Annotated in this window: 57 protein-coding genes and 1 tRNA gene; 24 read left to right on the forward strand and 34 right to left on the reverse strand. The window is 67.6% G+C overall.

Annotated elements, in window-relative coordinates:
- Window positions 1-299 precede the first annotated feature (299 nt).
- The 3 genes from LQZ87_RS12175 to LQZ87_RS12185 form a co-directional block, all read right to left on the reverse strand.
- Window positions 300-1,139, reverse strand: coding sequence for a F510_1955 family glycosylhydrolase (locus tag LQZ87_RS12175; RefSeq protein ID WP_036275911.1), 840 nt, complete (start codon window positions 1,137-1,139; stop codon window positions 300-302).
- 144 nt (window positions 1,140-1,283) lie between these two features.
- On the reverse strand, window positions 1,284-1,892 hold the full coding sequence (locus LQZ87_RS12180) for a DUF305 domain-containing protein (RefSeq protein WP_036275909.1): 609 nt from the start codon (window positions 1,890-1,892) through the stop codon (window positions 1,284-1,286).
- Between the two features lie 91 nt (window positions 1,893-1,983).
- On the reverse strand, window positions 1,984-2,427 hold the full coding sequence (locus LQZ87_RS12185; protein ID WP_036275907.1) for a DUF6153 family protein: 444 nt from the start codon (window positions 2,425-2,427) through the stop codon (window positions 1,984-1,986).
- Between the two features lie 169 nt (window positions 2,428-2,596).
- Between LQZ87_RS12185 and LQZ87_RS12190 the strand changes: the two genes are divergently transcribed.
- The 3 genes from LQZ87_RS12190 to LQZ87_RS12200 all read left to right on the forward strand — a co-directional run bounded on the left by LQZ87_RS12190 (window position 2,597) and on the right by LQZ87_RS12200 (window position 5,481).
- Window positions 2,597-2,857 carry a YHS domain-containing protein gene (locus LQZ87_RS12190; RefSeq protein ID WP_036275904.1) on the forward strand — a complete coding sequence of 87 codons (261 nt, stop codon included), beginning with the start codon at window positions 2,597-2,599 and terminating at the stop codon, window positions 2,855-2,857.
- A gap of 71 nt (window positions 2,858-2,928) precedes the next feature.
- Window positions 2,929-5,139 carry a heavy metal translocating P-type ATPase gene (locus LQZ87_RS12195; protein WP_083428777.1) on the forward strand — a complete coding sequence of 737 codons (2,211 nt, stop codon included), beginning with the start codon at window positions 2,929-2,931 and terminating at the stop codon, window positions 5,137-5,139.
- Between the two features lie 21 nt (window positions 5,140-5,160).
- Window positions 5,161-5,481: a metal-sensitive transcriptional regulator gene (locus tag LQZ87_RS12200; RefSeq protein ID WP_230103714.1), complete on the forward strand. Its 321-nt coding sequence runs from the start codon at window positions 5,161-5,163 to the stop codon at window positions 5,479-5,481.
- A 101-nt stretch (window positions 5,482-5,582) separates the two neighbouring features.
- On the opposite strand, the gene LQZ87_RS12205 is transcribed toward LQZ87_RS12200, so the two are convergent.
- Window positions 5,583-5,789, reverse strand: coding sequence for a hypothetical protein (locus LQZ87_RS12205; protein WP_230103715.1), 207 nt, complete (start codon window positions 5,787-5,789; stop codon window positions 5,583-5,585).
- Window positions 5,790-6,255: 466 nt separating this feature from the next.
- Here LQZ87_RS12205 and LQZ87_RS12210 point away from each other — a divergent pair, with 466 nt between their 5' ends.
- Window positions 6,256-6,567, forward strand: coding sequence for a thioredoxin family protein (locus LQZ87_RS12210; RefSeq protein ID WP_230103716.1), 312 nt, complete (start codon window positions 6,256-6,258; stop codon window positions 6,565-6,567).
- A 233-nt stretch (window positions 6,568-6,800) separates the two neighbouring features.
- On the opposite strand, the gene LQZ87_RS12215 is transcribed toward LQZ87_RS12210, so the two are convergent.
- Window positions 6,801-7,142, reverse strand: a complete 342-nt coding sequence (locus LQZ87_RS12215) for a metalloregulator ArsR/SmtB family transcription factor (protein WP_051606287.1) — start codon at window positions 7,140-7,142, stop codon at window positions 6,801-6,803.
- A gap of 83 nt (window positions 7,143-7,225) precedes the next feature.
- Between LQZ87_RS12215 and LQZ87_RS12220 the strand changes: the two genes are divergently transcribed.
- A complete protein-coding gene (locus tag LQZ87_RS12220) occupies window positions 7,226-8,533 on the forward strand; it encodes an FAD-dependent oxidoreductase (protein WP_152545299.1) in 1,308 nt (435 codons plus the stop codon).
- 53 nt (window positions 8,534-8,586) lie between these two features.
- Here LQZ87_RS12220 and LQZ87_RS12225 read toward each other — a convergent pair whose 3' ends face one another.
- Window positions 8,587-8,988, reverse strand: a complete 402-nt coding sequence (locus LQZ87_RS12225; RefSeq protein ID WP_200872840.1) for a low molecular weight phosphatase family protein — start codon at window positions 8,986-8,988, stop codon at window positions 8,587-8,589.
- A gap of 126 nt (window positions 8,989-9,114) precedes the next feature.
- Between LQZ87_RS12225 and trxB the strand changes: the two genes are divergently transcribed.
- The 5 genes from trxB to LQZ87_RS12250 are packed head-to-tail and all read left to right on the forward strand — an operon-like array spanning window position 9,115 to window position 12,943.
- Window positions 9,115-10,092 carry a thioredoxin-disulfide reductase gene (gene trxB, locus LQZ87_RS12230; RefSeq protein ID WP_230103717.1) on the forward strand — a complete coding sequence of 326 codons (978 nt, stop codon included), beginning with the start codon at window positions 9,115-9,117 and terminating at the stop codon, window positions 10,090-10,092.
- Window positions 10,089-10,415, forward strand: a complete 327-nt coding sequence (gene trxA, locus LQZ87_RS12235) for a thioredoxin (protein WP_230103718.1) — start codon at window positions 10,089-10,091, stop codon at window positions 10,413-10,415. The genes trxB and trxA overlap by 4 nt, the downstream gene beginning before the upstream one ends.
- On the forward strand, window positions 10,412-11,521 hold the full coding sequence (gene arsB / locus LQZ87_RS12240) for an ACR3 family arsenite efflux transporter (RefSeq protein WP_230103719.1): 1,110 nt from the start codon (window positions 10,412-10,414) through the stop codon (window positions 11,519-11,521). The genes trxA and arsB overlap by 4 nt, the downstream gene beginning before the upstream one ends.
- The gene (locus LQZ87_RS12245) at window positions 11,521-12,510 is read left to right on the forward strand and encodes a metalloregulator ArsR/SmtB family transcription factor (protein WP_230103847.1); all 990 of its coding nucleotides are present in this window, start codon (window positions 11,521-11,523) and stop codon (window positions 12,508-12,510) included. The genes arsB and LQZ87_RS12245 overlap by 1 nt, the downstream gene beginning before the upstream one ends.
- 25 nt (window positions 12,511-12,535) lie before the next feature.
- Window positions 12,536-12,943 (forward strand): arsenate reductase ArsC, encoded by a 408-nt coding sequence (locus tag LQZ87_RS12250; RefSeq protein WP_036275889.1) that lies wholly within the window; start codon window positions 12,536-12,538, stop codon window positions 12,941-12,943.
- Between the two features lie 606 nt (window positions 12,944-13,549).
- Here the strand turns inward: LQZ87_RS12250 and LQZ87_RS12255 are convergent.
- From LQZ87_RS12255 to LQZ87_RS12280, 6 genes are read right to left on the reverse strand one after another with little or no spacing between them, the layout of a single operon-like run.
- On the reverse strand, window positions 13,550-14,140 hold the full coding sequence (locus LQZ87_RS12255; RefSeq protein ID WP_230103720.1) for a class I SAM-dependent methyltransferase: 591 nt from the start codon (window positions 14,138-14,140) through the stop codon (window positions 13,550-13,552).
- A gap of 44 nt (window positions 14,141-14,184) precedes the next feature.
- Window positions 14,185-15,234 carry an alpha/beta hydrolase gene (locus LQZ87_RS12260; protein WP_230103721.1) on the reverse strand — a complete coding sequence of 350 codons (1,050 nt, stop codon included), beginning with the start codon at window positions 15,232-15,234 and terminating at the stop codon, window positions 14,185-14,187.
- Between the two features lie 24 nt (window positions 15,235-15,258).
- Complete coding sequence (locus LQZ87_RS12265) at window positions 15,259-16,632, reverse strand: FAD-dependent oxidoreductase (protein WP_230103722.1); 1,374 nt, start codon at window positions 16,630-16,632, stop codon at window positions 15,259-15,261.
- Window positions 16,633-16,669: 37 nt separating this feature from the next.
- Entirely contained in the window at window positions 16,670-17,731 is a 1,062-nt protein-coding gene (locus LQZ87_RS12270; protein WP_230103723.1) for a polyprenyl synthetase family protein, read from the reverse strand.
- A gap of 21 nt (window positions 17,732-17,752) precedes the next feature.
- Window positions 17,753-18,508 (reverse strand): class I SAM-dependent methyltransferase, encoded by a 756-nt coding sequence (locus LQZ87_RS12275; RefSeq protein ID WP_290368273.1) that lies wholly within the window; start codon window positions 18,506-18,508, stop codon window positions 17,753-17,755.
- Window positions 18,505-19,089: a hypothetical protein gene (locus LQZ87_RS12280; RefSeq protein WP_230103724.1), complete on the reverse strand. Its 585-nt coding sequence runs from the start codon at window positions 19,087-19,089 to the stop codon at window positions 18,505-18,507. The genes LQZ87_RS12275 and LQZ87_RS12280 overlap by 4 nt, the downstream gene beginning before the upstream one ends.
- Window positions 19,090-19,146: 57 nt before the next feature.
- On the opposite strand from LQZ87_RS12280, the gene LQZ87_RS12285 reads away from it, so the two are divergent.
- A complete protein-coding gene (locus tag LQZ87_RS12285) occupies window positions 19,147-20,424 on the forward strand; it encodes an isochorismate synthase (protein WP_230103725.1) in 1,278 nt (425 codons plus the stop codon).
- 4 nt (window positions 20,425-20,428) lie between these two features.
- On the opposite strand, the gene LQZ87_RS12290 is transcribed toward LQZ87_RS12285, so the two are convergent.
- The 4 genes from LQZ87_RS12290 to LQZ87_RS12305 form a co-directional block, all read right to left on the reverse strand.
- A complete protein-coding gene (locus LQZ87_RS12290; protein WP_230103726.1) occupies window positions 20,429-21,283 on the reverse strand; it encodes a PPK2 family polyphosphate kinase in 855 nt (284 codons plus the stop codon).
- Between the two features lie 101 nt (window positions 21,284-21,384).
- Window positions 21,385-23,058, reverse strand: a complete 1,674-nt coding sequence (gene menD / locus LQZ87_RS12295; protein ID WP_230103727.1) for a 2-succinyl-5-enolpyruvyl-6-hydroxy-3-cyclohexene-1-carboxylic-acid synthase — start codon at window positions 23,056-23,058, stop codon at window positions 21,385-21,387.
- Window positions 23,055-23,402, reverse strand: coding sequence for a PLD nuclease N-terminal domain-containing protein (locus tag LQZ87_RS12300; protein WP_230103728.1), 348 nt, complete (start codon window positions 23,400-23,402; stop codon window positions 23,055-23,057). Before LQZ87_RS12300 ends, menD begins: the two co-directional genes overlap by 4 nt.
- Window positions 23,403-23,480: 78 nt before the next feature.
- Window positions 23,481-23,553 (reverse strand) — tRNA-Met (locus LQZ87_RS12305).
- A 108-nt stretch (window positions 23,554-23,661) separates the two neighbouring features.
- On the opposite strand from LQZ87_RS12305, the gene LQZ87_RS12310 reads away from it, so the two are divergent.
- A complete protein-coding gene (locus LQZ87_RS12310) occupies window positions 23,662-23,979 on the forward strand; it encodes a DUF4229 domain-containing protein (RefSeq protein ID WP_230103729.1) in 318 nt (105 codons plus the stop codon).
- 20 nt (window positions 23,980-23,999) lie between these two features.
- Here the strand turns inward: LQZ87_RS12310 and LQZ87_RS12315 are convergent, their stop codons facing one another.
- Genes LQZ87_RS12315 through LQZ87_RS12325 form a run of 3 tightly spaced genes read right to left on the reverse strand, consistent with a single transcriptional unit; the run spans window position 24,000 to window position 25,778 of the window.
- Window positions 24,000-24,968 (reverse strand): 1,4-dihydroxy-2-naphthoate polyprenyltransferase, encoded by a 969-nt coding sequence (locus LQZ87_RS12315; protein WP_230103730.1) that lies wholly within the window; start codon window positions 24,966-24,968, stop codon window positions 24,000-24,002.
- Window positions 24,969-24,999: 31 nt separating this feature from the next.
- Window positions 25,000-25,290 carry a DUF4287 domain-containing protein gene (locus LQZ87_RS12320; RefSeq protein ID WP_230103731.1) on the reverse strand — a complete coding sequence of 97 codons (291 nt, stop codon included), beginning with the start codon at window positions 25,288-25,290 and terminating at the stop codon, window positions 25,000-25,002.
- A 35-nt stretch (window positions 25,291-25,325) separates the two neighbouring features.
- A complete protein-coding gene (locus tag LQZ87_RS12325; RefSeq protein ID WP_230103732.1) occupies window positions 25,326-25,778 on the reverse strand; it encodes an Lrp/AsnC family transcriptional regulator in 453 nt (150 codons plus the stop codon).
- A gap of 71 nt (window positions 25,779-25,849) precedes the next feature.
- Between LQZ87_RS12325 and LQZ87_RS12330 the strand changes: the two genes are divergently transcribed.
- Window positions 25,850-27,268 carry a DUF6421 family protein gene (locus tag LQZ87_RS12330; RefSeq protein WP_230103733.1) on the forward strand — a complete coding sequence of 473 codons (1,419 nt, stop codon included), beginning with the start codon at window positions 25,850-25,852 and terminating at the stop codon, window positions 27,266-27,268.
- A 33-nt stretch (window positions 27,269-27,301) separates the two neighbouring features.
- Window positions 27,302-27,943: an SDR family NAD(P)-dependent oxidoreductase gene (locus LQZ87_RS12335; protein ID WP_230103849.1), complete on the forward strand. Its 642-nt coding sequence runs from the start codon at window positions 27,302-27,304 to the stop codon at window positions 27,941-27,943.
- A 9-nt stretch (window positions 27,944-27,952) separates the two neighbouring features.
- On the opposite strand, the gene LQZ87_RS12340 is transcribed toward LQZ87_RS12335, so the two are convergent.
- The gene (locus tag LQZ87_RS12340) at window positions 27,953-29,344 is read right to left on the reverse strand and encodes an MFS transporter (RefSeq protein ID WP_230103734.1); all 1,392 of its coding nucleotides are present in this window, start codon (window positions 29,342-29,344) and stop codon (window positions 27,953-27,955) included.
- 70 nt (window positions 29,345-29,414) lie between these two features.
- On the opposite strand from LQZ87_RS12340, the gene LQZ87_RS12345 reads away from it, so the two are divergent.
- Window positions 29,415-30,494 (forward strand): low specificity L-threonine aldolase, encoded by a 1,080-nt coding sequence (locus LQZ87_RS12345; RefSeq protein ID WP_230103735.1) that lies wholly within the window; start codon window positions 29,415-29,417, stop codon window positions 30,492-30,494.
- A 97-nt stretch (window positions 30,495-30,591) separates the two neighbouring features.
- Here LQZ87_RS12345 and LQZ87_RS12350 read toward each other — a convergent pair whose 3' ends face one another.
- On the reverse strand, window positions 30,592-31,191 hold the full coding sequence (locus LQZ87_RS12350) for an NUDIX hydrolase family protein (RefSeq protein ID WP_230103736.1): 600 nt from the start codon (window positions 31,189-31,191) through the stop codon (window positions 30,592-30,594).
- Window positions 31,192-31,235: 44 nt separating this feature from the next.
- On the opposite strand from LQZ87_RS12350, the gene LQZ87_RS12355 reads away from it, so the two are divergent.
- Window positions 31,236-31,889 (forward strand): alpha/beta hydrolase-fold protein, encoded by a 654-nt coding sequence (locus LQZ87_RS12355; protein ID WP_230103737.1) that lies wholly within the window; start codon window positions 31,236-31,238, stop codon window positions 31,887-31,889.
- Here LQZ87_RS12355 and LQZ87_RS12360 read toward each other — a convergent pair.
- Complete coding sequence (locus LQZ87_RS12360; RefSeq protein ID WP_230103738.1) at window positions 31,878-32,189, reverse strand: hypothetical protein; 312 nt, start codon at window positions 32,187-32,189, stop codon at window positions 31,878-31,880. The genes LQZ87_RS12355 and LQZ87_RS12360 overlap by 12 nt on opposite strands.
- Window positions 32,190-32,469: 280 nt before the next feature.
- Between LQZ87_RS12360 and LQZ87_RS12365 the strand changes: the two genes are divergently transcribed.
- Window positions 32,470-34,176, forward strand: coding sequence for an ATP-binding cassette domain-containing protein (locus LQZ87_RS12365; RefSeq protein ID WP_230103739.1), 1,707 nt, complete (start codon window positions 32,470-32,472; stop codon window positions 34,174-34,176).
- Here LQZ87_RS12365 and LQZ87_RS12370 read toward each other — a convergent pair.
- Window positions 34,169-34,582, reverse strand: a complete 414-nt coding sequence (locus tag LQZ87_RS12370; RefSeq protein WP_230103740.1) for a DUF6157 family protein — start codon at window positions 34,580-34,582, stop codon at window positions 34,169-34,171. The genes LQZ87_RS12365 and LQZ87_RS12370 overlap by 8 nt on opposite strands.
- A 70-nt stretch (window positions 34,583-34,652) precedes the next feature.
- Here LQZ87_RS12370 and LQZ87_RS12375 point away from each other — a divergent pair, with 70 nt between their 5' ends.
- The 4 genes from LQZ87_RS12375 to LQZ87_RS12390 all read left to right on the forward strand — a co-directional run bounded on the left by LQZ87_RS12375 (window position 34,653) and on the right by LQZ87_RS12390 (window position 41,475).
- Window positions 34,653-39,359 carry a DEAD/DEAH box helicase gene (locus LQZ87_RS12375; RefSeq protein ID WP_230103741.1) on the forward strand — a complete coding sequence of 1,569 codons (4,707 nt, stop codon included), beginning with the start codon at window positions 34,653-34,655 and terminating at the stop codon, window positions 39,357-39,359.
- Between the two features lie 2 nt (window positions 39,360-39,361).
- Window positions 39,362-40,222 carry an EI24 domain-containing protein gene (locus LQZ87_RS12380; RefSeq protein ID WP_230103742.1) on the forward strand — a complete coding sequence of 287 codons (861 nt, stop codon included), beginning with the start codon at window positions 39,362-39,364 and terminating at the stop codon, window positions 40,220-40,222.
- Window positions 40,215-40,988 carry a DNA-formamidopyrimidine glycosylase family protein gene (locus LQZ87_RS12385; RefSeq protein ID WP_230103743.1) on the forward strand — a complete coding sequence of 258 codons (774 nt, stop codon included), beginning with the start codon at window positions 40,215-40,217 and terminating at the stop codon, window positions 40,986-40,988. Before LQZ87_RS12380 ends, LQZ87_RS12385 begins: the two co-directional genes overlap by 8 nt.
- Window positions 40,989-41,067: 79 nt before the next feature.
- Window positions 41,068-41,475: a transferase gene (locus tag LQZ87_RS12390; RefSeq protein WP_230103744.1), complete on the forward strand. Its 408-nt coding sequence runs from the start codon at window positions 41,068-41,070 to the stop codon at window positions 41,473-41,475.
- A gap of 8 nt (window positions 41,476-41,483) precedes the next feature.
- On the opposite strand, the gene LQZ87_RS12395 is transcribed toward LQZ87_RS12390, so the two are convergent.
- The 3 genes from LQZ87_RS12395 to LQZ87_RS12405 are packed head-to-tail and all read right to left on the reverse strand — an operon-like array spanning window position 41,484 to window position 45,192.
- Window positions 41,484-43,310 (reverse strand): ABC transporter permease subunit, encoded by a 1,827-nt coding sequence (locus tag LQZ87_RS12395; RefSeq protein ID WP_230103745.1) that lies wholly within the window; start codon window positions 43,308-43,310, stop codon window positions 41,484-41,486.
- Complete coding sequence (gene phnC, locus LQZ87_RS12400; protein ID WP_230103746.1) at window positions 43,307-44,203, reverse strand: phosphonate ABC transporter ATP-binding protein; 897 nt, start codon at window positions 44,201-44,203, stop codon at window positions 43,307-43,309. Before phnC ends, LQZ87_RS12395 begins: the two co-directional genes overlap by 4 nt.
- Window positions 44,204-44,244: 41 nt before the next feature.
- A complete protein-coding gene (locus tag LQZ87_RS12405; protein WP_230103747.1) occupies window positions 44,245-45,192 on the reverse strand; it encodes a PhnD/SsuA/transferrin family substrate-binding protein in 948 nt (315 codons plus the stop codon).
- 148 nt (window positions 45,193-45,340) lie between these two features.
- Between LQZ87_RS12405 and LQZ87_RS12410 the strand changes: the two genes are divergently transcribed.
- Window positions 45,341-45,949 carry a LysR substrate-binding domain-containing protein gene (locus LQZ87_RS12410; protein WP_230103748.1) on the forward strand — a complete coding sequence of 203 codons (609 nt, stop codon included), beginning with the start codon at window positions 45,341-45,343 and terminating at the stop codon, window positions 45,947-45,949.
- A gap of 26 nt (window positions 45,950-45,975) precedes the next feature.
- Here the strand turns inward: LQZ87_RS12410 and LQZ87_RS12415 are convergent, their stop codons facing one another.
- Entirely contained in the window at window positions 45,976-48,510 is a 2,535-nt protein-coding gene (locus LQZ87_RS12415; protein WP_230103749.1) for an ATP-dependent Clp protease ATP-binding subunit, read from the reverse strand.
- Between the two features lie 114 nt (window positions 48,511-48,624).
- On the opposite strand from LQZ87_RS12415, the gene LQZ87_RS12420 reads away from it, so the two are divergent.
- Window positions 48,625-49,338, forward strand: a complete 714-nt coding sequence (locus LQZ87_RS12420; protein ID WP_230103750.1) for a GMP synthase — start codon at window positions 48,625-48,627, stop codon at window positions 49,336-49,338.
- A gap of 60 nt (window positions 49,339-49,398) precedes the next feature.
- Here the strand turns inward: LQZ87_RS12420 and LQZ87_RS12425 are convergent, their stop codons facing one another.
- Window positions 49,399-49,857 (reverse strand): glutaminase, encoded by a 459-nt coding sequence (locus tag LQZ87_RS12425; RefSeq protein ID WP_230103751.1) that lies wholly within the window; start codon window positions 49,855-49,857, stop codon window positions 49,399-49,401.
- A gap of 74 nt (window positions 49,858-49,931) precedes the next feature.
- Between LQZ87_RS12425 and purU the strand changes: the two genes are divergently transcribed.
- Entirely contained in the window at window positions 49,932-50,795 is an 864-nt protein-coding gene (purU, locus tag LQZ87_RS12430; protein ID WP_230103752.1) for a formyltetrahydrofolate deformylase, read from the forward strand.
- A 9-nt stretch (window positions 50,796-50,804) separates the two neighbouring features.
- Here purU and LQZ87_RS12435 read toward each other — a convergent pair whose 3' ends face one another.
- The 6 genes from LQZ87_RS12435 to LQZ87_RS12460 all read right to left on the reverse strand — a co-directional run bounded on the left by LQZ87_RS12435 (window position 50,805) and on the right by LQZ87_RS12460 (window position 55,348).
- Window positions 50,805-51,533: an amino acid ABC transporter ATP-binding protein gene (locus LQZ87_RS12435; protein WP_230103753.1), complete on the reverse strand. Its 729-nt coding sequence runs from the start codon at window positions 51,531-51,533 to the stop codon at window positions 50,805-50,807.
- Window positions 51,530-52,942, reverse strand: coding sequence for an amino acid ABC transporter substrate-binding protein/permease (locus tag LQZ87_RS12440; RefSeq protein ID WP_230103754.1), 1,413 nt, complete (start codon window positions 52,940-52,942; stop codon window positions 51,530-51,532). Before LQZ87_RS12440 ends, LQZ87_RS12435 begins: the two co-directional genes overlap by 4 nt.
- Window positions 52,943-53,091: 149 nt before the next feature.
- Complete coding sequence (locus LQZ87_RS12445; protein WP_230103755.1) at window positions 53,092-53,487, reverse strand: PIN domain-containing protein; 396 nt, start codon at window positions 53,485-53,487, stop codon at window positions 53,092-53,094.
- Window positions 53,478-53,729, reverse strand: a complete 252-nt coding sequence (locus LQZ87_RS12450; RefSeq protein WP_230103756.1) for a type II toxin-antitoxin system prevent-host-death family antitoxin — start codon at window positions 53,727-53,729, stop codon at window positions 53,478-53,480. The genes LQZ87_RS12445 and LQZ87_RS12450 overlap by 10 nt, the downstream gene beginning before the upstream one ends.
- A 124-nt stretch (window positions 53,730-53,853) precedes the next feature.
- Window positions 53,854-54,273 carry a hypothetical protein gene (locus LQZ87_RS12455; protein ID WP_230103757.1) on the reverse strand — a complete coding sequence of 140 codons (420 nt, stop codon included), beginning with the start codon at window positions 54,271-54,273 and terminating at the stop codon, window positions 53,854-53,856.
- Between the two features lie 40 nt (window positions 54,274-54,313).
- Complete coding sequence (locus LQZ87_RS12460) at window positions 54,314-55,348, reverse strand: DUF561 domain-containing protein (RefSeq protein WP_230103758.1); 1,035 nt, start codon at window positions 55,346-55,348, stop codon at window positions 54,314-54,316.
- Window positions 55,349-55,355 lie beyond the last annotated feature (7 nt).

Raw genomic sequence — 55,355 nt, forward strand, 5'->3', positions numbered from 1 at the left:
CCGCAGATCAAGAGCATATATCCAAGACGCACGAGCCTTCGATGCGTCCGCTCCGCGGGACTGCGAGGCGAAGGCGCGCCGGGTGAGGACGAGTGCACGGCCGTCAGATGGTGCATCGAGTCGAAGGGGGATCTGGAGCCGGTGGGGGTCATCAGAAGATCGCTCCAATGGCGAGAAAACTAGCAGCGGCGAGGAGAGCAACGGCGACCGTCGCCACGATGACGAACAACACGAGGTTCCGAAAGGGGTTCTTGGGCGCTTTCACGAGGAATCCTTGGGCACAGGTCTTTGCGCCCGCGTTATTGGGCGGGACTCAGCACAGTGGTGCTGTCCGGTGAGACTTCAACGATGCCCCGGTCATCGACGAGGATGACGCGGTCGTCGATGACCGTGAGGGCTTGAACGGCGCCTTGGAGGGATTCGAGGTGATGCCAGGTTCCATTTTCATCCTCTGTCCACAGGACGCCATCGGTGCCTGCGCCGAGAAGAGTGCCATCGGTGCGAGCCTCCAGCGCGTAGAGCACAGGTGTTCCGTCGACTGGAGTGAATGTGTTACCGCCGTCGCTGCTGAAGAGAACGCCTTCTTCGGCTGCAGCGTACAAACCGGATTCGGTGACCGCGAGATCAGCGGCGCCGAGGGACGCACGCTCCGTCCAGTTGTTTCCCTCGTCTGTGCTGGTGAGCAGGTTCACTTGGCTAGAGGGGACGCCGTAGAGGGTGCCGTCCGGGGCCGCGGTGAGGATGTGGAAGTCGGTGGTTCCGTTGAGAGCAATAGGCGACCAAGTGTTCCCGTAGTCGTCGCTGCGGATGATGCCGAGGTTGGGCGATCCGAGTTCGGCCGGGGTCTTTTCGCCGGGATGCCCGGAGGCGAACAGCGCGTCTCCCGAGACCGTGAATCCCATGGCGTCGAAGGCGTGACCGCCGATCGGGCCGGAGATATCCCCATCTGGTGTGAGAGTGAAGATTCCGTTGTGCGTGGCCACCAGCAGATCATCGCCCCGGGGATCTTGGGCGATGCCGTGGATGTGGTCGATGCGGGGAGCTGAGTCCGGGTTGCCGAGCGGTGTCGCGGTGCATCCGGTGGCGACAGCCGCCAGGACGGTCACAGTGACGGTTGCGAGAAGGAGTGAGCGTTTCATGATGGTTTCCGTTAGTGGCCTCAAGCGGGCCTGGCTTCACGACGCGCAACAAGAGCACGCCGACGTCTGACTGCTGCCGCAATGGGGCAGCACGGATGACAGGTCCGGGCGGGACGATCGGATACCGGCCCGCCCGGAGGATTCCTACAGCTGGCCGAGGAGTTCCTGCATCGTGGCGATCTCCGCCGTCTGGTCGTCGATCACCTGTTGCGCGAGCTCGAGGACGTCCGGGTTCTGCGCATCATCAAGCGCCGTCTGCGCCATGTCGACGGCACCTTCGTGGTGCACGATCATCTGCTCCAGGAACAGGCTGTTCGCCTCGACAGCATCCGCGCTCTCCAACATGGTCATGTCCTCTTCGGACATCATGCTGTCGTCACCGCCCATCGAACCGTGATCCATGCCTCCCATGGAGTCGGGGTCGTACTCCACACCCCAGTCTTCGAGCCATCCGAGCATCTTGTCGATCTCGGGGCCCTGCGCCGCCTTGATCTGCTCGGCAAGTTCCACCACGCGTGCGTCGGCACCGTCTTTAGCTAGCAGCATGTCGGCCATCTCGATCGCCTGCTCGTGATGAGGGATCATCATCGTGACGAACATCTCGTCAGCCTCGTTCGCTGCCGAAGTCGACGACGACTGAGACGGGGAGGTGGATTCGCTGGACGGTGCCGTGCTGTTGTCAGCGCAGCCGGTGAGAACCAGTGCAAGGGTCAGTACACCCGTACTGACAGCAACGGGAATCTTCTTATTCATGGTTGTTCCTTCGATACGTCGTGTGAGGGTTCGCAAATGATGACGCCAGACGGCGCCAGGAATCCGACCCATCAGGGTCGGCGGCGACTACTCAGGTGCGACTTATCGAAAGGAACGTCAGCGAGGGTGCCCGGGGAAGGATCCCGATCGCTTCCCACCTCACCAGGCTTACAGCACGGTGAGGGGGCAGCCGGTGACGCTGAATCAATATCGGAGGGAGGAGGAGAAGCAGACCGGCAAGCAACGCCAGCACGCACGCAATCAGCATCTCGTTGTGACCCTGCCCATGTCCGGTGTTCACATGACACGCACCCTCACACGCGGTGGACTCGCTCGCGACGTTTGACGCCGCTACGGTGGCGTGCTCCTCCCCGGCTGCGGAGTGGGTGAGTCCGACGGATCCGTGTCCCGCAGGTTCGGAGGTGAAGGTGTGCATCGCCAGCAAGCCGACGATAACCATCAGCGTGGCCCCGCCGAGCATCAACAACGCGCGCAACGACAACTGCGGACGTGCGCCACGAACTGCGACGTGCATACTCGGCCTCCTCCATTCCGTGCAGGATGCTAACACCACGATCTATGCGGCCGCCCGCCCTGATCCTTCAGCGCCGCCATGTATATCCTAGTGCGGAATACCCCCAGGGGGTATATCGTTAGGCATACCGACGCCGCACTCCGGTGTTTGAGAGAAAGAGGAACAAAACATGTCAGACTCCACTGGATCCTGCTGCAGCCGCAACAGCCACGGTTCCGTCGACGCCGAAGGACGCAAGGATCTCCTCACCCCGCCCGCGGAAGATCTCGCCGAATGTCCTGTGATGGTAGGCAGCACCGTCATCAAGGCGGATGCAGAAGCTGCTGGCCTGTACCGCGATTACGACGGCACCCGGTACTACTTCTGCTGCGCTGGATGCGAGCCCGCGTTCGACGCCGACCCGGCTAAGTACGCCACCGCTGCTGCCTGACACCGTTTCACGGTGCGGGGCACGCCAGACAAGTCAGCCCCACGGTTCTCAATTCCGAGGAGGATAGGCCCATGAGCCACTCGCGTAACGACGGCGCGGAGCACACCCACGCCCACCACGACCACGCGGCGTCGACCCCCGCAGTGACGACCGAAACTGACCACGATGCGCACGCGGGACATCAAGCAATGGCGCATGCACCGCAGTCAGACGCGGCCGCGCACAGTCACAGAGACCACGGAAGCGACAACGCGCCCTCCGGTCACAACACCCACGCTGGACACGGCGGTCATGCAGGCCATGGCGACCACGTCGGGCAGTTCCGTCGCCTGTTCTGGATCATGCTCGTCCTCGCCGTCCCCACGGTCGCGTTGTCGGGCATGTTCTCGATGATCCTCGGCTACACCCTCCCCGATATTCCGGGTCTGTCCTGGGTATCCCCGGTGCTGGGCACTGTCATGTACGCGTGGGGTGGAAAGCCGTTCCTCGTCGGTGCAGTCAGCGAGCTCCGCGCTCGCAAGCCCGGCATGATGCTGCTCATTGGCCTCGCGATCACCGTCGCGTTCGCCGCCTCCTGGGGCGCGACGCTCGGCGTGCTCCATCACGAACTAGACTTCTGGTGGGAGCTCGCCCTCCTCATCGTCATCATGCTTCTCGGGCACTGGATCGAGATGCGCTCCCTCGCCCAGACGACTTCCGCCCTGGACTCACTCGCCGCTCTTCTCCCCGATGAGGCAGAGCGCGTCGAGAATGACCAGGTCGTCACGGTCTCACCGACCGATCTCGTCGTCGGCGACGTTGTCATCGTACGGCCGGGTGGCAGCGTCCCCGCCGACGGGCGCATCGTCGACGGACGGGCCTCGATGGACGAGTCCATGGTCACGGGCGAGTCCCGCACCGTGGAACGCGGCAGCGGCGACCACGTCACAGCCGGCACCGTTGCCACCGATTCCGGGCTTCGCGTCGAGATCACCGCGACCGGCGACGACACGACCCTCGCCGGCATCCAACGTCTCGTCACCCAAGCGCAAAGCTCCTCGTCCCGCGCACAGCGGCTCGCGGACACCGCCGCCGGATGGCTGTTCTGGTTCGCCCTGGGTGCTGCGGCGATCACCGCGATCGTCTGGACGTTGGTCGGCTTGCCTGACGCGGCTGTCATCCGCACCATCACCGTCCTCGTCATCGCCTGCCCGCACGCGCTGGGCCTGGCCATCCCGCTGGTCGTCTCAATCGCCACCGAACGCGCCGCCCGGGGCGGCGTTCTCGTCAAAGACCGGCTCGCGCTCGAAAGCATGCGCACCATCGACACGGTCCTGTTCGACAAGACCGGCACCCTCACCAAGGGCGAGCCCGTCGTCTCCGAGATTTCCGTCGTCGACGGCACCGACCCCGACCAGATCCTCGCACTGGCCGCCGCCGCAGAAACTGATAGTGAGCACCCGCTCGCGAAGGCCATCGTGCGCGCAGCCGCCGACAAGCAGCTCACCATCCCGCGCAACGGCGACTTCACTTCCTCGCCCGCTGTGGGCGTCACAGCGACCGTCGACGGGAAGATCATCCGAGTCGGTGGACCGCACCTGCTCACCGAGGAGAACGCCGACGAGCTCCCGGTCGCCGATCAGTGGCGGACGGATGGCGCGATCATCCTGCACGTCATCCAGGACGGCCGCGTCGTCGGCGCGTTGAAACTCGCCGACGAGGTGCGCTCGGAATCCCGGGAAGCCGTCGACGCCCTCCACGCACTCGACGTGCAAGTGGTGATGATTACCGGCGACGCGGAAGCCGTGGCGCAGGCCGTCGCCCAAGACCTCGGCATCGACCGCGTCTTCGCCGGAGTACGCCCGGAGGACAAGGCCGCCAAGGTCCAACAACTCCAGAACGAGGGCCGTAAGGTCGCAATGGTCGGCGACGGCGTCAACGACGCCCCTGCCCTCGCGCAGGCCGACGTTGGGCTGGCGATCGGTGCGGGCACAGATGTCGCGATCGCCTCTGCTGGTGTCATCCTCGCAAGCGACGACCCCCGCTCGGTACTCTCCGTGATCGAACTGTCACGGGCTTCGTACCGGAAGATGAAGCAGAATCTCTGGTGGGCTGCCGGATACAACATCATCTCCGTCCCTCTCGCCGCCGGCGTCCTCGCCCCCATCGGATTCGTGCTCCCGATGTCGGTCGGAGCGATCCTCATGTCACTATCCACCATCGTCGTCGCCCTCAACGCACAACTGCTGCGCCGACTCGACCTCCGCCCCGACACCACGACCCGCGTCATCCTGAACCGCTGACCACAACCGCCGGAGATCCAGATGGCTGATACCACCGTCCCTACAACGTCCTGCAACCACACAGAGCACGGGTACCTCACGGACAAAGCCCGCTACCTTGCTCGCCTCAAGCGCATCGAAGGACAATCACGCGGCATCCACCGCATGGTCGAGGACGAGAAGTACTGCATTGACATCCTCACTCAGATCTCCGCACTGACCAGCGCCCTGCAGAGCGTTGCCGTCGGGCTCCTCGAAGACCACCTGCGCCACTGTGTGGCAGATGCAGCTCGCGCCGGCAGCGACATCGCCGAAGAGAAGGTCCGGGAAGCGTCTCAGGCGATCGCCCGCCTCGTTCGCTGACTCGCGGCAGATTCGAAAGTGCCCGGACCGGTGAAGCGCAAGCAGTTCGATTCCTCGTGCGCATGTACTCGCGCCAGCTGTGTCGGCCTGCATGCGACGCGTCACCGCCCCCGCTCGACCTCTTCTTCCAGCTCGTGTCGGTTTAGTCGGGTCGGCGAGAACTGCCGGATGTCGACGAGCGCCGGCCGACGTGCAGGGTTCGTGTCGTCACTGAGCCACGTGACGACATCCGCCGTCGTCTCGTCGACGTTGGCACCGCCAATCCATACGGACTCGTCCGCGTCACTGTCGACCGGGATGATGACCACGGCATTCGAGTGCTCGCATGCGTCCAGGCACCGCGAAACCACTACTCGAGCTCACCCAGCTCAGCGACTTGACCGACGCCCTCGATGAGGCAACAGGCCGCTAACGCCGAGGGTCGAATCCCGCCGGCTCTCGCCGAATACGCCTGCCGAAAGATCGTTACGGCGCACGTTTCTGGAAACCGAATCCCGGATTCGTGAGCTAGATAGCCGAAAACGATCGTTTTCGGTGGACCTCCGGTGTGACCCTCGTGGCGCCACCTTCTGCGCGTCGGCGTCGGCGTCGGAATCGGTGGGCAGATCTGGGTCATCACCGCGGGAGCGACGCAATGGACAGAGGTCGGAACCATTCACGGGACCGCACAGGCCATCGCGATCACCAACGCCGGCGACATGCTCATCGTCGACGACAGTGGGATCACCCATGCACCCCCAAGATTGAGCACCGAATAAGGAGGATCCTGGAACCATGAAGATCGAACCGTTACACATCGCTGAATGCCCCAGCTGGATCGAAGCCGGGCGTCGTGTTTCCGAAGCCCTACGAGAGACGGGCCACGAAGCAACAGAACTGCACTATCGACTCATCCGCTCTAAAAAAGACGCGGCAGAGGTTCCCTTCGCGGGATCCCCCACGATCACCCTGAACGGAGAAGACCTCTTCCCCGGTGCTGATACCAGCGTCGACTTAGCCTGCCGAATCTATGCAACCCTGGCGGGTCTCGCTGGTCTCCCGACGGTCGAGCAGATCCGAGAGGCCATCCTCACTCATCGCAACTGACTCCGACCAGGTGTGCACATGCTGCGGGCGATCGCTTCCCCGTAAGAAGCTGCGGTAGAGGCGAGGCCGCCGGCCAAGGTCAGGATCGTCATTGCGCCGCGACGACGCGCACCGTACCGGCAGGCGATGACCGTGAAAGCCGCTTGATAGAGCACGGATTCCCCAGCTGATGACCCGCCCTACGGAGAGCGCGGCCACACGCTCACCCGAGCGGGGCGGCGCCTCCACAGCGGTCATACCGAACGAAGTGCGTCAGCCGCCGCATCCAGCGCGCCGTCATTGAGAGCGAAGTACGCCCACTTACCCCGTTGCTCCCGCGTCACCAGACCGGCATCGGTGAGCAGCTTCATATGATGAGAGACCGTCCCTTGCGAAAGCCCCACCGGCTCTGTGAGATCACAGATGCATGCCTCACCGCCGGCGCCGGCCGCGATCAACGACAGCAGCCTGACGCGCGTGGGGTCCCCGAGTGCTTTGAACACGCGGGCGACACGTTCCGCGTCCTCTGCGGTGAGCGAAGATGTGATGCGCGGCACGCAGCAGGTGTTCGCTTCGATGGTGGTTGGCAAGCTCACGGGGCTAGTCTGACACGTATTGACATTCTTCGATAGATGCGGAACTCTTTTCATATCGAATAACTTCGATTTGAGGAGATGTGATGGATGAGCTTCCAGTTGTCGTGATCGGGGCGGGCCCGCAGGGGCTTGCCGCAGCAGCGCACCTTGCCGAACGCGGTGTGGACGTCGTTGTCCTCGAGCGTGGCGAGGGGCCCGCAGCAGCAGTTTCGGAATGGGGCCATGTACGGCTCTTCTCGGCCTGGCCGGAACTGACCGATGCGGCGGCACGACGTCTCCTCGAATCCACCGGCTGGAGTGCCCCAGCCTCGGGATACCCGACCGGCGCCGAATGGGTGAATGAATACCTCGCGCCGCTCGCCGACGTTCTGGGAGAGCAGGTGAGGTACGCCACGACAGTGACGGGCGTCTCTCGTCAGGGGCGTGACAAGGTCGTCGACGGTGGGCGCAAGAGTCAGCCCTTCATCGTGCACCTGGTCGACTCAGACGGGCATGAATCGCGCCTGGGCGCCCGGTCCGTCATTGATGCAAGCGGCACGTGGGGTCTTCCGAATCCGGCGGGCAGTGATGGATTCCCCGCGCTCGGCGAAGCAAGGGCCTCGGCTTCGATCTCGTACCGCATCCCTGACGACGTCTCCGAACTCGCCGGGTCGCATGTCGTCGTCGTGGGCGCCGGGCACTCCGCCACGCATGCCGTGCTGCGCCTGAGCGAACTGGCCAGGCGATCGCCCGGCACCCGCGTCACGTGGCTTCTGCGTCGCGGGAGCGCCATGAATGTCTTCGGTGGTGGGCTCGGCGATGAGCTCCCGGAACGCGCTGCGCTCGGCTCTCGCGCCCGCAGGATGATCGATGAGGGTCTGGTGAACCTAGTCACCGGATTCCGGGTCGCGGAAATCCGTCAAGAGGATGAGGCGTTGACGATCATCGCCGAGGACGGACGTGAGGTCGTGGGCGTCGCTCATGTGTTCGCCCTGACCGGGTTCCGGCCCGACACGGAGATGCTGCGCGAGCTGCGTATCAGCCTTGACCCCGCTCTCGATGCCGTCGCCGGGATCGCCGCGGAGATCGACCCGAACATCCACTCGTGCGGTTCGGTATCGGCAACAGGTGCCAGAGAGCTCGCGCAGCCCGAGCACGGGTTCTTCATCGTTGGGGTGAAGTCCTACGGGCGTGCACCGACGTTCCTTGCTCTGACGGGATACGAGCAGGTGCGCAGCGTTACGGCACATCTCGCTGGAGATCACGAAGCCGCCGCGCGCAAGGATCTCGTCCTGCCGGATACCGGCGTGTGTGGCGGGTCGGGTGACTTCGACGACAACGCGGGAAGTTGCTGTGCAGCCCCGGCTCCGGCCGTGGTGCAGATCGGGTTGCGTCCCATCCCGGTCGGCTAACCGCACATGCGAAAGGGTGAGGCCTCAGATCGAGGTCTCACCCTTTCGCGATCTCAGCCGACCAGGCGGGCAGCGAGTTGGCGGACCTTCTCGGCGACAGCGTCACGCAGTTCCCGCACGCCGTCGGCTTCCCAGTTCGACGGGTCAGGGAAGGACCATTCGACCAGCTCTCCGCCGACAGGACCAGGGAGCGGGAGTCCCGGCTTCATCAACACCACCACATCGGCGGACGCGAGATCCTCGACCGTGACAGCACGCGGACGGGCGGCGCTCGTGTCGATCCCGAGTTCCTGCAACGACTCAGCAATCACCGGATTGATCGTTTCTGCCGGGCTGATACCCGCGCTCGTCGCCACCAACTGCTCGGAGCCGACATGTGTGAGTAGGTGGGCGCCCAGCTGCGAACGCCCCGCGTTGTGCTTGCATATGAACAGGACGGTCCTTGGCTGGGTCATCGTGATTCTGCTTTCTAGGCTGCAGCACGATCGCTGCACTGGCAATGATCCGCTCGCCAGGTGACGGGCAGGTGAACTCTTTTCAGCATGATTGCATTCGGCATCGATGGATGTCAATATAGACACATGTCGATTCAAGAGGTTGAGCTGGTCATCATCGGTTCCGGACCCGCCGGGTACACCGCCGCCGTCTACGCGGCTCGTGCGGGGCTCGAACCAGTGGTGCTCGCAGGTTCCGTCACCGCGGGTGGCGCGTTGATGACGACGACTGAGGTGGAGAACTTTCCCGGGTTCGTCGATGGTGTGCAGGGCCCAGAACTGATGGAGTCGATGCGTGCGCAGGCCGAGCGTTTCGGCGCACGCATCCTGCTCGACGACGCCGTCAGCGTCGACCTCGAGGGTCCGATCAAGGTCATCGAGACCGGCGCCGGTGAGACCTTCCGTGCCCGCGCCGTCATCCTCACGATGGGGTCCGCTTACCGCAAGCTCGGACTGCCCGAAGAAGAGCGGCTGACCGGCCATGGCCTGTCGTGGTGTGCGACGTGTGATGGGTTCTTCTTCCGTGAGCAGGAGATCGTGGTCGTCGGCGGTGGCGACTCCGCGATGGAGGAAGCGCTGTTCTTGACGCGTTTCGCGTCGAAGGTCACTGTCGTGCACCGCCGCGAAGAGTTCCGTGCCTCGAAGATCATGGCGCAGCGGGTGCTGGATCACCCGAAGATCGACGTCGCGTGGAACAGTGAGGTCGCAGGCATCATCGGTGCCGAGAAGGTGCACGCTGTCGCCCTCCGCGACACCGTCACCGGAGCAGAACGCGAGCTTTCGGCAACCGGCATCTTCGTGGCTATCGGCCATGACCCGCGCTCCGAACTGGTCACTGGGATCATCGACACGGATGCCGACGGCTACGTGCTCGTCGAACACCCCTCCACCCGCACGAACCTTCCCGGAGTGTTCGCGGCTGGCGACCTGGTCGACCACACCTACCGCCAGGCCATCACCGCTGCGGGCACCGGATGCGCAGCCGCGCAGGACGCCCAGCACTACCTGTCCGCTCTCGACGAGAGCAACACGATCGAACTCGAAATCGAGGAAGTGTTCGCATGAGCGCCCCCACACCTGTCACCGACGCCACATTCCAGACCGAGGTCCTCGATGCGGATCTCCCCGTTGTCGTGGACATCTGGGCCACCTGGTGCGGACCCTGCAAGCAGATCGCACCTGTGCTGGATCAGCTCGCCACCGAATACGACGGCCGGATCAAGATCGTCAAGCTCGACGCCGACCAGAACCCGGAGACAGTAGTGGCCGCCGGTGTCACGTCGATCCCCACCCTGGGTTTCTACAAGAACGGTGTCCGCACCGACATCCTCATCGGCGCGCACCCGAAGCCTGTTATCGCCGAGAAGATGGAGGCGCTGCTCGCATGAGTGCTGCAACCGTTCCCGCACCGACGTCAACGACGCGCCGCCTGTCCACCCTGGACCGCTGGCTGCCGCTGTGGATCGGGCTCGCCATGGTCGCCGGCATCCTCCTCGGACGCTTCGTCCCCGGCGTATCGCCACTGCTCGCAAGCCTCGAAGTGGGCGGGATCTCGATCCCCATCGCCTTGGGTCTGCTGGTGATGATGTATCCGGTGCTCGCGAAGGTCCGCTACGACAAGGTCGCCGCGGTCACCGGCGACAAGAAGCTGCTCATCTCCTCGCTCGTGCTGAACTGGCTGATCGGCCCCGCGCTGATGTTCGCCCTGGCCTGGATGTTCCTCCCCGATCTGCCCGAATACCGGACCGGCCTCATCATCGTCGGGCTCGCCCGATGCATCGCAATGGTCGTCATCTGGAACGACCTCGCCTGCGGAGACCGCGAAGCCGCCGCCGTGCTCGTCGCGATCAACTCCGTCTTCCAGGTCGTCGCATTCTCACTGCTCGGCTGGTTCTACCTCACCATCCTCCCCGGATGGCTCGGACTGGACACGCAGGGACTCGACTTCTCCGTCGGAGCGATCGCCCTGAACGTGCTCATCTTCCTCGGCATCCCGTTGCTGGCCGGATTCGCATCCCGCTTCATCGGCGAACGCCGCAAGGGCCGCGACTGGTATGAAGAGAAGTTCCTGCCCAAGATCGGCCCGTGGGCACTCTACGGCCTGCTGTTCACCATCGTTCTGCTGTTCGCCTTGCAGGGCGAACAGGTCACCTCTCGGCCCCTCGACGTCGCGCGGATCGCACTGCCGCTGCTGGTGTACTTCGCGGTCATGTGGTTCATCGGACTCTTCACCGGCAAGGCCCTCGGACTGGGTTACGCGCGTTCTTCGACACTGGCCTTCACCGCCGCCGGCAACAACTTCGAACTCGCCATCGCCGTGGCCATCGGCACGTTCGGGGCGACGTCGGGTCAGGCCCTCGCGGGCGTCGTTGGCCCGCTAATCGAAGTGCCGGTACTTGTGGGGCTCGTCTATGTCTCGCTCTGGGCAGCACGCAAGTGGTTCCACACTGACCCATACGCCGCAGCTCCATGCACCGAGGTAAGGACGCCATGATGAATGTCACTTTGACCGCTGAGGACGCCTGCAGTCCGGTCGCCTCGCACGCGATCGGGCAGGACGCGGCGTCGTCCGTCGCAGCCACATTGAAGGCGCTCTCTGACCCCCTGCGCCTGCGGATGTTGTCCGCGATCGCCTCCGACCCGCGCGGGGAATCCTGCGTCTGCGACCTCGCTGAGCTCGCCGAGGTGTCACAGCCGACCGTGTCGCATCACCTCAGGGTTCTCAAGGACGTCGACGTGCTGACCTCTGAGCGCCGCGGCACCTGGGTCTGGTACAAGATCAACCCGAACCGCCGCCGCGCCGTCACCACGCTGCTGGATTCATTTGCTCCCGCGACCGTTGCACCCTGGACAGAAGACGCGGCCGACGAGGCGCGCCGACCAGACTTCGACGCACGCGTCACTCATCTCGCCGACGAACTGGCCGCAGAGATCCCGGCGATCGACTCAGCAACCGTCCTCACCATCGTCCGAGAGTCATACACAGCCCTCGCTCGCACCGCCCGGGTCACCTCGGCTCTGATCCCGCTCACGGAGCGGTTCGCCCGGCAGCGCCTGAGCGACCTCACCCGCGACCGCGACACAGCAGTCCCGCAGGTGCTGTTCGTCTGTGTGGCGAACGCCGGCCGCTCGCAGCTCGCCGCCGCACTGGTCAATCAGCTCGCAGGCGGCAGGATCATCGCCCGCTCAGCCGGCTCCAGCCCCGCAGATGTCATCCACCCGCACGTGCGATCACTGCTCGCCGAGATCGAAGGCGACGGCGCCGCCGAGCGATTCCCGAAGCCGCTGACTGATGATGCCGTCAGGGCTGCGGATGTCGTCATCACAATGGGCTGCGGCGATGTCTGCCCCATCATCCCCGGCGTCCGCTACGACGACTGGGCCGTCGGAGACCCTGCCCTCGCCTCCCGCGAAGGCGTCGAAGCCATCCGCGACGACATCACCGCCCGCGTGCGCACCCTCGTCGACGATCTCCTCAACTGACCGCTACTCACTACCTGGAGTCACTATGACTGATACCACCGCAAAGCCGTCCGTCCTGTTCGTCTGCGTCCATAACGCCGGCCGCTCCCAAATGGCCGCCGGATTCCTCCGCGACATCGCCGGCGACCGCATCGAAGTCCGCTCCGCGGGATCCATGCCCGCCGACCAGATCAACCCCATCGCCGTCGACGCCATGGCCGAGCTCGGCATCGACATCACCGCCGAAGCCCCGAAGGTACTCACCACCGAAGCGGTCCAGGCCTCCGATGTCGTCATCACGATGGGCTGCGGGGACGCCTGCCCGTTCTTCCCCGGGAAGCGCTACGAGGACTGGGAGCTCGACGACCCGGCAGGTCAGGGCATCGACTCGGTCCGCCCCATCCGCGACGACATCCGTGCACGCATCGAGCAGCTGGTAAGCGAGCTCGTCTGACGCACCAGGCGTGCTGGTGACGTTCTCACGACTGCCTACCCTGTGGGTGTCTGGATAGCCGCTTGCGCCCTCAACGCCCGTTACGATCACGCACCCGAAACGGCTCCTGCCTCGAGTTTCACCCTCGCTCCGACAATCGGCTGATCACGCGGCGAGGGGACGACGCAGTGCCCGAGTGAGCGGTTGCTAAGCGGAGCTCGCAGCGCAGCGGAGAGCGGAGTCTGCAAATAGCGAACGGCAGGAACGGAGTCGTTTCCTCGCCGCTACACTCTCGCCGTCGGAGGGAGGTGAGCGGCGCTCAACGCCTTCTACGCCTACGCGCTCGCGACAATCCGACCGACGGAAACGGCCGTCACGATCAGTGGCACCCGAGACACCTTCACCGACATACAGGCGAGCGGCTACCGCCGAATGGCGCCGGCATCCCCCTGCGGCAGTCCGCAGCCAGTCCGCAAAAAGTCCGCAGAATTCTCCGCGCACGCCTTTCAGGCCCGTCCCACGACAACCAGAAATCCGCGTAATTCCGCGGATTTCACCTGCGGGCAACCACTGGCAAACACCCCGATGCAGTCCATCAACTACCGCTGACCTCCGGCCACTCCCGGATCACGCCGGCGCGCGACCCTCATAGAGCACGACAGGTGTCGGCGGCAGCGGCCGATCACTGACCCGCACGCGGCGGACATCGACGTCGATGAAGCCGGCCTCCGCGAATCTCGAGAGCGTGTCGCGATTCTGATGGCACCCCGCGCACCAGTGCACCGTGAACGGGGTCGCTGCGCGTTGCAGCAGCGGCAGCATCCATCCCCGTGGCGCGAGCACGTGTTCGACGAACAGCATCCGTCCTCCCGGAACGAGGACGCGCCGCAGCTCGTTCAGGGCCGCGCGGACGTCGGGCACCGTGCACAGCACGTATGTCCCGACCACCACATCGATCGAGCCGTCCGGGAGCGGTACGCTCTCGGCCCCGGCCGCCATCGGTACGGCGGCGTGCCCCCACTCGCGCGCCCGACGTGCGAGTTCCTCCCGCCGAACGTCGTCGGGCTCGAGCCCCTGCCACACGACATCGGGCGGCAGCGCCCCGAAGTTCTCACCGCGCCCCGCACCGATCTCGAGCACACGTCCGCGAGCGCGACCGACGAGCTCGCGCTCCAGATCGTCCAGCTGATCGTCATCGATCAAGGGGTCCTTGGGCACGAACTCAGTCTGCCCCGATGAGGCTCTCGCGGTCGTGACATCCATCACGAACTTCGCGGGCTGCTCGCCGCCCATCCGACGACCCAGCGCTCCAGCCGGGCGTACGACTCGTCGCGCGCTGACTTGCGCGACAGGAACACGTCGTGGAGTGCGCCGTCGATCCGCTCCACGGTGACCGACGATCCCAGACGCAGGGCGCGCTGCGCGACGCCCTCCACCACGAGCACGGTGTCGGCCGAGGTGAGCTCATCCGACCAGCGCGTGGGCAGAGCCGACCGAGCAGACAGCAGTACGCACACCGGGGCCGTGATCGAGAGCCCCTCGGCGACGGTACGGTGCCCGTGCAGGATGGCGCGCAGCCACCCGGCATGAACGGACATCGCCGGCACCGGGCGCCATTCCGGGTTCGTCTCCATGAGGTCATCGGGGTCGACGACGGCCGCCTGCGCGCGTGCGTAGAAGCCGAGATCGATCTGGGGCGCCGCCTCCATCGGGCGCAGCCGCGCCTGCAGTTCGACCATCGGGGTGATCGCAGCACGCAGCGGCGCGAGCTGGAATTCCAGCCACGGCGAGTTCAGGATGACGGCGTCCGTCGCCTCAGGATGCCGCGACGCCCACAGGCTGAGGACGAGCCCACCGGTCGAATGCCCCATGAGGACGAGCCGACGAGAACCACGGGCATCGGAATCCATGGCCGCGACAGCGGCTTCGATGTCCTCGTCATAGGTCGCGAGGTCGGCGATGTACCCTGGCGTCTGCCCGTCGCGCAGGCTGCGGCCGTATTTGCGCAGGTCGAGCGCGAAGAACCGGGCACCGTGTGAGGTCCAGAACCGCGCCAGCCGCTTCTGGAAGAAGTAGTCGGACCATCCGTGCACGTACAGCACGTCGACGCCGTCGAGCAGCGGCGGCGGAACCTCGACGGGCCGCCCGCGGAGTCGGCGCACGAATCGATTCCACCCGCGCGGCGGTTCGGGGAGAGGATCGGGCAGCGCGCGCACGAGCGTCGCGACGACCTCGCCCTCATGGTCCTCACCCAGCGGCAGCGTGGTCTGCTCGAACTCGTCGCCGAGGACGTCGGGCAGCCAGGCGGTCATGGCGCCAGCCTAGCCGCGGGTGACTCACTCCCCGCGGGAGATGCGCACCATCTCGTCGCGCGGGACCACCTTGATGCGCGCGCGCTCGTGCGGCGCACCGAGGGCGACCTCGTGCTCGTCGAGTCGGTGCCAGCCGTCGAGGTCGGTCCACTGGATGCCGCGAGACTCGAGCAGTGCCGGGATCGCCGCCTCCGACGGATCGGCCGGCTGCCACCACGAGCCCTGGTCGTTGACCAGGTGCTGCACCGTCTCCATCGCATCGGACTTCGTGTGGCCGATGAGTCCGACCGGTCCGCGCTTGATCCAGCCGGTGGCGTAGATGCCGGGGACGCGCTGATTGGAGTCCTTGGCGATGACCTGACCCTCGCGGTTCGGGATCACCCCGTGCTTCTTGTCGAAGGGGACATCCTTCAAGGGCGACCCGAAGTAACCGACCGCGCGGTACATCTGCCCGATCGCGATCTCTCTCAGCTCGCCCGTGCCGGTCATGCCACCGGAGCCGTCCGACTGCGTGCGCTCGTAGACGATCGCGGCGACTTTGCCCTCGGCATCCGTCTTGATCTCGACCGGCTTCGCCCAGAAGTGCAGGTGCAGACGGCGGGACGCCTCTCCCCCGGCGTTGTTCACCGACGGACGCGTGCGCCACTGCTGCAGGATGCGGTCGATGACCTTGACCTGCTTGTTGCTGGCGACGGCATCCTTGGATGCCTCGTCGTAGTCGAAATCCTCGTCGTAGACGACCATGTCGACGTCGCGCAGCTCACCGAGCTCGCGCAGCTCGAGCGGGGTGAACTTCACCTGGGCCGGCCCTCGGCGCCCGAAGACGTGGACGTCGGTGATCTTCGATGCCTCGAGGCCGGCGTGCACGTTGTCGGGGATCTCGGTCGGCAGCAGGTCCTCCGCATGCTTGGCGAGGATGCGGGCCACGTCGAGCGCGACGTTGCCGTTGCCGAGGACGGCGACGGACTCGGCATCCAGCGTCCAGTCGCGCGGCACGTCGGGGTGGCCGTCGAACCAGCTGACGAAGTCGGCTGCGCCGAAGGACCCGCCCGCGTCGATGCCCGGGATGTCGAGCGTGGTGTCGCGGATGGCGCCGGTGGCGAAGATCACCGCGTTGTAGTGCTTCTTCAGGTCGTCGAGCGTGATGTCCTCGCCGAAGCGCACGTTGCCGAAGACACGGATGTCGCCGCGGTCGAGCACGTCGCGAAGAGCGTTGACGACGCCCTTGATACGCGGGTGATCGGGGGCCACGCCGTAACGGACGAGGCCGTACGGTGCGGGGAGCTGCTCGAACAGATCGATCGACACGTCGAACGATCGCTCGGTCTTCAGCAGAATGTCAGCGGCGTAGATGCCAGCCGGGCCTGCCCCGACGATGGCCAGCCTGAGCTTGGTCATGGGTGTCCTTTCGGATGCTGCAGCGATACGGATGCGATCAGCTGCTGCGGTCTGCAAGTGTCTCTGCGAAGCGGATCAGCGCATCGCGCACCGTGCCCTTGGGCAGCGGCGCAAGGGCTGCGATGGCATCCCGGGTCCAGGTGCGGGCGAGCTCGAGCGTCTTCTGGGTGACGACGTGGTCACGCAGCTCAGCGAGCGGCTGATCGAGGATGACGGCATCCGCCCCGTCGGCGATGCTGGCCACGCCGTCGTCGATGCGCGTCGCGAGGCCGGCGGACGCGGCATCCGTCTCCGCCTTCAGGAGCAGGTACGGCATGGTCGGCACCCCGGCTCGGAGGTCGGTGCCCGGGACCTTTCCGGTCTCGGCCGGGTTCGCTGACAGGTCGATCACGTCGTCGAGGAGCTGGAACGCGACGCCGACCTTCTCGCCGTAGACCCGAAGCGGCTCCTCGTATTCGGCAGGGGCGTTGGAGAAGATCGCCCCGCCCTGGGTGGCGGCGGCGATGAGGGAGCCGGTCTTGTCAGCGAGCACCTGGAGGTAGAACTCGATCGGGTCATCACCCGGCTGGGCGCCCACGGTCTCGTGGAGCTGCCCCATCACGAGCCGCTCGAACGTGTCGGCCTGCAGCCGGATCGCGCGGTCGCCGTAGTGCGACATGAGCTGACTCGCGCGGGAGAACAGGATGTCACCGGTGAGGATGGCCACGTTGTTGCCCCACACCGCGTGCGCTGCTGGTACTCCGCGTCGGCGGTCGGCGCTGTCCATGACGTCATCGTGGTAGAGCGAGCCGAGGTGGGTCATCTCCAGCGCCTTGGCGATGTCGATCACCGGCGCGATGTTGCCCTCGCCGAGCTGTGCCGTGAGCAGCGTGAGAACGGGGCGGATGCGCTTTCCACCGGCCTCGTACAGATAACGAGCAGAGGCGTCGGCGATGGAGTCGGCGACGCGCAGTTCTTCAGCGAGGCCGTTCTCGACGAGGTCGAGCCCTTCTTCGATCTGCCGTGCGATGCGGCGTGCGGCAGGCCCGACGAACACGCGGTCGCTGAAGCCGAGACGGCTCGCGAGGCGCGAACCCGGGGCAGCGGGGCTCGAAGTCACGGTTCCCACCCTACCTGTGGCTCACGCCCGGTCGGTCGCCGCTGCGGCGTCTGCCGCGGGCTGGTCGAGCGGCTTGGTCGCACGGTGAAGCGCGACGATGCCGAAGGAGAGATTGCGGTAGGCCACGTCGGTCCAGCCCGCTTCGCGGATCCAGGCGGACAGGCGCTTCTGGTCGGGCCAGTCGCGGATCGACTCGTTCAGGTAGTCGTAGGCATCGCCGTTGGTGCCGGCCAGACGCGCGACCCGCGGGAGGACCTGCGCGTTGTAGAACCGGTAGAGCCCACGGAACACCTTCGCCGGCGGCGTGGAGAACTCGTTGATCACCATGCGCCCGTCCGGCTTGGTCACGCGGAAGAGCTCGGCGAGCGCCTTCTTCGGATCCTGCACGTTGCGCAGGCCGTAGGACATCGTCACCGCGTCGAACTCGTCATCGGCGAAAGGCAGGTTCGTGGCGTCGGCTTCGACGAACGAGAGGTTCGGCAGGTGGCCGTGCCGGCGCTCGCCCTCGGCCAGCATCCCCGGCGAGAAATCCGCCGCGACGACGTCGGCTCCGCTCGCGGCGAGGGATGCCGAGGAGGATGCCGTGCCCGCCGCGAGATCGAGGATCCGCTCGTAGCGCTGCGGTGCGACGGCACGGGTGGTCGCCGCACGCCAGAACGCGTCATTGCCGAGCGTCATGACGGTGTTCGTGCGGTCGTATCCGGCCGCGACCTGGTCGAACATGCCGCTGACGCGCTTCGGGTCCTTGCCGAGGTCGGCGCGGTTGGGCTGGCTCACTCCTCCAGTCTAGATCTGTCCGGCCGCAGCGACTGGAGTCGGTCGAGCCAGCGGTCGGCGGTCGCGTCGTCGAAGGGCGCGGTCTGGGCGCGGACGCGCTCCTCGAGGCTGAGCGTCAGCGCTTCGAGTCGCGCCATGACGTCGGCCGGATAGCCGTACCGGATACTGTGCTCCGCCCACTCGTCGCGGTCGTCGACCCAGGTGCCGCTCGGGCCTTCCGCCGGGTCCCTCTCCTTCTCGAGCCGGATCACGTCGAGGTCCATGTCGATGCCGGTCGCCAGCAGCGGGTCATCCGACCAGCGGACGTCCCAACCCAGATCGATGTAGATCCGCATCCCGAACGGATGATCGCGGTTCACGGTCAGGGCGAAGTCACCGGACGGCGGAACGAGCGTGACGTTGGGCGCTTCGGCGTGGAACTCCGCGCCGGGACGGATGCTGTGCCATCCGATCGGCTGCCCGACCCAGTCGCCCCACTCGTCGGACCCCAGATAGACGCACTCGTGACGCCAGTGCGGCGAGTCGTCCCACTTACGCCACTGGAAGATCATCTCGGTGCCGGGTTCGGGGCGGGAACTCACGCGGCCAGCCTAGTGGCGGCATCCGACCGGTATCGCCCGACGAACTATCCTGGATGGGTGACCAAACGCCTGATCGTGCAGACCCGCGAGTTCGATCCGGTCGACGATCTACTGGCGTATGCCGACCCCGATCGGCCGCTCGCCTGGTTGCGTCGCGGCGACGGCATCGTGGCGGTCGGCTCCTCGGATCCGGCCACAGCACCGGCATCCATCCGCGTCTCGGCCGGGCAGGGCGTGCTGCGCAGCGCGATCATGGCCGACGCTTGGCGCGAGATCGTCGCGAACGCCGAGGTCGACGACCCTGTGGGGGTGCCGGGGACGGGCCTGGTCGGTTTCGGAGCGCTCACCTTCGACGAAGGGTCGGAGGCCGACAGCATCCTGATCGTGCCGTCGATCATCCTCGGCAAACACGCCGGGCGCGGCTGGATCACCCGGATCGCCATCGCCGGTGATGAGCTGCCGCAGGATCAGCCGGGCGCCACCATCGACCCGTGCGCGTACGGACCCCACTGGGCCGGGACGGTCGGGCCAGGTGCGCAGTCGCCGAACGGCTATCAGGCATCCGTGCGCACGGCACTGGATCGCATCGGGAGCGGCGCGGTCAGCAAGATCGTCCTGGCGCGCGATCTGGCAGGGACGATCCCCAGCGGGTCCGACCTGCGGCGACTCGTCCGCGCACTCTCGACCGGCTACCCCGACACGTGGACGTTCGCGGTCGACGGTCTCGTCGGTGCGAGCCCGGAGACCCTCGTCACGGTGCAGGACGGCACCGTGACCGCGCGCGTGCTCGCCGGGACGATCGGGCGGGGTGCGGATGCCGATCAGGATGCCGCCGCGTCGGCGCATCTGGCGTCGAGCACGAAGGACATCGACGAGCACGAGTACGCGGTGCAGAGTCTGCTCGACTCGTTGCGCCCGCACGTTCGGGCGATGGCTTCGAGCGAGCAGCCGTTCCTGCTGAAGCTGCCGAACCTGTTCCATCTGGCCACCGATGTCGAAGCAGAGCTCTCAGACGGCGGATCGGCACTGGATCTCGTGGGGGCGCTGCACCCGACGGCCGCTGTGGCCGGCACGCCGACGAAAGTCGCCGTGGCGGCGATCCGCGAGATCGAGCCGTTCGACCGCGGCCGATACGCGGGGCCGGTCGGCTGGATCGACGGCGAGGGGAACGGCGAGTGGGCGATCGCGCTGCGGTGCGCTCAGTTCACCCCGTCGGCGGACGCGATCGCCGTCACGGCATACGCGGGTGCCGGGATCGTGGCGGCGAGCGACCCCGAGACCGAGCTGCTCGAGACGCGGGTCAAGTTCCGTCCGCTGGTCGACGCGCTGGCCTGAGGCTTCAGCTCGCTGCGAGGCGCTTCTTCTCGGTCTCGACGTCGAAGTCGGCGGGCGGCCACTGCGGATCGATGTCCTGGAGAACGGCGAGCAGCAGTTCCTGGACGGCGAGGCGCGCGTACCACTTGCTGTTCGCCGGCACGACGTACCAGGGCGCGTGCTCAGCCGAGGTGCGGTCGAGCACGGCCTGGTATGCCTGCATGTACTGGGGCCACAGCATCCGCTCGTCGACGTCGCCGGGGTTGTACTTCCAGTACTTGTCCGGACGATCGAGGCGCTCGGCGAGGCGCTCCTTCTGCTCGTCGGCCGAGATGTGCAGCATGACCTTGATGATGCGCGTACCGGATCCCGCGATCCGGGCTTCGAACTCGGTGATCGCGTCGTAGCGCCGTTCGATCTCGTCGTCAGAGGCCAGCTTGCGCACCTTGCCGATCAGGACGTCCTCGTAGTGGGAGCGGTCGAAGACGCCGATGAAGCCGGGCTGCGGCAGCCGCTTCTCGACGCGCCAGAGGAAGTCGTGCGCGAGCTCCTCGTCCGTCGGAGCTTTGAACGCGACGAGTTCTATGCCCTGCGGATCGACACCGCCGACGACATGCCGGACGACGCCGCCCTTGCCCGCGGTGTCCATCGCCTGCAGCACGAGCAGCACGGAGTCGTGCGCGTCACCGCCCCGACTCGCGGCGTACAGCCGCTCCTGCAGTTCGCCAAGACTCTGGATGCCGGTTACGAGGTCCTTCTCGCCGTCCTTCTTGTCGCCGCCGTAGCCGGGGTGACTGCCCGGGTCGACGGCGGAGAGCGTGAAGCCCTCCCCTACGCGCAGCAGTTCGGTCGCTTCTGCGCTCCAGCCTCGCTTGCTCATGCGTACATCCTGCCCGGGCCTGCCCGATCGCGCGAGGATCAGAACGCGCCGAGTGCCCGAAGCCCCGCAGTTCGCCGCTCCATGCCGTGAGTCTGTCCTGTTCACTCACGCGGCAGCGGAACCTCGATGATCTGACGGCCTGCCACGGGCGAGGTCAGCGCCTGGTCGAGCGCGGCGCGCGTGGTGATGCGCTGATAGGCCCAGCCGTACGCGAGCGCGAGCTGTTCGAGTCCAGCGGTGTGAGGTGTGTAGAAGACACGGTCGAGATCAGCACGCGGGGCGGAGGCCGCCACCTCGAGCCCGTCGAAGATCGTGCCGCCGCCGTCGTTGCCGACGATGACCTGGATGCGCGGCTCGGTCTCGTCGGGCGGCAGCAGCAGTGCGCCGACATCGTGGAGAAAGGCGAGGTCGCCGAGCAGCACGCGCGTGATTCCGGCCGCGCCGTCGGCCTGACTGGCGATCGCGATGCCGATGGCGGTGGCTATTGTCCCGTCGATCCCAGCCAGCCCGCGGTTGGAATGCACCGGAACCTTCTTGCCGCCGAGCACCGCGTCGGCGACACGGACGAGCCTGGAGGACCCGAACATCAGCCGGTCGTGCGGCCAGGTCGCACGCCACACGGCGTCGACGAGCAACTCGCGATCGAGCGGGCGACGAACGGCTTCGAGCTCGGCGCGCATCGCATCGCGGCGCGCCCCGAGGTCGGTGGAGTGCAGGCCGTCCTGGTCGGGTGCGTTCTCGCTGAGGTCGATGACGGAGGCGGCTGACGCCCGCATCCATTCGCCGAGCCAGGCGCGGTCGGCTTCGCCTTCCGCGACCGAGACGGATGCCGCGGCACGGGTGCGTCCGCTGAGGTTCAGCGACTCGCCACCCGAGCGCACGGCGACGATGTCGACGTCGTCGCGCTTCAGCAGCGCAGTCGCCTCCCGACTGAGGGTCGGATGCCCGAGCACGACGACCCGTTCGATGCGGCCGCCCAGCTGCTCATCGCGCAGGTGCTCGCGGTAGCCGTGCACGACATAGCGTCCGAAGCGCGAGCCGCTGACGATCTCGGCGATGAGCGGCCAGGATCCGGCGAACGAGATCTCCTCGGCCGCAGGCCCTGCGTCGGCGCCGGCGAGGACGACGGTACGGGGTCCGCGTTCCAGGGCATACGACTCACCGGCATCCGAGGTCGGCGCCGTGCCGGCCACCGCCGCGAAGTCGTCCGGCAGAGCGCTCGAGAGCGGCTCACGAGTCGGGAGGTTCAGATGCACGGGGCCGCGGACGCCCGGCAGGGCGTCGGACGCGGCATCCGCTCCCATGGCGGCTGCGGTCGCGCGCGCGCCGAGGCCGTCCCAAGAACCGTCGCCCGGCACGGGGGCATCGTGCTGCCAGCGCACGAACGGACCGAACATGCCGGGCTGGATCGTCGCCTGATTCGCCCCGACGCCGCGCAGTTCCGGCGGGCGGTCCGCCGTGAGCAGGAGGAGCGGGACTCCGGAGTGGAATGCCTCCATGGCAGCGGGCAGGAGCCCGGCAGCGGCGGTGCCCGAGGTGCAGACCACGGCAGTCGGAACCCCGCTCTCGCGGGCGAGGCCGAGCGCAGTGAAGCCGGCGACGCGCTCGTCGATGCGGATGTGCACGCGGATCGCGCCCTGGCGGGCGAGATGCGAGGCTGCGAGCGCGAGCGCCTGCGAGCGGGAACCGGGCGAGATCACCACGTCGCGGATGCCGGACGCGACGAGCTCCGCGAGCAGGGATGCCGCGGCATCCGCAGCAGGCGATGAGGTCATGAACGCGAGTCCGCGGCCGGGCCGTCGGTCTCGTCGTCGAGGCGCGCGAGTTCCTCCTCGAGGCGCCGGATGCGTTCGTCCTGCTCGCTGTTGCCGAGGCTGCGGAGGAACTCGGGGTCGTCGTCAGGGGCGACGGAGCGCATGCTCTCCTGGTCGCTGCGGCGGCGGCGCCCGATCACGAACCAGAGGATGCCGCCGAGCACGGGGATCAGCACGACGATGGCGATCCAGGCGGCCTTGGGCACACCGCGGTGCCGCGTCGCCGGCTGCACTGCGCAGTCGACGATGCTGAACACCCAGAAGACTAGGGCGAGGAAAGCCAGAACAGCCCATACCCGGAACACGTATCCAGTCTAGGCGGGTTCCGCGATGGCGGGCCCCGGGGTGCGCTCGGACGGTGGACGCTCGAACCTGAGCCGTAGACGCGACGGCGGGAGTCGAACCCGCTGCACTTCCGGGTATGAACCGGAGCCCGGGACCACCCGGATCGCCGCGATGACATCGACGCTACCGGCCACGGTCCTGCACTCCCAGCATCCGCGCGAAGATCTCGCAATACGACGAAGAATGTCGGGAGGTTTCACGCCGATCTAGACTGGTGAGATGAAGTTGCCGCCTATTCTCGTGTACTCCGTGCTGCGGCTGCTGGCGTTTCTCGTACCTCTGGCGATCATGTGGTTCTTCTTCCCGATCCTGCGCGAATACTGGTGGCTGACCGTCATCTTCGCCGCGCTCATCGGTGCGAGCCTGTCGGTGCTGTTCCTCCGCAAGCCGCTCTCCGGGGCATCCGCCGACATCTACGAGCGCCGGGAGGCACGTGGCCCCGGCAAGCAGACGGGCGCACAGCAGGATGCCGGTGCCGAGGACGCCGCCATCGATGACGCGGCCCCCAGCGAGCCCAACCCTCCGCGCGAGAGCTGACGCTCGGCCGACGCTAGCCGTCAGCCCACGAAAGCCCAGTACAGCGCGCCGGCGTACAGCAGAGCCGTGAGCGAGGTCAGCCCCAACGCCACGACGAGCTCGCGCGGCTGACGGTACGTCCACACGATGACGATCGCCGGGATGCCGGCGAGCAGCGCCATCAGCGCGAGCCAGGCGATCGGGTACAGCAGCGCGATGAAGGCTGCGATCAGGAACGGCACGACGATGAAGACGGTGAAGAGCACGCGCGTCGCGGGGCGGCCGATCTTCACGGTGAGCGTGCGCTTGCCCACCTCGCGGTCCTGATCGATGTCGCGGAGGTTGTTCGCGAGCAGCACGGCGCAACCGAAGAGCCCAGCGGCCACGGCGCCCAGCCACGCCTCCTGAGGCAGGTGGAACGCCTGAACCCACGTCGTTCCGAGCACGGGGACGAGCCCGAAGAACACGAAGACGAAGACCTCGCCGAGTCCCATGTAGCCATAGGGGCGCTTGCCGCCCGTGTAGAACCAGGCCGCGACGATGCAGGCTGCCCCGACCGCCAGCATCCACCATTGTCCGGTGCGGATGACGATCGCGAGGCCGACGAGGGCGGCGAGCGCGAAGAAGGACAACCCGATGATCAGCACCGTGCGCGGATTCACGCGGCCGGATGCCGTCAGGCGGGCAGGACCGACCCGATGGGCATCGGTCCCGCGGACGCCGTCGCTGTAGTCGTTCGTGAAGTTCACGCCGATCTGCAGCAGAACCGCGACCGCGAGGCAGGCGAGCGCGATGACCCAGTGCAGCTCACGATCGACGAGCTGCGCCGCCCCGGTGCCGATGACGACGGGGGCGACGGCGAGCGGCAGTGTGCGCAGACGGGCGGCCCCGATCCAGTCCTCCGCGGTGATCGGCGGAGCCTCGACGATGGGTCGCTTGGCCGGATTTCCGCTGGTGCGGACCGGCTTCCGCTTCGTCGCCGACTTCTTGCGCTTCGAGGATGCTGCCACGGAGGGTCAGTTTAGTCGGCGCGCTGATGCGCTACGGATTCGGGTTGCTGTCCTTGCCGTCCAGCCACAGGGTGTCACTGGCGTCCGCATGCGTTCCACCGGAGTCGACGTGCTTGGCGGAGATCCGCGGGCCCTTCGTGATGACGTGCACGATCGCCATGCCGTGGCCGCGACCGAGCTCGTAGTCCGCCTTCAACCACTCGAGGATCGGCGTGGCCTTGGTGCTCTGGTCGAAGCCTTTCTCACGAGCGAGGTCGACGATCTGGCGCGGCGTGAGTCCCGTCTTGGTCTCGACGGCATCGAGGTAAGCCTGGAATGACATGACCGCAGATTACCCTTCGACAGGCTCGGGGACCGCTATTCCGGCTCGACTGCGATCGGGCGATTCTCGTAATAGGTCTGCAGGACGATCGTTGTTCGCGTGCGCACATTGGCGACGGCGCGGATGGTGTTGACCAGCTCCTCCAGCGCCCGCGGAGACGCGACCCGCACGAACAGCATGTAGCTCGCCTCACCGGCGATGGAGTGACACGCCTCGATCTCGGCGAACTTCTCGAGGAGCTCCGGTGCGTCGTCTGGTTGCGCCGGGTCGAAGGGAGTGATCTCGATGAACGCCGACAAGGGCTTGCCCAGCGCCTCGGCGTCGAGAACCGGCCGGTACCCGGTGATCACGCCACGGGATTCCAGCCGTCGAAGCCGGGATTGCACGGCCGACGTCGACATCCCGACGGCGTCCGAGAGCTGAGCGAGCGTCGCCCGGGCGTCTCGGGAGATCTCGGCGATGATCCGGCGGTCGACAGCATCCTCCATAGGTGGAATAATATCGGCATACTTACGCTTTCGCCGGATATTTTCCGCTGAGTCATCGATCGGAGGTCCCGATGTCCACTCCTCTTCAGACCACTGCCATCATCGGCGAACCCGAGGTCGTCGAGGACGCAGCCCGCGCAGAGACCAGCGCAGCCTGGCGGATGCTGAAGGACGCGGCCATCGCGATCCGTGAACTGCAGGTGAAGGACGGATCGGTTCCGGATGCTGAAGCGCGCGACGCCGCGCAGCGACATGTCGCCGCGATCGTGGCCGGCATCCGCGCGCTCGCCCCGGCGTTCCCGCACGACGCCGGGTACCTCGCCGCGTCGGTGCGCGACTTCGAACGCTGGGCCGCGGAGGATTTCGGCATTCCGGACTTCCTCGACTCGCTCGTGGCCTTCCAGCCGCAGCAGCACCGCATCGACGGCATCCGGCACCTCGTGGTTTTCCCGATGTACACCCAGAACGGGTCGCCCGACCGGCTGGTCGAGGCCCTCATCGTCGAGACGATCTGGCCCGAGTTCATCGCCGAGCTCGAGGCGGGCGACTACGGCAACAAGCTGTTCGTCTCGCTGCGGCTGATCGACTTCACCCCCGGCTACGACACGAACTCGGCCGTGCTGTTCCCCGAGACGGTCGCGATGCGCGAGATCCCGACGTTCACGTGGGGCGCGATCTTCCAGGACCGCGAGGCCGCCCGGTACCGCCGCGTCGTCCGCGCTGCATCCGAGATCACCAAGCTCGAGCTGCCCGACGACGCCGCGCGGATGCTCGACGACCAGGACCTCACCGAGAAGACGTTCGTGATGTGGGACATCATCCACGACCGCACGCACATGCGCGGCGACCTGCCCTTCGACCCGTTCATGATCAAGCAGCGGATGCCGTTCTTCCTGTACTCGCTCGAAGAGCTGCGCTGCGACCTGACCGCTTTCAGGGAATCGGTCGCGATTCACCGCGCTCTCTCCGCACGCACCGACGAGCTCTCGCGTTCGGAGCAGGAGATGCTCGAGCACGCCGGGCTCGTGCAGTACGCCGTGATCTTCGACCGCATCTTCCGCTTCGCGATCACCGGTTCGCGCGTGCGCAACTACGACGGACTGGGCGGACAGCTGCTGTTCGCGTGGCTTCACCAGCACGGCGTGCTGCACTGGACCGACACCCGGCTCACCTTCGACTGGGACGGTGTGGCCGATGCCGTCATCGCCCTCGGCGAGAGCATCGACGAGCTGTACTGGCGTTCCATCGACCGTCCGAAGACGGCGCACTGGCTGGCAGCCTACGAACTGGTGCGCAGCGTGCTGACGCCGAATCCGGCATCCGCCTGGGCTCGCGGCCTGTCGGACGAGGTTCTCGCCGGAGCTCCGAAGGGCTACACGGACGCGGTGATGGACGACGAGTTCCCGCTCTCGATGTTCTTCGAGGCGCTGGAGAAGAAGATGCGACCGGTGATCGAGTCGACCTCGGGCATCCGTGGCACGGATGGCTGACTCGGCCGAGCGCTCTGAAGCATCGGGCGCGTGATGACTGCTGAGGGACGCACGATCGTGCTCGCCGGGGGAACGAGCGCGGCAGGGATAGCGATCACGCGGGCACTGGTGGATGCCGGTGCCCGCGTGATCGCGACCGGCCGGTCTGCGGCCGGCCTCGGAGCCGCGCGGGATGCCGGTGCTGAGACGCACATGGCGGATGCGACCTCGCTCAAAGACATGAACAGGCTTGCTGGGGCGCTCGAGGACGTCGACGCGGTGATTCCGCTGGTCGGCGGCTGGCGCGGGGGCGGCGGACTCATCGGACAATCCGATGATGACTTCGCCGCCCTCCTGCCGGCGCTTGAGGCCGTCCGTGCGACGTCGCGCGCGTTCGACGCGCTGTTGCAGGCGTCGGATGCCGGACGCTTCGCGATCGTGTCATCAACGGCGGTCGCCCGCCCCCTCGCCGGGGGCGCGAACTACGCGGCGGTGAAGGCTGCGAGTGAAGCGTGGGCGCGCGCCGTCGCGCACGGGTTCGCGAAGCACGCTCGGGATGCCGGCGAGCCGCTGCGTGCGGCATCCGTCATCTTCCGAGCCAAGGCGCTTGAGCCGGATGCTCTTGCAACGGCCGTTGTCCGGCTATGGGATGCCGCGGCGGACGAGCTGAACGATCGCGTGATCGAACTGGGCTGAAGCCGAACGTCAGTCGCGCCGCTCCGGCGGGACGCCGGGGACGACCGGCGGAGCATCCGCGGTATCGGGTCCGTCCGGGATCTGCTGCTCGGGTGCGTTCTCGTAGAGCAGCGTGAGCTTGCGGTAGGAACGGGTGAAGAACGCCAGACCGGCGGCGACGACCATGATGAGCCCGGCGAACAGGCAGACCAGGGCGATCCCGCGCGCATCTCCCTCGCCGAGCAGCCAGCCCCACCGCTGTCGACCGGCCGAGCTGTCCATGTACGGGATGATGAGGAACTCGGCGATCGGGGCGATGAGGAACGCCGTGACCGGAGCCGCACTCGCCTCGACCGCTGCCGCTGTGCCGAACACGCGCCCCTGCCTCTGGAAGGGCACCACCTTCTGGATCACGGTCTGCTCCGCCGCCTCGACCGGCGGCACGAGCATCATGTAGAACCACATGCCGACGACGTAGAGCGGCCACCACTCGCGCAGCATGAACACCCCGCCGAGCAGCCCCATCGCGATCACGACGAGCAGCATCGTGCGCACCGGCCGCTTACCGAGCCCGAACTTGGCCACCAGCGCGCCGCCGATGAGGAAGCCGGTCGATGCGAACGCCAGGGCGATCCCCCACAGTTGAGCGTTGAACAGCGTCAGCCCGTACGGGTCCATCAGCGCCATGTAGACGCCGCCGATGAGGTTGTTGAACGTCGAGAAGATGATCAGGGCGAACAGGCCGGGCGCCATCCGGATCGCCTGCACACTGCCGCGGAAGTCGAGGGCGCCGGAAGAGTTCGGGTCTGGGACGGGCTCCGCCTCGGGAATCCGGATGAACAGCAGATGCACGAAGGTCACGCCCATGAAGAAGATGGCGATGACCAGGGTCCATCCCATGCCGAGGAAGCCGATCGACAGCCCGGAGAACACGCTCGTCACCAGGAACGCGATTCCCTGCACCGTTCCGACCAGGCCGTTCGCGTTGGCCCTCTTCTCCTCATCGATCAACAGGGTCACCGTCGTCGACAGCGCGATGTTGCGCAACTGCTCGATCACACCTCCGAGCAGGATGATGCCGGCGAACACCCAGAACCACGGCGCCCCGAGGTCGAGCAATTGCGCCTCGGTGAAGAACAGATACAGCACGCCCGCGGCGCCGAAGGCGACGGCCGAGACGACGCTCGAGAGCAGCATGACGGCGTGTTTGCGGTGCCGGTCGACGACGGTACCGAACACCATCGCGAACAGCGCGACGAAGAGCATGTAGGCCCCGCCGATGATGCCCGTTGCAAGCACCGACTGCGTCTCGATGTACACCCAGAATGTCAGCGCGAACCACAGGAAGCTCGTCGTCACATTGGCGATGAGCGTGTTGACCAGGACGCCTGCGAACGCCCGCCGAGCCGCGGTTCGGTCCATGCGGAAAACACTAATCATGGGGACGGACATTGCACAGAGCCAACGGAAACTTCGCAAGTAGGCTTGTGCGGTGAGCACTCTGCATGATCCACTCCATGACCCTGAGATCCGGGGATTCGCGTCGGACAACTACTCCGGCATCCACCCCGAAGTCCTCGCGGCGATCGCGGCGGCGAATGAGGGCCACCAGATCGCCTACGGCGAGGACCAGTACACCGAGCGGCTGCAGGAGGTCTTCCGCAGCCACTTCGGCGACGGCATCCAGGCTTTCCCGGTCTTCAACGGCACCGGCGCGAACGTCGTCGGCCTGCAGTCGATGCTCCCGCGCTGGGGCGCGGTGATCGCGGCATCCACCGCCCACATCAACGTCGACGAGGGCGGCGCTCCCGAGCGCATGGGCGGCATGAAGCTGCTCACCGTCCCGACGGATGACGGCAAGCTCACCCCCGAGCTCGTCGACCGCGAGGCCTGGGGCTGGGGCGACGAGCACCGCGCGCAGCCGCTGGTCGTCTCGATCACGCAGTCCACCGAGCTCGGCACGCTGTACACCCCCGATGAGATCCGCGCCCTCGCGGACCACGCGCACGAGCGCGGCATGCGCCTGCACATGGACGGCTCACGCATCTCGAACGCCGCAGCCGCGCTCGATCTGCCGTTCGCCGCCTTCACCCGCGATGCCGGCGTCGACGTGCTGAGCTTCGGCGGCACCAAGAACGGCGCCATGCTCGGGGAGGCGATCGTGGTGGTGAACCCCGAGGCGTCCGACGGTCTCATCTACAGCCGCAAATACTCGATGCAGCTGGCCTCCAAGATGCGCTTCGTCTCGGCTCAGCTCATCGCACTGCTCGAAGGCGACCTGTGGAAGCGCAACGCCTCGCACTCGAACGCGATGGCCGCGCGCCTGAGGGCCGGCATCGAGGCGGGGATCGCCGACGGCACGATCCGCGGCGTCGAGTTCACCCAGCCCACCCAGGTCAACGGCGTCTTCGCGACGCTGCCCGAGGGCATCGCCGACCAGCTGCGCGACGTGTTCCGCTTCTACGACTGGGATGCCGCGCGGCGCGAAGTCCGCTGGATGTGCAGCTTCGATACGCAGGAGTCCGACGTCGACGCGTTCATCGCCGCGCTGGGACGCCTGACGACCGCCTGAAGGCGCGCGAGACCCCGTCTTGTCTCCGAGGCCCCGTCGTAATCTCGGATCTACGACGGGGCCTCGAGCGTAAGACGGGGTCTCGGCGGGAAGGTGCTCAGCGCAGCAGGCCGAGGCTGGCGAGCGCGGTGCGGATCAGCGCGCCCCGTCCGCCTTCCATCTCGTCGGAGACGGCATCCGATGCCGCTTCCTCCGGCGAGAACCAGGTGACCTCGAGGGCGTCCTGACGCGGCTCGCACGTTCCGGTGACAGGCACGACGAACGCGAGCGACACCGCATGCTGCCGGTCGTCGTGATACGCGCTGACACCGGGAAGCGGGAAGTACTCGGCAACGGTGAACGGCACCGGCTGCGGAGGCAGGAGCGGAAAGGCCATCGGGCCGAGGTCGTTCTCGATGTGCCGGAACAGCGCGTCGCGCACGGTCTCACCGAACCGCACGCGTCCGGACACGATCGTGCGAGTCATCTCACCCAGCGGCGTCGAACGCAGCAGGATGCCGAACTCGGTGACCTGACCAGTGCCATCCGTGCGCACGGGGATGGCCTCGACGTACAGCATGGGCAGACGACGCCTAGCCTCGGCGAGCTCGAACTCGCTCAGCCAGGCCGGATTGTTCGCGTCGGAGGGCAGCTCGCTGTACTGCGAGAGATCGTCGCTCTCGCCGTCAGGGTCTGGATCTGGTGTGCGCACCGCCATGATCCATTTCTACCAGTGTCGGTGCGCGCTGGCAGGATGGCTGTGTGAGCGACCTCCTGAATATCGATGCGGATGCCACTCGCTGGGCGCCCGCGCGCCGTGACGGCCTGCCGCTTCTCGTGATGCTGCACGGCTACGGCTCGGACGAGAACGACCTCTTCGCGCTGCGACCGTTCCTGCCCGAGGGGATCGCCGTGGCATCCGTGGCCGCGCCCCTCACCCCGCCGTGGCCGTCACCGGGTCGCTCCTGGTACCCGATCGAGGGGTTGGAGAGCCGCAGTTCCGAGGGGACGACCGCGGCGGCCGAAGCTCTGCTGCGTTGGCTGGACGCCGAGGCGGCCGATGTCCCGAAGGTCGCGCTGCTCGGCTTCTCGCAGGGCGCTGCCGTGTCGTTGCAGGCCATGCGTTTGGATGCCGCCCGCTTCGGCGCGATCGTCGCCCTGAGCGGCTACGCGACGCCCGGCGATCTTCCCGACGACGAGGGGCTGCGCGCGTCGAAGCCTCGGGTGTTCTGGGGCCGAGGCACCAACGACGACGTCATCCCCCAGCCGCTGATCGATCACACAGCGCAGTGGCTTCCCGACCACTCCGATCTCACCGGGCGGGTCTATCCCGGCCTGACGCACAGCGTCTCCGAGGACGAGCTGCTGGATGTGCGGGTCTTCCTGGAGAAGTGGCTGGACGACTCAGCGGACTGAGCCGCCGTCCCGGTCATCGGTGTCCGGATCGATGTCCGACCCGCTTGCCCCAGAGGCTTCGTCATCGAAGGTCGGGTCCGCCGCGACGTCGTCTGCCGTGTCGTCAGGCCGCTGACGGCGACCCGCTGCGCCGAACGCCAGCGCGAAGGCGATGCCGATGGCAATGCCGATCGCGATGCCCAGGCCCATGTTGTCGAGTGCGGAGCCCATCGCGACGCCGACGCCCATGCCGAGGGCGATGCCGATTCCCCAGCTCGCGCGCTGGCGGGCCTCGCCGGTGCTCATGTCCCTGTCAGCCATCCTTCAACGGTACGCGCGGGAGGTCGGGGCGGCATCCCTCTCACGACGGACAGCGCAACACGCCCGACGGTTGCGCAGTGCGACACGCCCGGGTAGCATCGACGAGTCCTGTCCGCCGTGTTTGGAAGTTCATTGATCTGAGTCGTCGCCTCCGCGCCCATCTTTCCGCGCGCTGACACGACCATTCCTCACGGCCTCGCCCGGCCGATCCGGCGCTCGCTCCGACGCGCCCCGGCCGGCTGCCGGTGTCAGTGCATTCGCACACCCCGGAGACAGACTCATGCACGCACCAACCACACACTCATCGGTCACCCTCGACCGCATCACCCTGACCTGGGCCGACGGCCAGACGGCACTCGACGACGTCACCGGTTCGTTCAGCGCCGGCAGGACAGGACTCGTAGGACGCAACGGGTCAGGCAAGTCGACGCTGCTGCGCCTCATCGCCGGCGACCTCGAGCCGACCTCCGGCGCGATCGTCACGGCAGGCGACGTGGCGTACCTGCCGCAGCGCCTGACGCTCGACACGGATCGACGGGTCGCCGAGCTCCTCGGCATCGCCGCGCCGTTGGACGCCGTCCGTTCGATCGCCTCCGGCGACGTCGACCCGGCGCACTTCGATGCCGTCGGCGACGACTGGGACATCGAGGCGCGCGCCGAAGTGGCCCTCGCCGACGCAGGCCTTGACCCGTCGTTCCTCGACAGGAGCGTCGGAGAGCTGTCGGGCGGCGAGGCCGTGCTCGTCGCCATCGCCGGCATCCGCCTGCGCCGCGCGCCCATCACGCTGCTCGACGAGCCGACCAACAATCTCGACCGCGAGGCGCGAGCCAAGCTCGCCGCGATGGTGCACGCCTGGAAGGGCACACTCATCGTGGTCAGCCACGATGTCGCGCTGCTCGAGCTGATGGATGACACGGCCGAGTTGTACGCACACACCCTCAGCGTGTTCGGCGGGCCGTACTCGGAATGGCGCGCCTGGCTGGAGGCCGAGCAGAACGCCGCGCGTCAGGCAGAGCGCGATGCCAAGCAGAGCCTCAAGAAGGAGAAGCGTCAGCGGATCGAGGCCGAGACGAAGCTCGCGGGTCGCGCTCGTGTCGCCAACAAGGCCTTCGTGGAGAAGCGCGTGCCCAAGATCATCGCGAACGGGCGGAAGATGGCCGCGCAGGTGTCGTCCGGCAGGCTGCGCACGGAGGTCGCCGAGAAGGAGAGCATCGCCCGCGAGGCTCTCGACGCGGCCGGGCATCGCGTCCGCGGGGATGCCTCGATGAAGATCGAGCTGCCGGATCCCGATGTGGCCAGGAGCCGACGCATCGCGACCATCAGTGACGCCGAGCGGTCCTGGGTGGTCCAGGGGCCCGAGCGCGTCGCCATCGTCGGTGCCAACGGCGTCGGAAAGACGACGCTGCTGCAGCGGCTGGTGGCATCCGGCACCCCGCATAACTCCGGAGTTTCTTCGCAGATCCGCGCCGATTCGGCCGCGGAGCGCGCCGAACAGCAGATTCTCCGGAGTTATGCGGCTGAGACGGATCCGCCGACCGTCGACGCGCACGCCCACACCGACCGCATCGGGTATCTGCCGCAGCGGATCGACGGACTCGACGATTCGCGTTCGGTGATCGAGAACGTGGCACTGGCGGCACCGGAGATTCCCGAGAAGGAGCTGCGCAACCGCCTCGCCCGCTTCCTCATCCGCGGGAACACGACGGATCGCGCGGTGAGCACGCTGTCGGGCGGTGAACGCTTCCGGACGGCTCTGGCGACGCTGCTGCTCGCCGACCCGGCCCCGCACCTCGTCGTCCTCGACGAACCGACGAACAACCTCGACCTCGACACGGTCGATCAGGTCGTCGAGGCGCTGCGCGCCTACCGGGGCGCGGTGCTCATCGTCAGCCACGACGACGCGTTCCTCGCCCGACTCGATCTCGATCTGATCCTCGAGATCGAGGCCGATGGACGGTTGACCGAGGTCGCCGCGCTGACTACTTAGCGCGACTGCTGCGCATCGCCCTGGTGTGCGCGAGCGACGAGTCGGCGGCGAGTGCCGCGTACTCCTCGGAATCTCGCGGCACCAGGGCGACGCGTCCCTCCGCATCGTGGTGCGTGCCCCAGCCGTAGCGCTTGCCGAGCGGCGACGACCGGAGGCACGGCTGCCCCTTCGAGAAGAACTCCGCGCGAGCCGCCGCGTCGCTCGGATCGATTCCCCTCCGCAGGGCGTGAGTCTCGAAGAGAACGTCATCCGACGTGCGCCCGTATGGCTTCTCGGAGATCAGCCGGTAGTGCAGCGCGGCGATCGACAGGTTCTCCGCGATCGGCGGTTCGGCACCGTGATCTATCGGACAGTCCTCTGATACCTCGATGAACGTGCCGCTGTAGTTCGTCGTGTGGTCGGTCATGACACCACCATCCCCCGCGGCGCCGACATTGTCGAGAGCGCATGTCGGATGCCTGCACGATGATGGACATGTGGGTGATGTCCTCGACCGCTTCACCCCGGCCACGCAGGACTGGTTCCGGGGTGCATTCGCCGCGCCCACGAACGCGCAGGCCGGAGCCTGGGATGCGATCTCGGCCGGCAAGCACGCGCTCGTGGTCGCACCGACCGGTTCCGGCAAGACGCTGTCGGCGTTCCTCTGGGCGATCGACAGCGTGTTCCGCGAGAAGGCGGATGCCCCTTCGACAGGCTCAGGAACCGATGCCACCGGCACCCGCATCCTGTACATCTCGCCCCTGAAGGCGCTCGGCGTCGACGTCGAGCGCAACCTCCGGTCGCCGCTGGTCGGCATCGGCCAGTCGGCTCGCCGGCTCGGCATCCATGCCCCAGGCGTCACCGTCGGCGTCCGATCCGGTGACACCACATCAAGCGATCGACGCAAGCTCGTCTCGAATCCGCCGGACATCCTGATCACGACGCCGGAGTCGCTTTACCTGATGCTCACCAGCCGCGCCGGCGAGACGCTCCGAGGCGTGCACACGGTGATCATCGACGAGGTGCATGCGGTCGCCGCGACCAAACGCGGAGCGCATCTCGCCGTGAGCCTGGAGCGTCTCGACGCGCTCCGGCGGACCGCGGGGGCGGATGCCGCGGCGCAGCGCATCGGCCTGTCGGCGACCGTGCGCCCCATCGATGAGGTGGCACGGTTCCTGGGCGGGTCGGCGCCCGTCGAGATCGTCGCCCCCAAGGCGTCGAAGACGTTCGAGCTGACCGTGACCGTCCCGATGGACGACATGACCAATCCGCCTCCTCCGCCCGGCGCTCCAGACGCTTCGGCCGACACGGACGCCGAGTACACCGAGGTCACCGGGTCGGTGTGGCCGCACGTCGAAGAGGCCATCGTCGACCGCATCCTCGAGAACAACTCGACCATTGTGTTCTCGAACTCCCGCCGCCTCGCCGAGCGCCTCACCGGCCGGCTCAACGAGATCTACTCCGAGCGGATCGGCGTCCCACTTCCCGACTCGTCAGCGCCTCCGGCCGCCATGATGGCCCAGGCCGGTTCCACCGCAGGCGCCGACCCCGTGCTCGCCAAGGCGCACCACGGCTCCGTCTCGAAGGAGCAGCGGGCACGCGTCGAAGAAGAGCTCAAATCGGGCGTCCTGCGCTGCGTCGTCGCGACCAGCAGTCTCGAGCTCGGCATCGACATGGGCGCCGTCGACCTCGTGATCCAGGTCGAGGCCCCGCCGTCCGCGGCATCCGGTCTGCAACGCGTCGGGCGAGCCGGTCACCAGGTCGGCGAGGTGAGCCGCGCGGCACTCTTCCCCAAGCATCGCGGCGACGTGCTGCACACCGCGATCGTCACCGAGCGGATGCTGGCCGGCAAGATCGAGGCGATCGCCGTGCCGCGCAATCCGCTCGACATCCTCGCCCAGCAGACGGTCGCCGCGTGCGCGCTGGACGCGATCAGCGTCGAGGAGTGGTTCGAGACGGTGCGGCGCTCGGCGCCGTTCCAGTCGCTGCCGCGCTCGGCGTTCGAGGCGACGCTGGACCTGCTCGCCGGACGGTTCCCGTCGGACGAGTTCGCCGAGCTGCGCCCTCGACTCGTCTGGGACCGGGATGCCGGCACCCTCACCGGACGCCCCGGCGCGCAGCGCATCGCGGTCACCAGCGGCGGGACGATCCCCGACCGCGGGCTGTTCGGGGTCTTCGTCGCCGGCGAGGGCGCCGGTCGGCGCGTCGGCGAGCTGGATGAGGAGATGGTCTACGAGTCGCGCGTCGGCGACGTCTTCACGCTCGGCACGACGAGCTGGCGGATCGCCGAGATCACCCACGACCGGGTGAACGTGCTTCCGGCCTACGGGCAGCCGGGCAAGGTGCCGTTCTGGCACGGCGACGGCATCGGTCGTCCCTACGAGCTCGGGGAGGCGCTCGGCGCGTTCTCGCGCGAGGTGGATGCTGCGCCGCCGGAGAAGGCCTCCCAGCGTCTGATCGACGCGGGTCTCGACGAGCAGGCACGGGCGAATCTGCTCGCACACCTCCACGAGCAGCGCGAGGCGACCGGCACGCTGCCCACCGACCGGAACCTCACCGTCGAGCGCGGTCGCGACGAGGTCGGCGACTGGCGCGTCATCCTGCATTCCCCGTACGGCATGAAGGTGCACGCACCGTGGGCGCTGGCCATCAATGCGCGCGTCCGCGAACGTCTCGGCGTCGAAGGTTCGGCGGTGGCGAGTGACGACGGCATCATCGTTCGAATTCCGGATGCCGACGCCGAGCCACCCGGCGCCGACCTGTTCGTCTTCGAAGCCGACGAGATGGAGCACATCGTCACCGAGGAGGTCGGCGGTTCGGCGCTGTTCGCCTCGCGGTTCCGCGAGTGCGCCGCGCGTGCTCTGCTGATGCCCCGGATGAACCCGAACAAGCGCACGCCGCTCTGGCAGCAGCGGCAGCGTTCGGCGCAGCTGCTCGAGGTGGCCAGGCGCCACCCCACGTTCCCTGTCATCCTCGAGACGCTGCGCGAAGTGCTGCAGGACGTCTACGACCTGCCGTCGCTGCGCCGGCTCACGAACGCGATCGCCGAGCGTCGCGTGCGGCTCGTCGAGACTGAGCCAGCCCAGCCCTCGCCGTATGCGCGCGACCTGCTGTTCGGGTACGTCGGCGCGTTCATGTACGAGGGCGATTCGCCGCTGGCCGAGCGCCGGGCAGCCGCGCTCTCGGTGGATCCGGCACTGCTGGGCGAACTGCTCGGCACGGTGGAGATGCGCGAACTCCTCGACCCAGAGGTCATCGCTCAGTTCGAGCACGAGGCGCAGCGGTTGGACCCCTCGCGGCGAGCCCGAGGGCTCGAGGGCGTCGCCGATCTGCTGCGCACGCTCGGCCCGCTGGATGCCGCCGAGGTCGCTGCGCGGCTGGAGCCGGAGGACTCGACTTCCCCCCGCGGGTCGTTCAGCGAGCCGAAGGGGAGACGAAACGGGCTGAGCGAGGACGGCGACGCCGACCGAGTCGAAGCCGCCTCTGAAGCCGAGGCGTCCTCCCACCTCGACGCTCTGATCACCGCGCGCCGTGCCATCCCGGTCACGATCGCCGGCACCGCACGGGTGGCGGCGATCGAGGATGCCGGGCGTCTTCGCGACGCTCTCGGCGCAGCGCTTCCCACCGGCATCCCGGTGGCCTTCCTCGAGCCGGTCGCCGATCCGCTCGGCGACCTGGTGTCGCGTCACGCGCGTACGCACGGACCGTTCACGACGGATGCCGTGGCCACGCGCTTCGGCCTGGGGGCAGCCGTCGCACGGCACACCCTGCAGCGACTCGAGCAGTCCGGACGCGTGACGAGCGGGTACTTCCTGCCCGACGCGGCCGGGAGCGCAACCGAGAACGAGTGGTGCGACACCGAAGTGCTCCGCCGGCTTCGGATGCGCTCGCTCGCCGCGATCCGCGGCAGCGTCGAACCGGTCGCACCGGAGGCGTACGCGCGGTTCCTGCCCGACTGGCAGCATCTCACCCGACCGCTCGAGGGCGTCGACGGGGTGTTGGCAGTGATCGAGCAGCTCGCCGGTGTGCCGATCCCGGCCAGCGCATGGGAATCGCTCGTACTGCCCTCACGCGTGCGCGACTACTCCCCCGCTCTGCTCGACGAACTCACGTCGAGCGGCGAGGTCGTCTGGGCCGGGCACGGCACCCTGCCGGGGCGCGACGGCTGGGTGTCGCTGCATCTCGCAGACCTGGCGCCGTTCACGCTGCCGATCCCCGAACCTGTCGAGGGAGCGGATGACGCGCTCGAACAGGCTCTGCTCGATGCGCTCAGCCGCGGGGGCGCATACTTCGCAGCGCAGCTCAAGGAGATGGCCGGAGCCGAGAACGAGCAGTCGGTGCTCGAGGCCTTGTGGAGCCTGACGTGGTCCGGCCGCGTGACCAACGACACGTTCGCACCGGTGCGGACCCTGCTCGCCGGCGGATCGCAGGCGCACAAGTCTGTGCGGCGGGCTCCGCGCACCCGGACATTCCGCGGGGTCTCGTTCTCGAGCGCAGGGCAGACTGCTCGGCCGACAGCCACGGGTGGACGCTGGTCGCTGCTGCCGGCGGACGCTGCCGCCCCCGCAGGGAGCGAGTCGCGCGCCAGCCGCAGGGCGACCGTGTCGGCAGGCCTTCTGCTCGACCGCTACGGGGTGGTGACGCGCGGCGCGGTGCAGTCCGAGGGGACACCGGGCGGCTTCGCGCAGGCGTACCGCATCCTGGCGGGCTTCGAACAGGCGGGACACTGCCGTCGCGGCTACGTCATCGAGAAGCTGGGAGCCGCCCAGTTCGCGGCATCCACCACCGTCGATCGCCTCCGCACCTTCGCGAATCTGCCCGACCCTGTTCCGATGCGTGCCATCACGCTCGCCGCCACCGACCCGGCGAATCCGTACGGTGCGGCGCTCGCGTGGCCACGCCGAGAGGGCGTCTCGCACCGACCCGGCCGCAAGGCCGGCGGCCTCGTCGTGCTCGTCGATGGATCGCTCGTGCTGTACCTCGAGAGGGGCGGCAGGACCGTGCTGGCCTTCGACGATGATCCAGAAGCGCTGCGTGCCGCGGCATCCGATCTCGTCGCGACCTCGCGCGCGCGGCGTCTCGAGACCCTCACCGTCGAGAAGATCAACGGTGAGCCGATCTACGGCACGACATTCGCGACGGCGTTGCAGGAGGCGGGTTTCGTCGCCACCCCACGTGGCTACGCCCTTCGGAAGGTGATCTGAGCATGTTCCGCGAGTTCTTCGCCGGCGTCGGGACGCTGCTGCGCGGCTTCCGGATGTGGAAGACGCACACGCGACTCATGGCGCTCGGCCTCATCCCCGCGTTCATCGCCTGGGCCGTGCTGCTCGCGGCCATCATCCCGCTCCTGATCTGGCTCGGACCCATCACCGACTGGATGACGCCGTTCGCCGACGGCTGGAGCGAGCCATGGCAAGCGCTGGTGCGGTTCGGACTCGGCGCCGTGATCATCGTCGCGGCTCTGGCACTGGCGGCCGCCGTCTTCACCGCCCTCACCCTCACGATCGGCGACCCGTTCTACCAGCGGATCTGGCGCGGCATCGAGCGATCGCTCGGCGAGGAGCCCACCGGCGAGACCGGATTCTGGTCGACGGTCGGCGAGGGCATCCGGCTCGTCCTGATGGGTCTCCTCGTCGCGCTGCTGACGTTGCTGATCGGGTTCATCCCCGTGATCGGCGGGATCGCGGCGACCGTCATCGGCGTGCTGCTGAACGGACGGGTTCTGGCCCGCGAGCTCACCGGCCGAGCATTCGATGCCCGTGGACTGACCGGATACTCGCGATCAGGGATGCTGCGCGCCGGTCGTGCACGCGTCATCGGGTTCGGGGTCGCGACGCAGCTGTGCTTCCTGGTGCCGTTCGGTGCGATCGTCACGATGCCGGCCGCTGTCGCCGGCTCGACCCTGCTCGCCCACGACCTGCTGCGTCGGGCGAAGCCCGGGCAGCAGGTGGCGCAAGGTGTCGTCTCCACGCCCGCCGGGCGGCGCGAAGCGACACCTCCCGTTGCGGACGGCGCCCCGGCGCCCGTCTCCCCGCCTCCTCCGCCGCCGGGATACCCGCGTGCCTGAGGGCGACACCGTCTTCCGCACTGCGAGACGACTCGACGACGCTCTCGCCGGGCACGAGGTCACGCGATTCGACCTGCGTGTCCCCCAGGCCGCCACTGCCGATCTCACCGGTGCGACGGTCCAGAGTTGTGTCGCGCGCGGCAAGCATCTGCTGCTGCGCATCGGCGAGTACACGCTGCATTCGCATCTGCGCATGGACGGCGCCTGGTTCGTCTACCGACCCGGTGACAAGTGGCGGCATCCGGCGTTCAAGGTGCGCGCGATCGTGGGCACGGCCCAGTACGAAGCCGTGGGCGTCGACATCGCCGACATCGAGCTCGTCCGGACCAGCCACGAGGATCAGATCGTGGGTCACCTCGGCCCCGACCCGCTGTCCGAGCACTGGGACGCCGCCGAGGCGGCGCGGCGCGTGAGCGCGGATTCGCGCAGCATCCACGTCGCCCTTCTCGACCAGCGGAACGTCGCGGGCTTCGGCAACGAGTACGCCGCTGAACTGCTGTTCCTGCGCGGAATCCTGCCGACCACGCCCGCTGCGGACGTCGATTCTGCAGCCCTCGTCGACCTCGGTGCGCGCACGATCCGCGCGAATCGCGATCGCGCTGATCGCACCTTCACAGGCGTGAACCGGCCCGGTCAGACCACCTGGGTCTACGGGCGCGGGAATCGTCCGTGTCGACGCTGCGGAACCTCGATCCGACGCGGTGAACAGGGCGCCGATCCGACGCGCGAGCGGGTCACTTTCTGGTGCCCGAGCTGCCAGCGCTGAAGATCATCCCTGAGCGGGAATGAATCCCCCTCTCCCGTGGTTGTTGATATATCCGGGGATGTCCGGACTGGGAGGAATCTTGGGTAAGAACTACATCGATATCGAGGACGACCAGGGCACGACGCTGCGTTACCGCAAGCACGTCAACGGCCGTGGCCTTGTCGCGCACGGCGCGAAGGTGCATCCGAAGGCCGTTGTCGAGGTCGGCGCCTATATCGAACCAGGGGCTCGCGTGGGCGCAGGAGCCAGGGTGATCCGCGGAGCGTGGATCGAACCGGATGCCGTGATCGGTGAGAACGCCTACATCGACGCCCATGCCCACATCGGCCAGGGCGCCGCCGTCGGAGACGGGGCACATATCGGCGTCCGCACCGAGATCGGGGCAGGGGCGCGCATCGCGCGCGGAGCGAAGATCGGCGACGACGAGATCGTCGCAGCTGGCCTGAGGATCGCCACCGACCGCAAGGGGTTGTGGCTGGCGGCCTGAGCCCCCTGCTACTTGAGCGCCCGGCGAATCAGGATCGACGCGCTCTCGACGAGCACGACCATCCCGATGATGACGAGCACGTAGGCGAGCACCTCGTCGAAGTGCCGCCCCTGCAGAGCGTTCAGCAGCAGGAATCCGATACCGCCGGCGCCGACGATGCCGAGCAGCGTCGCGGAGCGGATGTTCTGCTCTAGCAGGTACATGAGGTGGCTGACCATCGCTGGGACCGACATCGGCATCGTCGATGAGAAGAACACCTGCGTGCGGGTGCTGCCACCCGCCGCGAGAGCGCGCTCCGGGCCGTTCGGCACCTCTTCCATCGAGTCGCCGATGAGCTTCGCAAGCAGACCCACACCGCCGATGCCGAGCGCCAACGCGCCCGCCTGCGGTCCGATGCCGGCCGCGATGATGAACAGGATCGCGACGACGAGGTCCGGGATGGCGCGGATCACCAGCGCGATCCCACGGAAGGTGTTGCGCACCCAGCTGTTCGGCGCGACGTTGCGGGCCGAAAGCGGCCCGACCACCGCGGAGATGATCGCGCCCATCAGGGTCGCTGCGAAGGCGATCTGGATGGTCGTGACCACCGCAGCCAGAACGTCGTCCCAGCCGCGGCTGCCGAAGTGCGGCGGCCAGATCGCGCGGTCGCGCGTCGGATCGACGATCTCGTTCCACGACGGCGAGAACATCCTGGTGACGTCGGGCGCCGTGTAGAGGAATGCGCCGACCACGACGAGGATGCCGAGCCAGATCCACAGAGTATTGCTGACGCGGCTGCGATCCCACGGTCGATGCATGGCTGCCTCGATGCGCGCGTTGCGGTCCTGCGTCCTGATCGTGCCGGTGCTCGTGGCGCCCTCGGTGGATACTCGGTTGCGCGCGACGGCGCGGGTGACCGCGTTCCCAAACCCCCTGCCGGTGGGCTGCACGCCGAGCAGCTTCGTGCGCAGCAACGACGAGACGATCTCGAAAAGCACGCAGAGGACGATGATGATGACGACGATCGGGATGACGCGGCGCATGCCGGCTGGTCCGCCGTGCAGCGCCTCATCGAGCTCGTAGCCCACACCGATCACGCCGACGACACCGAGGATGACCGTGCCGCGCAGGTTGATGTCAGCCCGGTGCAGGGTGACGGCCACCCAGGCCGGCAGCACCTGCGGCACGACGCCCGACCAGAACTCCTGCGCCTTCGAGCCACCCGCGGATCGGATCGCGAGGCGCGGCCCCTCGTCGATCTGCTCGATCGCGTCGGCGAACATCTTCGAGATCATGCCGACCGAGTGCAGGCCGACCGCGACGATCGCGGGCAGCATCCCGGAATTGAACCAGAGGAACGCGAAGACGACGACGAACACGACATCCGGAATCGCGCGGGCGACGACGCCGATCCCGCGGCAGAGCCCGAGCACCAGGCCGTGCGGGGTCGTGTTCCTGGCTGCGCCGTACGCGACGGGAACCGACAGCACTGCGGCGAGCGCTGTGCCGGCGACGACGAGTGCGAGCGTGATGACGATGGTGAGGAACATCTCCCAGATCGGCTCGAAGCCGACCCAGGTCGTGGTGAAGATCTTGGCGCCGCCGGCACCGACCTCAGCCGTGACGTTCCACCCCGGCCACTGCATCGGCAGCGCCATGCTCAGAAATCGCGAGATGTTGTGCCCTGTGGTCTCCAGGCTCTTCAGGCTGTAGTCCAGGCCGATGAACGACCAGACGCCGAGGCCGAGGATCGCGATGATGACGCCGTAGGAGACGACACTCGACAGTCGGGGCGCCGGACGCGGAACGGTCGCGATGCGTTCTGCGAGAGCGGGGCGCTCCGCGGTGATCGTCATGCGGGCTCCTCGTTCGCGAAGTCCTCGGCGAGGCGTTCGCGGGATGCCGAGCGCTCCGCCTCGCGCTCGCGGATCTGCTCGCGCGCCTCGGCGAGCTCGTCCTCGAGTGCCTGGATCTCGCTCGTCGTCGTGGCGACACGGCCGTAGATCTCCATGACCTCTTCGCGGCTGAGGCCTTGGGTGTGCATGTCGAGCACGACCTGACCGGCGCGCAGGCCGACGATACGGTCGCCCCAACTGAGCGCGAGGTCGACCTGGTGCAGCGAACAGATGACTGTGAGCGAGCGCTCGGCGGCGATCTCGCGGATCAGCGCCATCACCTGGCTGCTCGACTCGGGGTCGAGAGACGCGACCGGCTCGTCGGCGAGCAGGATCTCTGGATCCTGCATGAGCGCACGGGCGATCGCGACGCGCTGCTGCTGCCCACCCGAGAGCTGGTCGGCCCGCTGGTACGCGAACTCGAGCAGGCCGACGCGGTCGAGATGACCGAGGGCCTTCTCACGCTGGGCGCGGGGATAGGTGAAGATGCCGACGCGCGGGCCACGCAGCGTCGACAGGCCACCGGTGAGCACGTTCTCGAGCACCGTGAGTGCTCCGACGAGCTCGAACTGCTGGAAGATGAACCCGATACGGCCGCGCAGTGCACGGAGGTCGCGCCCTCGCAACGAGGCGACGGATTCGCCGAGCGAGACGACTGCACCCTCTGTGGGAACTTCAAGTCCGTTCACATGACGCAGGAGCGTCGACTTGCCCGAGCCCGAGAGCCCGAGCAGCACGACGATCTCGCCGGGTTCGACGGACAACGACACCCCCGAGAGAGCCGGGGCCTTGGCTCCGGGGTACGTCTTGCCCAGATCAGTGATCCGGACGGCGGGGGTGTCGCTGTTCGTCATGTGCATTGCTCCTGGCTGCGTCTACGTGGTCGGAGTCAGGGTCAGGCCTGGCAGGCCTCGACCTCGTCGGCGATCTCGGTGCACAGGGTGCGGATCAGGTCGTAGTACGCGTCGTCGACCTTGCCGAAGCCGAACCAGCCGTCGGTGAGGAACTCGTTGAGCTCGATTCCGGCGTCGGTCAGGTCCGACTGCGTGCTGTCGGCGAGGGCAGCGGTGAGCTGGTCCTTGACGTCCTGCGGCAGAGCGGCCTGCATCACGATCGGCGCTGCGGGGACCTGCACGCGCGTGACCTCTTCGAGCTCGCCCGACTCGATCAGCGGGTCGGCGTCGATGTCCTGCGCGAACCCGACCTGGCAGTCGGTGCCCTGGGCGACCTTCTTGGCGTTGAGGTCGTGCTCCTCGCCGAACAGGCGGTTGTCGTCGGAGACGGTGACACCGGCCTCGAGCAGGCCGCCCATCGGAACGGCGAAGCCCGAGGTGGAGGTCGGGTTGACGAAGCAGACCGGCTGGTCGGCGAAGTCCTCGAGGGACGTCACGTCGGTCGCTGCCGGGTACTTGACGGCGACGGAGAAGTAGCCGGGCTCGGCGCCCTCCTGGGTGATCTGCGCACCGATCGGCTCGATGTCGGCGCCGGCGTTCTGCGACTGGAAGTACGTGAAGGCCGAGATCTGCGCGATGTCGATCTGGTCGGCGGCGAGGCCCTGCACGACGGCGGTGTAGTCCGTTGCTTGGAAGAACTCGACGTTCTTGCCGGTGATCTCGGCGATCCAGTCGGCGATCGGCTGAGCGTCCTGGTCGGCGCCCTCGTGGTCGGGGAGGACGGCGAAGACGAGCGTGTCGGAGTCGCCGGAGGCGAAGGTGCCCTCACCGGCATCGGCGGTGCCGCCGTCGGTCGAGGAGTCGGCAGTGTCCGCGGCACACGCCGTGAGACCGAAGGCGAGGGTGAGACCAGCGGCGATCGCGAGACCGCGCTTGAGGGTGGACTGCATGGGGGAACCTTTCGAAGGTGCGGGTGCAGGGTGAATTGTTCGGCAGAGCAGCCGACGTGACGAGCTAAAGCCCGCCCAGCGACGTGCGCGGAGCGAGATCCTGACCGCACCGTGAACTCGACATGAACAGCCGAGTACCCTGAAACGCATGGCATCGCCCTCGTCCCAGCCCCGCGCCTTTCGGTTAGGGGCCGTCCCCGGAGCGACCCCCGGCAAGTGGATCGACACGTGGAAGCAGCGGATGCCCCGGGTGCCGCTCGAACTCGTGCCGATCGAGGTGGCTACCCAGCGCGCCGCTCTCGAGGATCTGGATGCCGCGCTCGTTCGCCGCCCGATCGACGACCCCGACGAGCTGCACGTGATCCCGCTGTACGAAGAAGTGCCCGTGGTCGTGGCATCCGCTGAATCGCATCTCATGGCGGCGGACGAGCTGACAGCCGAGGACCTCGCCGGCGAGGTGCTGATCACGCCGCTCGACGACGTGCTCGGCCCGCTCGGCCTGCCGACCATCGCGCCGAACTTCCCGGCGCTCGAGACGACGACGGATGCCATCGCGACAGTCGCCACGGGGGTGGGGATCGTCATCGTGCCGATGTCGCTCGCGCGTCTGCATCAGCGCAAGGATGCCGATTACCGGCCGCTCCGGGATGCACCGACGTCCTCCGTCGCGCTCGCCTGGCTGCGAGACCATACGACGGAGGACGTCGAGACATTCATAGGGATCGTCCGCGGGCGCACCGCGAACTCGTCCCGCTAGCTCCTCCCGCGGGCCGTTCAGCCAGATCAGCCGACCAGCACCGGCACCTCGACGCGGATGCCGTCGGCGTCGGCATCCACGCGGATGGCGCCGCCGTCGGCGAGCTCACCGGACACCAGCAGGTCGGCGACGCGGTCGTCGACCTCGCGCTGGATGAGCCGGCGCAGCGGGCGGGCCCCGTACTCGGGCTCGTAGCCGTGCTCACCGAGCCAGCCCACAGCGGCATCCGTCACCTCGACCGACACGGAACGCGCCGCGAGCCGCGCCGACGTCGCACCCAGCATGAGCCGCACGATCTCCGCGATCTCCTCACGCGACAGCTTCTGGAACAGCACGATCTCGTCGATGCGGTTCAGGAATTCCGGACGCATGGCCTCACGGAGCTTGCCCATGACGCGCGCCCGCAGATCGGCGGCAGACGCGAAGCCGTTCGCCGAGGCATCCGAGCTCGACACGAAGCCGAGTGCGCCGGAGCGCGAGGCGAGGAACTCCGACCCGATGTTCGAGGTCATCACGATAACCGTGTTGCGGAAGTCGACGGTGCGGCCCTGCCCGTCGGTGAGGCGCCCGTCGTCGAGCACCTGCAGCAGCAGGTTGAACACGTCGGGGTGCGCCTTCTCGATCTCGTCGAACAGCACGATCGAGTACGGGTTGCGCCGCACGCGCTCGGTGAGCTGCCCTGCCTCGTCGAAGCCGACATATCCCGGAGGGGCGCCGACGAGGCGCGACACGGTGTGCCGCTCGCCGAACTCGCTCATGTCGAAGCGGATCACGACGTTCTCGTCGTCGAACAGGCGGTCGGCGAGCGACTTCGCGAGCTCGGTCTTGCCGACACCGGTCGGGCCGAGGAACAGGAACGATCCGACAGGGCGACGGGCGTCGCCCATGCCGGTGCGGCTGCGGCGAACGGCGCGAGCGACCGCGGTGACGGCGGCGTCCTGCCCGATCACACGGGCGTGCAGCTCGGTCTCGAGGTCGGCGAGACGCTCGCGCTCGCCTTCCGTCAGACGGCTGGCGGGGATGCCGGTGGCACGAGCGATCACTTCGGCGATCTCTCGCTCATCGACGACGGCGTCGGCCTCGTCGGTGCGGCCGGATGCCGAGTCGATCCGAACCTGCGTGGCAGTGATCTCGTCGCGCAGATGCGAAGCCTCCTCGTACTTCTCCGCGGAGACGGCGGCGTTCTTGCGCGCTTCGAGATCAGCGAGCTCGGTGAGAAGCGCGGACGTGTCGACGGGCAGGCCGAGCTTCAGCCGCAGTCGGGCTCCGGCCTGGTCGATGAGGTCGATCGCCTTGTCGGGCAGCACGCGGTCGGGCAGGTATCGGGCGCTCATGCTCACGGCTGCGCGAAGAGCGGCATCCGTGTACGTCACGGCGTGGTGCTGTTCATACGCATCCTTCAAGCCCTCGAGAATCAGGACGGCATCCGTGATGGACGGCTCATCGATCTTCACGGGCTGGAAGCGGCGCTCCAGCGCCGGGTCCTTTTCGATCTGGCGGTATTCCTTGAGCGTTGTCGCGCCGACCATGTGCAGGTCGCCGCGGGCGAGCCGGGGCTTCAGGATGTTTCCGGCATCCATCGCACCGTCGCCGGCACCGCCAGCGCCCACGACCGTGTGCACCTCGTCGATGAAGACGATGACCTCGTCCTTGCGGGCGGCGATCTCGTCCATCGTCTTGGTCAGACGCTCCTCGAAATCTCCGCGATAGCGCGTGCCGGCGAGCATGCCCGGCAGATCGAGGGTGATCACGCGGCGGCCGGCCAACTGCGCTGGGACAGCACCGTCGACGATCGCCTGGGCGATACCGTCGATGATCGCGGTCTTGCCGACGCCGGCCTCGCCGATCAGCACGGGGTTGTTCTTCGTCCGGCGGCTGAGGATCTCGATGGTCTGCTCGATCTCGTCGCTGCGGCCGATCACCGGGTCGAGCTCGCCGGCACCGGCGCGGGCGGTGAGGTCGATGCCGTACTTGTCGAGCATGGGCGAGTCGGATGCTGTGGACTCTCCCTCTGTATCCGAACCATCGACCGGGTCCGACACGTGCTCGCGCGCGCCCTGAGTGAGCGCCTCGGCGGTCACGCCGGCGCGCGCGAGGACCTGCCCGGCCGGCACGTCCTGGCCGAGCACGAGCGCGAAGAACAGGTGCTCGGGGTCGATGTAAGTCGCGCCGGAGGAACGGGCGACCTGGTACGCGTGGAACAGCGCTCGGCTCGCGCTCGACGTGATGGTCGCGGCGTCGACGGCCGTCGCCTCGCCGGGCAGCGGGAGGCGCGACTCGACGGCCTCGATGATCTGTGCCGGGTCGACGCCGATGTTCTCGATCGCGCGCACCACGGTGTCGTCCTCGACGATCATGCGCAGCACGTGCAGAGCGTCGAGCTCGGTCTGGCCGCGCTCGAGGGCGAATCGACCTGCGCGCTGCAGAATGCGCTGTGTGCGCGCGGTCAGGAAGCGACTGAGATCGATGGATCGGGCCTGTCGGGACTGCTCGCCCGCAAGGTATCGGGCGAGAAAGTCGTCGAAAGAGCCGGCGCCGGTGTCGCTGAAGTCGTTGGGCACGTTTCCTCCTGAAAGTTGAGCGGACTTCACTCAGGTATGAAGTTGAGTGTACGGCACTCAAGTTCAACGCGGGCCGACGGCGAGTATTCCCGGGGCGGCGAATAGAATCTTGAGGTGGCCTCGATCCTGTATGTATGCGTGAGGCCGGAGCAGGGCGCGGCGGATGCCGAACACGAGTCCTTCCGGCGCGCTCTCGGCGCACCCGCGCTCGACCGGTGGGATCTGCTGGACCAGCCCCTGGATCCATCGGTCGCGGATCGCTATGACGGCGTCGTCGTCGGCGGGTCGCCGTTCAACGTCGTCGCCGAAGAGCGCAGCGACCTGCAGCGACGCGTCGAGAACGACCTAGAACGTCTGGCTCAGGATGCCGTCGCCGAGCACCTCGCCGGAATGTTCACGTGCTACAGCATCGGGGTCGTCACGCGGATGCTGGGCGGCACCGTCGGCACGGCGGTACCGGAGTCCACCCGCGCCACGAGCATCCGCATCACAGCGGCCGCAGCCGATGACCCGCTGTTCGGGGCCTCCGCACCGGAGATGTCGGTGCTGACAGCGCACAAGGAGGGCTCGATCGAGCCGCCGCCAGGAGCCGTGCTGCTCGCGACGAACGACGACTGCCCTGTGCAGGCGTATCGAGTCGGCGGTCGGCTCTACGCGACGCAGTTCCACCCCGAAGTCACGCCGCAGGACTTCGTCGGTCGCATGGCCTACTACCGGACCACGGGGTACTTCGACCCGCACGAGTACGACCTGACGGCCGAGCGCGTCTTGGCGTCGTCTCCCACGGGCACGGACCTGCTGCGGCGGTTCGCGGGGCTGGTGCGCTGAGCGGCTTCGACTCGTCGCTGCGCTCCTCGCTCGGCTCGTTTCGTCTCGCCTGCGGCTCGCTCAACGACCAGCAAGCAACTCCAGCTGCTCCCGCAGATACTCCTCCAGCGGCCGCCACGACGCCCCCGACCAGCGCACCGACACGACGCCGTCGCGCATCGCGAGCGGACCGGACGCGCCGCCGGCATCCACAGCATCCACGTCGATGACCGACCAGCCGACGTGTGCGACCTCGCCCTCGCGGAAGCCCCCGCGCAGCGCCATCTGGCGCCTCGCCGCACGCTCGCGCGCCGATTCGGCCGTGTACCCGCGGCGTCCTGGATCGGCCGCTCGCAGCACCTCCCCCGTCGCCAGCACTCGGTCGTCCGTGAGCAGCAGCACGCCCACGTGCCACGCCTCACCGATGCGCAGGATCCGGTCGCCTCTCCAGCGCGAGGAGCGCTCTTCGCCGAGCCCCTCCTTCGGGATCCCGGCCAGCACGGTGCGCGCATCGGCGAGCAGTCGGGCTGCGGAAGTCATCCCATCAGGTTACCGATTCGTCACCTCAGGCGCGGACGCGGCAGAATCGATGCACACCCCTGCAAGGAGCATCCATGTCTCAGACCGATACCGCACGTCTGCTCATCGCCTGCGATGACCAGCCCGGGATCGTCGCCGCCGTCGCGAACGTCCTCGCCCAGCACGGCGCGAACATCATCTCGCTCGATCAGCATTCGACGGATGCCGAGGGCGGGCGCTTCTTCCAGCGGACCGTGATCCACCTTCCGGGGCTCGCCGCCGCGCGTCCGGCGCTGGAGGCGTCGATCGACGAGGTGGCCGAGAGGTTCGGCATGGAGTGGTCGCTGCACGACACCTCGCGCCGCAAACGCGTGGCGATCTTCGTGTCCAAGTACGACCACTGCCTGATGGAGCTGCTGTGGCGCCAGCAGCGAGGGCAGCTCGACGTCGACATCACGATGGTGGTCTCGAACCACCCCGACCTCGCCGAGTCGGTGCGTTCGTTCGGCGTGCCGTTCGTGCACATCCCGCGCGGCACCGGCGACGACGCGAAGGAGGCGATGGAGGCCCGCCAGCTCGAGCTGCTGCAGGGCAACGTCGACCTCGTCGTGCTCGCGCGGTACATGCAGATCCTCACCGACGACTTCATCGGCAGGATCGGGGCGCCGGTGATCAACATCCACCACTCGTTCCTGCCGGCGTTCATCGGCGCGAACCCGTACGCGCGCGCCAAGGAGCGCGGCGTGAAGCTCATCGGCGCAACGGCGCACTACGCCACGGCAGACCTCGACGAGGGCCCGATCATCGAGCAGGACGTCACGCGCGTCACGCACTCCGAGTCGGCCGCCGAGCTGCAGAGCCGCGGCGCGGACGTCGAGCGCCTGGTGCTCGCGCGAGCCGTGCAGTGGCACGCGGAGGACCGCGTGATCGTGCACGGCCGCTCGACCGTCATCCTGTAGGCGCGGGCGTTACAGGACCTTCGCGAGGAAGTCCTTCAGGCGGTCGCTCTTCGGAGCCCCGAACAGGTCGGCAGGCACAGCCTCTTCGACGACGACGCCGCCGTCCATGAACACGGTGCGGTCGGAGACCTCGCGCGCGAAGCCCATCTCGTGGGTCACGAGCACCATGGTCATCCCGCCCTCAGCCAGGTCGCGGATGACCTGCAGCACCTCGCCGACCATCTCCGGGTCGAGGGCGCTGGTGGCCTCGTCGAAGAGCATGATCTCGGGGTCCATGGCGAGCGCGCGCGCGATGGCGACGCGCTGCTTCTGACCACCCGAGAGGGATGCCGGCTTGGCATCGACCTTGTCGGACAGGCCGACGCGCTCCAGCAGAGCCAGTGCGCGCTCACGCGCCTCGGTCTTGGACATGCGGCCGAGCTCGATCGGGGCGAGGGTGATGTTCTCGAGCACGGTCATGTGCGGGAACAGGTTGAAGTGCTGGAACACCATGCCGATGCGCTGACGCACCTCGTCGAGCTTGACGCTCTTATCGGTGAGGTCGACGCCGTCGATGATCACCTGGCCGGAGGTCGGCTCCTCGAGCTTGTTCAGGCAGCGCAGCAGCGTGGACTTGCCCGAGCCCGACGGTCCGATGACGGCGACGACCTCGCCGTCGGCGACGGTCAGGTCGATCCCCTGGAGGACCTCGTTGCTCCCGAACGACTTGTGCAGGTCGCGGACGTCGATCTTGCTCATGCGTTGAACTTCCTCTCCAGGCGGTTCGCGAGCAGCGTCAGCAGCGTGATCACGACGAAGTAGATGATGGCGACGATGGTCAGCACCTGGGCCGACAGGTAGGTAGAGGCGATGATCTGCCTCGACTGGAACGTGAGCTCAGCGAGGCCGATGACGCTGATGAGCGAGGTGTCCTTCAAGGTGATGATGCCCTGGTTCACGAACGACGGGATCATGATGCGGAACGCCTGCGGCAGGACGACCTTCTGCATCGTCTTCCAGTGGCCGAGGCCCAGCGAGCGCGAGGCTTCGTTCTGCCCTGGGTCGACGGCCTGGATGCCACCGCGGATGATCTCGGTCATGTAGGCGCCGGTGTTCAGCGACAGCGTGATGGCACCGGCGACGAACGGGTTGAACGTGATCCCGGGGAACAGCTGCGGGATCGCGAAGAAGACGAAGAACGCCTGCACGAGGATCGGTGTACCGCGGAACACGTACACGTAGGCGGTGGCGAGCCAACGGAACGGCAGGAACTTCGACAGGCGCCCGAACCCGAACACGATGCCGAGGATGAATGCGGCGACGATCGCGATGATTGTGGAGAGGATCGTCAGCCACAGGCCCTCCATGAGGGCGGGCCAGTACTTCACGGCGACCGAGATGATGTCGGTGGGCTGCGTCGACTCCTCGCCGCCGCTGAGGTATCGGTCGACGATCTCGTCGTACTCGCCGGACTCGGTGACGTTGGCGAGACCGGTGTTGAACATCTCGAGCAGTTCGGCGTTCATGCCCTTGTTGACCGCGAAGCCGTACTCACCGCCGAGCTCCGGTTCGCCGACGAGGCGGAAGCCGGACCCCTGCTGGATGCCGTAGGCGAGCACCGGGAAGTCCTCGAAGTAGCCGACGGCCTGACCGGCCTTGACGGCATCCACCATGTCGGTGGTATCGGTGTACGGGGTGACGCGGAAGCCGTACTCGTCCTTGTTGTCCTCGGCGAAGGTCTGGCCCTGCGTGCCGGTCTTGACGGCGACGGTCTGGCCATCGAGGTCGTCGAGGGACTGGATGTCGCTGGCGTCGAGGACGCCGAGCTGGATGCCGCTGGTGAAATACGGGTCGCTGAAATCGAAGACCTTCTTGCGCTCGTCGGTGATCGACATACCGGCCATGACTGCGTCGACCTGGTTCGACTGCAGCGCCTGCACGGCGGCGTCGAACCCGAGTTGGCGGATCTCGACCTCGAAGCCCTGGTCCTCGGCGATCGCGCGGAGCAGATCCATGTCGATGCCGACGAGGTCGCCGTTGGCGTCGGTGAACTCGAACGGCGCGAACGTCGTGTCAGTGCCGATGACGTAGGTCTCGCCGCTGTCGTCCGCGGCCGTGGCGGGGGCTGCGACGCCCAGCATCACGCCCGCTGCGACGAGCGCGGTCATCGCAAGTGCGGCGATCCTGCGCGCGAGCGGGCGCGAAGGTTCGGAAAGATTTCGGATCACGACGGATGCTCCTCGGATCGGTTGACGACGGCCGGATGGCCGCGCGGTCATCAAGCCTAGAGCAGAGCGTCGGGCGGCATGAGTGCCGTTCACCCGTTGACGATGTCGACAGCTAGGCCGTGGGATGCCGCGGCGAGGCGCCTGTCGTTCGTCCAGAGTTGCGACGCACCGGCGAGTTGTGCGGCCGCGAGGTGGAGCGCATCCGGTGTCTTGAGCCCGTGATCAGCGCGCAGTTCGGCGGCGCGCAGATAGGCCTCGTCATCGAGTTCGACGGTTTCGAGGTGGTGGTACATCGCGAGATACCGGTCGCGCATCACGTGGTCACCTGTACGCAATGGGCTCACGAGACATTCCGGAAGGACCAGCGGACTCGTGGCCAACGGCTCTCGCGCCCCAGCCATCGCCGCGCGCACGGCATCACCGCGCGCACCGGAATCCTCCAGCGCGTATATGAGGATGCAGGCGTCGAGATAGATCACCCCCACGACTCGCGCTCTTCAGCGATCCGCGCGTCGAGTTCCTCCGGCGAGCGCCGGGCCGGAAGCGGGTTGGCCTGGAGCCACTCCACGATGGCAGGACCGTTCATGACGACGTCCGGCCTTCCGACAGGGACGACCTTGACCACCGGCACGCCTCTGTTGGTGATGACGACGTCCTCACCGGAACGCGCGTCGGCGATCAACCGCGAGAGGTTGTTCCGCGCATCGAGAACGCTGTACTGGGCCATGCATCCAGATTAGCCATTTATCTGGCTAAGTTCTACGCCTCATCGAGCAGTACCCCCGCCCGGGTGTTGTCGACAGAACATTGAGGCGAGCCGGCGCCGCAGTGCGGAGCGATCGCAGTGAACGCTACTTCAGCGTGAGCGTGTGCGCCTCGGGCCAGTCCTCGTAGCCGACCTCGACGATGACGGGGCTGCCTGTCACGTCGTTCGGCAGTTCGAATTCGTGCGTCGTCGGTGACATATCCGCGGTGCAGGGATCGTTGGGCGACGACCCGAATGTCACGGCGACGCGGTCCGGCCCGTCCGCGGTGAGGGCTGTCGCGATGGGCGGGCAGCTCCCGCTGCCCCAGGTGACGATGGCGAATGTCTCGCCGCGCTCTATCCAGGTCGCAGCGGGCTCTTCGCTGAGCGGCTCGAAGACGACGCCTTCGGGGATGCCGGGCTTCATCGCCTGGGCGACGCCCGTGCCGGAGCCGCTGCAACCGACCAGGATGCCGGCCGCGACCACGATGGCGAGGCCCGCGCTGCCGACGCGTTTGATCATCACGGCCCCATTGTCGCCGATCGCGGCCGAAAGAGCAGCCGTCTCACACTCCGGCGAGAAGCTCCTCGAAGACCGCACGCGCATCGTCATGGCGAGCCAGCGGCGCCGCCTGCCCGAGCCACAGCGACTGCAGCTCGCCGAGATTCTGCTCGCCTGCCGCCGCGCGGAACCTTCCGGTGAGCCAGTTCTGCATCGGGAACGGAGCAATCGTGCCGCTCGCCTCGATCGCACGAACGGCACGGTTGCGGACGCCGCGTGCGAGTCGCCCGCTCATCGCGCGGGTGAGGACCGTCTCGTCGGCTGCGGTCGCGCGGATCGCCGCACGATGCGCGTCGGTGGCTGCTGACTGCGCCGTCGCGAGGAACGCGGTGCCGACCTGGACTCCCGAGGCGCCGAGCGCGAGCGCGGCCGCCACCCCGCGCCGATCGGCGATGCCGCCGGCCGCGATGACGGGGACGGACACGGCATCCACCACCTGCGGCACGAGCGCGATGGTGCCCACGAGCGACTCCTCGGCCGGGCGCAGGAACGACACTCTGTGCCCCGCGGCCTCGGCCCCCGAGGCGATGACGGCGTCGACGCCACCGGCTTCGAGCGCGACGGCCTCGGCGACGGTGGTGGCCGTGCCGATGACCCGCATGCCACGGCGATGCGCCTCTGCGACGACCTCAGCCGATGGGACGCCGAACACGACGCTGAGTGCTGCGGGCGCGGCATCCCAGATCGCCTCGAGCTGTTCCTCGAGCGACGGGAGGTAGCGCTCCGGACGGTGGGGCACCTCGACACCGACGGCCTCGTAGAACGGCTCCAGCGCTTGAGCGAAAACGGAGTGCTGCGGGCCGGGCAGGGCTTCGTCGCCGGTGGGCAGCCAGATGTTCAGGGCGAAAGGCTTGTCCGTCGCCCTCCGCAGGTCGGCGGCGGTCTCGCGGATGCGGGCCCCGTCGTATCCGTAGAGGCCGTATGCGCCCAGACCGCCGGATTCGCTGACCGCGGCGGTCAGCGCGACGGACGACATGCCGCCGAATGCGCCGAGGAGGATCGGATGCCGGATGCCCAGAAGCTCGCGCAGATCGCTCATGCTCCCC

It is taken from the genome of Microbacterium sp. Bi121 (genome assembly GCF_918698005.1).
In the GTDB taxonomy this organism is placed as follows: Bacteria; Actinomycetota; Actinomycetes; order Actinomycetales; family Microbacteriaceae; genus Microbacterium.

Bases quoted from the DNA above. Each gene is read 5' to 3' on its own strand.
- LQZ87_RS12325 (WP_230103732.1), bottom strand. From the start codon at position 25,778: ATGGAGGATGCTGTCGACCGCCGGATCATCGCCGAGATCTCCCGAGAC.
- LQZ87_RS12225 (WP_200872840.1), bottom strand. From the start codon at position 8,988: ATGACCCAGCCAAGGACCGTCCTGTTCATATGCAAGCACAACGCGGGG.
- LQZ87_RS12180 (WP_036275909.1), bottom strand. From the start codon at position 1,892: ATGAATAAGAAGATTCCCGTTGCTGTCAGTACGGGTGTACTGACCCTT.
- LQZ87_RS12175 (WP_036275911.1), bottom strand. From the start codon at position 1,139: ATGAAACGCTCACTCCTTCTCGCAACCGTCACTGTGACCGTCCTGGCG.
- arsB (WP_230103719.1), top strand. From the start codon at position 10,412: ATGAGTGCTGCAACCGTTCCCGCACCGACGTCAACGACGCGCCGCCTG.
- LQZ87_RS12335 (WP_230103849.1), top strand. From the start codon at position 27,302: ATGACTGCTGAGGGACGCACGATCGTGCTCGCCGGGGGAACGAGCGCG.
- trxA (WP_230103718.1), top strand. From the start codon at position 10,089: ATGAGCGCCCCCACACCTGTCACCGACGCCACATTCCAGACCGAGGTC.
- LQZ87_RS12245 (WP_230103847.1), top strand. From the start codon at position 11,521: ATGAATGTCACTTTGACCGCTGAGGACGCCTGCAGTCCGGTCGCCTCG.
- trxB (WP_230103717.1), top strand. From the start codon at position 9,115: ATGTCGATTCAAGAGGTTGAGCTGGTCATCATCGGTTCCGGACCCGCC.
- LQZ87_RS12195 (WP_083428777.1), top strand. From the start codon at position 2,929: ATGAGCCACTCGCGTAACGACGGCGCGGAGCACACCCACGCCCACCAC.
- LQZ87_RS12460 (WP_230103758.1), bottom strand. From the start codon at position 55,348: ATGAGCGATCTGCGCGAGCTTCTGGGCATCCGGCATCCGATCCTCCTC.
- LQZ87_RS12450 (WP_230103756.1), bottom strand. From the start codon at position 53,729: ATGGCCCAGTACAGCGTTCTCGATGCGCGGAACAACCTCTCGCGGTTG.
- LQZ87_RS12435 (WP_230103753.1), bottom strand. From the start codon at position 51,533: ATGAGCAAGATCGACGTCCGCGACCTGCACAAGTCGTTCGGGAGCAAC.
- LQZ87_RS12200 (WP_230103714.1), top strand. From the start codon at position 5,161: ATGGCTGATACCACCGTCCCTACAACGTCCTGCAACCACACAGAGCAC.
- LQZ87_RS12340 (WP_230103734.1), bottom strand. From the start codon at position 29,344: ATGGACCGAACCGCGGCTCGGCGGGCGTTCGCAGGCGTCCTGGTCAAC.
- phnC (WP_230103746.1), bottom strand. From the start codon at position 44,203: ATGACGAACAGCGACACCCCCGCCGTCCGGATCACTGATCTGGGCAAG.
- LQZ87_RS12290 (WP_230103726.1), bottom strand. From the start codon at position 21,283: ATGAGCAAGCGAGGCTGGAGCGCAGAAGCGACCGAACTGCTGCGCGTA.
- LQZ87_RS12265 (WP_230103722.1), bottom strand. From the start codon at position 16,632: ATGACCAAGCTCAGGCTGGCCATCGTCGGGGCAGGCCCGGCTGGCATC.
- menD (WP_230103727.1), bottom strand. From the start codon at position 23,058: ATGACCTCATCGCCTGCTGCGGATGCCGCGGCATCCCTGCTCGCGGAG.
- LQZ87_RS12360 (WP_230103738.1), bottom strand. From the start codon at position 32,189: ATGGCTGACAGGGACATGAGCACCGGCGAGGCCCGCCAGCGCGCGAGC.
- LQZ87_RS12405 (WP_230103747.1), bottom strand. From the start codon at position 45,192: ATGCAGTCCACCCTCAAGCGCGGTCTCGCGATCGCCGCTGGTCTCACC.
- LQZ87_RS12395 (WP_230103745.1), bottom strand. From the start codon at position 43,310: ATGACGATCACCGCGGAGCGCCCCGCTCTCGCAGAACGCATCGCGACC.
- LQZ87_RS12190 (WP_036275904.1), top strand. From the start codon at position 2,597: ATGTCAGACTCCACTGGATCCTGCTGCAGCCGCAACAGCCACGGTTCC.
- LQZ87_RS12365 (WP_230103739.1), top strand. From the start codon at position 32,470: ATGCACGCACCAACCACACACTCATCGGTCACCCTCGACCGCATCACC.
- LQZ87_RS12330 (WP_230103733.1), top strand. From the start codon at position 25,850: ATGTCCACTCCTCTTCAGACCACTGCCATCATCGGCGAACCCGAGGTC.
- LQZ87_RS12320 (WP_230103731.1), bottom strand. From the start codon at position 25,290: ATGTCATTCCAGGCTTACCTCGATGCCGTCGAGACCAAGACGGGACTC.
- LQZ87_RS12425 (WP_230103751.1), bottom strand. From the start codon at position 49,857: ATGACTTCCGCAGCCCGACTGCTCGCCGATGCGCGCACCGTGCTGGCC.
- LQZ87_RS12210 (WP_230103716.1), top strand. From the start codon at position 6,256: ATGAAGATCGAACCGTTACACATCGCTGAATGCCCCAGCTGGATCGAA.
- LQZ87_RS12260 (WP_230103721.1), bottom strand. From the start codon at position 15,234: ATGACCGCCTGGCTGCCCGACGTCCTCGGCGACGAGTTCGAGCAGACC.
- LQZ87_RS12185 (WP_036275907.1), bottom strand. From the start codon at position 2,427: ATGCACGTCGCAGTTCGTGGCGCACGTCCGCAGTTGTCGTTGCGCGCG.
- LQZ87_RS12220 (WP_152545299.1), top strand. From the start codon at position 7,226: ATGGATGAGCTTCCAGTTGTCGTGATCGGGGCGGGCCCGCAGGGGCTT.
- LQZ87_RS12350 (WP_230103736.1), bottom strand. From the start codon at position 31,191: ATGGCGGTGCGCACACCAGATCCAGACCCTGACGGCGAGAGCGACGAT.
- LQZ87_RS12440 (WP_230103754.1), bottom strand. From the start codon at position 52,942: ATGACCGCGCTCGTCGCAGCGGGCGTGATGCTGGGCGTCGCAGCCCCC.
- LQZ87_RS12370 (WP_230103740.1), bottom strand. From the start codon at position 34,582: ATGACCGACCACACGACGAACTACAGCGGCACGTTCATCGAGGTATCA.
- LQZ87_RS12250 (WP_036275889.1), top strand. From the start codon at position 12,536: ATGACTGATACCACCGCAAAGCCGTCCGTCCTGTTCGTCTGCGTCCAT.
- LQZ87_RS12310 (WP_230103729.1), top strand. From the start codon at position 23,662: ATGAAGTTGCCGCCTATTCTCGTGTACTCCGTGCTGCGGCTGCTGGCG.
- LQZ87_RS12410 (WP_230103748.1), top strand. From the start codon at position 45,341: ATGGCATCGCCCTCGTCCCAGCCCCGCGCCTTTCGGTTAGGGGCCGTC.
- purU (WP_230103752.1), top strand. From the start codon at position 49,932: ATGTCTCAGACCGATACCGCACGTCTGCTCATCGCCTGCGATGACCAG.
- LQZ87_RS12380 (WP_230103742.1), top strand. From the start codon at position 39,362: ATGTTCCGCGAGTTCTTCGCCGGCGTCGGGACGCTGCTGCGCGGCTTC.